The following is a 57,671-nucleotide window of genomic DNA, read 5'->3' on the forward strand; positions in this document are numbered from 1 at the left end:
TACAGCAAAACTTTTTGGTTACCTAAATTAACAATATAATTGTTGAAATTATAAAAATAACTATTTTCAGCATATGAAATTCAATATAGTTCGTTAATGAGAAGTTTAATTTTTTATAATAGTGGATGACATCCAGTTGTTCACAATACAAATATAATGTTTCCATGTTATGATGAAGAAAAACTTAAGAAAAATTATGTTAATGTATCTACCTCCATAGCGAAAATCACATCTAGGTGTAGATTTTAAAGCCTACAAACGGGTAGAGTTCGCCTGAATATGAATAATGCCAGTATTTCTCTAGCAATTACTCATTTTTATAGTTTCAATCATTTAAAGTAGATCACACTAACGGTAATATATAAAAGAATTCGTTTCAAATCGAAATTCTTTTCTAAGTTCACTGCATTTTTAACCAGCTTAATCCTTAGTACATACGTAAATTGAATTGCTGTAAATTTCATGATTTTTTGTTTTATCTCTTCCCAACCCAATATTCTGATTTCTCTAAATTATTTCTTAAGGAAAATTTTGTCACGCCTAAAAATCACCATCAGAATCAAAAATTTAATCTGGTTTACAAATTCTATCTTTTGAGTATGGCTATTGATTTTAAAATAAAGCACGTATAATCCGCACTTGCTTTTTTTCTATCTTTTTTCAGGTTGACTGTATGTCTGAGCTCCAATCTTTAACGCCTCGTATTTCGGTCGCTCCGATGATGGATTGGACAACTCGTGACTATCGTTTCTTTGCACGTTTGTTTAACCCCAATATTATCCTCTATACAGAAATGGTCACCACAGGTGCCATCATCTATGGCGGAGCAAATCGTCATTTGGACTATAACCATGAAGAACATCCGATTGTTCTACAGCTCGGTGGTTCAAATCCGAAAGATCTTGCAACTTGTAGCAAAATGGCTCAAGACTGGGGTTATGACGAAATCAATTTAAATGTGGGCTGCCCAAGTGACCGTGTACAAAACAATAAGATTGGTGCCTGCTTAATGGCAGAGCCTGATTTGGTTGCAGAATGTATTGCTGAAATGCGTAATGCAGTTGATATTCCAGTCACAGTAAAACACCGCATCGGTATAGATGACATGCAATCTTATGAAGAGATGCTACATTTTGTCGATACAGTTGCGAAAACTGGATGTGATAATTTTATCGTACATGCCCGTATTGCTCTGCTTCAAGGCTTATCACCAAAAGAAAACCGCGATGTTCCGCCACTACGCTACGAAGATGTGTATCGTTTAAAACAAGAGCGTCCTGAGTTGCTGATCGAGATCAATGGTGGGGTTAAAACTTTCGCTGAAACGCAAACACATTTAAAGCATGTTGATGGGGTCATGATTGGTCGTGAGGCTTATCACAACCCTTACCTCTTGGCAGAATTAGGTCAACTCTGGAACTTAGACTTACCTGATCGCTTTGATATTATCGATCAAATGCTGCCTTATATTGCCAAACGTATGCAAGAAGGCGCACCTCTATCGATTATTACACGCCATATTTTAGGCTTATTCCAAAATCTTCCCGGTGCGCGTAAATGGCGTCAGGCTTTAAGTGGCGGTAATGCCAAAACATTTGCAGATGTTGAAAATGCCATTATCAATATTAAAGAAGCAATGAAGCGTACAGAGGATTATATTCGAGAACAGTCTGTCTGATCACGACTGAAAATTTCTACGATTCAATACAATCTTAATCCACAGCTATCTTTTCAATCAAACGATGGTCTTTAAAGATCATCGTTGAAACTGTTTGATCATGTATTCAGTACATCGCTGAATGACACCATCTGCATTTTTACTCCAGACCATCACAACATCAGACCATGCATTTTCTGCATCCAAAGCAATCAGTCTTACCTGTTTAGGCAGAATATGTCTAAATTCTTCAGGAACAATACAAATTCCAATTTCAGCAGCCACCAATTGCAATTGTGAAATTTTACGGGACTGAACCGCCGCTTTCTTTGGAGAAAAACCAGCACTTAAGCATAGGTTTGCAACCAAATAACTTAAACCGCCCCGTTCTGTATGTGGTGTAGAAACAAAATTTTCATGCTTTAACTGTTGGATTTTAATACTGCGTTCTGAAACTAAAATATGATTTTGATGAAGTGCAACGTATAAGGGCTCAGGGTAGAGCGTGGTTGCATATAACTCATCTAAGCGATTTAAGACAGGTGGGCGAATAAAACCAACATCAATATTTCCTTTCATCAGTGCAAGAATTTGGTCTTCAGATGACAAGGTGTTGATCTCGAAATTAACATTGAGATACTTTGAGGTTTGATCAAATACTTTAACTTTTTCTAAGCTCATGCTAATGCTACTTGAGTGTGCAATTTTGATGAGTCGATTTTTTCCATCTGCAATATCTTTAGCATTTTCAATAATATGATCTAAGTTCAGTAAATTATTTTTAATTTGGGCATAAAAGAACTGCCCGGCTTGAGTGAGTTTTATTTTTTTATCACTACGGTCAAAAATTTCAAATCCTACTTCGTCCTCTAAAAGCTTGATCTGACGACTTAAAGCTGATTGGGCAATAAACAGCTTTTCAGAAGCTGCAATAAAACCACCTTCCTCTACGATTCTAATCAAATAATTAAATTGTTTGAATGTCGCCATATTCATCTCAAAATTAGATCAATCATGATTTTTTCTATATTAGATTAGATTGTTTAATTTCACTAGACTTTACTTAAAGTGACTTAGATCAGAGAGAAATAGCATGAGCATATCCAAACAATTACTGGTTTTTATTTGTATTATTTGCGCTGTTGTTTTACTCAATCTTTATGATGGTTTTATCGCAAAACAAACAGGTAAATCGCCCCGACAGCCTGAGTTTATTTATTTACAGGACTGATTAAGCGGAACAGATAAAGTATGTTTTTTACAAGCGCATGCAAGATTTCACTAAAGCATACTTTTTTATATTGGTGACACATGTTGTGGTGTTTTTTTTAAAATCATATTGGTAAGTAATATATTTGCCAGCAAGATCATCACTTACAAAGGCGTCTTTTCGAAAATGAGCACGTATAATACAGCCGTGTAAATCAGGCGCAGCATATACTTTTATGCTTTCAACATATTTGCTGTGTTGTTGAATATTGACATTCCAGCCCAACAGTTGCTTGATCTTTTGAAACTCTTCTTGTTTGCTGATCTGTTGGATATTTTGCAAATTACAGACTTGAATTACATCCGCTTGAGGTTGAAGGATTGACCATCCCAACAAGTTCTGTATATCACGCATTGTCGTTTTAGCTTCATCCAATTGGTTGACCGCCTGAAAATGACGAACCGTTGAATAAAGATAATATCCAATTCCGCCAATCAACAGGATCGCCAATAGGGTTATTTTAAGATCGGGGATAGGTCGATTAAAAAGCCGCTTCATTCTCTAAGCTGTCCATGTCTATGGTATGAATGCTATAGCGCATTTCAAGCGACTTTTCAGCATAGTTAACGACCAAACTTATTTAAACAACGCCAATATTTATCTTTAAATAGGCTGACATCGATTTCAAAGTTGTTCTGATATTTTTCAACAACCTGATCTATAACTTTGGCGGGTTTTCTAAACTCTTTACAAGCAAAATACATGGTTCTTAAGTTATTACCGGTTTCTCGTCCAATATTTAAATATCCTTCAAAATCCTTTAGCTCATTTAATAATTCTTCTTCAATCTCATTAAGCAACTCATAATCTGTTGCAGACGGCATACCACTTGAGTTCTGACCAGCATAAGGTATTTCTACCAGCAGCATCCACGGATGAGAAGCCTTTTGATCCCATGTTAAAAGAGTACTGTTTAAGATCGCCACCAAAGGTAGCCCTTCATTGGTCTCCCCCTCCAAACTGATATACTCATCGTCATCAGTACTTGTACGGGTTATTTTGTCTAAGCGAGAAATTTCACTGTTCTTTAAAATTAAAATATTCTTTAAACGATCGATAGGCATTAATTCTTTTTCAGCATCTTGTCTGAACTGTAGCGAAACTTGATCTAGCTTTGTGATCGAATCATATTCGCCCAAATAATTATCCAAAAAGATATAAACCGCTTGTAAGAATTCAGCTTTTTGAGCTTCATTATATTGATCATGCACCACCACGAGATCAGTTTCATCTGGGTATTCTTCATGGTCTTTTAAATAAAACGATAGCGTTTTTTGACTAAATTCGTGACCATGCATACCAATACTGGTTTGCTGAATATCACTTGCTGGTTTAAGTGCGGTAAATTTCCAGCCGGGAATTTCAGGGGCTGCTGCCACCAACTCCTCTACAAATACAATGTTTGCCACAACACCATCTGGCGTTAAAATCAGTTCAGCTGTTTTTGGATCAAGCATCCCGGTAAGGAAAAAAATTCCACCATGAACTTTGGCCAATTCAGGCGATAATTTATCAAAGAAATCCGCCTGAATCGTATCTTGATTTAACTCATCCACAATACGATGGAAATCCTGTTGATGCTGCTCAAACCATTGCCAAAATTCAGCATAGCGGTTTCGATTGATTTGTATTTGTTGTTCTTGCTTTCCAAATAACTTTTTGAAAAAACTCATTTTGATTGTTCTCTGTTATTGCGTTTATTTCAGATTAATTTAACTGAATTTTTATGATTTTTAAATGCATCTAAACTTTTACTTAAAAATACCAAGCGCTTATTTGATCCGATCTAACTTTTTCAACACTTCTGCAACGGCGACCATCGCAAAACTAGAAGTCACCACCACAGCCGAACCATATCCACCACAACGCAAGCCTGCACTCGCACACACATCAGCACTGGAAAAAGGATTATCAATTGAATACACACAAGTAATGCCAAATTTTTCTTTTGGTTTCTTACAAATGCCTTTGGCGCGCAATTGACTCCGTAATTTTGCAAGCATCGGATCTTGTTCCGTTTTAGATAAATCAGCAACACGAATTTTTAAAGGATCAAGCTTACCGCCTGCCCCACCCGAAACAATCAAAGGAATTTTATTAAAACGACAATGTAGCATGAGTGCAAATTTTGCCTTAACGTCATCGATGCAATCTAAAATAATATCGGGAACATTTTCTAAAATTTCTTTCACATTGTCAGGGCTGAGATAATCATCAATCAAATTGATCTTGATCCGAGGATTAATTGAACGGCAACGTTCCGCCATCACTTCAATTTTCTCATGGCCTAAAGTAGAGGTCATTGCAGGCAGCTGTCGGTTGATATTTGAAGCAGCCACTGAATCCATATCGACCAGTGTTAACTCGCCAATCCCTGTACGTGCTAAGGCCTCAACCGCCCATGAGCCAACCCCACCAATACCGATCACCATGACATGACTTTTTTCATAGTGATTGAATGTCTCTTCTCCGTAAATTTTGGCTACGCCTGCAAAACGGCGCTCATATTCATCATTTTGGAAAAGTTCAGTCATGTCTAGTATCAACTCAAAAATACCCCGCTATTTTACTCATTTATCAACAGCGTGTCTTGCTCCAACACAATAAAAAAAGCCCTGCATTCTATACAGGGCTTGGAGAACTGAAATATATTGTGATTTGTTGATTAGACTATGAAGCGATTAAATTACGCAGCACATAATGCAAAATACCACCTGCTTTAAAATATTCCACTTCATTCAAAGTATCAATACGGCATAACACTTTGAAACGATCTATTGAACCATCGACACGTTTAACTTCCACATCTAAAGTTTCATGCGGTTGTATGTCATCAGAAAGACCATAAATCGACAGTTGCTCATGTCCAGTTAAGTTCAGTGATTGACGAGTTTGACCATCCACAAATTGCAACGGTAAAACCCCCATACCAACTAGATTTGAACGATGGATTCGTTCAAAACTTTCAGTAATCACCGCTTTTACTCCTAAAAGGTTGGTGCCTTTCGCTGCCCAGTCACGTGATGAACCTGTACCATATTCTTTACCTGCAATGATGACCAACGGCGTGCCATCTTGCTGATACTTCATCGCAGCATCGTAAATGGCTAACTTCTCATCTGTCGGGATATAGAGGGTATTACCACCCTCTTCGCCATTGAGCATTTCATTCTTAATACGAATATTGGCAAAGGTTCCTCGCATCATCACTTCATGATTACCACGACGAGATCCATAAGAGTTAAAGTCCTTTTGATCGACACCTTGCGCTTCTAGATAACGACCTGCTGGACTGTCTTTCTTAATATTCCCCGCAGGAGAAATATGATCTGTTGTGACTGAGTCGCCAAGAACGGCCAAGATATTTGCATTAAGAATATCTTTAATTGGTTTCGCGGGTTGATCAATACCTTCAAAGAACGGAGGATGACGAATATACGTTGAGTTTTCATCCCATTCATAGGTTTCAGAATCAGGGATTTGAATTGCTTGCCATTTTTCATCACCATCAAAAACTGCCGCATATTCTTTATGGAACATCGCTGTATTAACTTTTTGCAGCACCTCATCAATCTCGATTTGACTCGGCCAAATGTCTTTGAGATATACTGGTTGACCTTGTTGATCGTGCCCTAATGCTGTGCTGGTAATGTCACTACGAATGGTACCCAATAAACCAAACGCAACCACCAAAGGCGGTGATGCAAGCCAATTGGTTTTTACCAGTGGATGTACCCGCCCTTCAAAGTTTCGGTTGCCTGAAAGTACCGACGCAACATTCAGGTCATGGCACTGAATAGCGTCTTCAATCGGTTTAGGTAAAGGTCCTGAATTACCAATACATGTGGTACAACCATAACCAACGAGGTTATAGCCCAACTGGTCTAAATAAGACATTAACCCTGCCGCTTCTAAATAATCGGTTACCACTTTAGAGCCTGGTGCAAGAGAGCTTTTCACCCATGGCTTACGTTGAATGCCTTTTTCGATGGCTTTCTTTGCCAACAAACCCGCAGCCAACATCACACTTGGATTAGATGTATTGGTACATGAAGTAATCGCAGAAATCACCACATCACCATCCGTCAATGGATAGCGCTTACCGTCAATCACACAATGCGGTTCTTCATTTTGTAAAGCAGACTGTTTTGAATCAATTGCTGTACCTGCACCACCTTCATTGGCTAAACGTTCTTTTTCTTCACCTTTAGCTGGCTTAAGATCCAGCGCCATTAAGGCACTAAAAGTTTGTGGGATATCAGGCAATGCCACTCGATCTTGCGGACGTTTCGGGCCAGCAACACTTGCTTCAACGGTTCCCATATCCAAAGCAAGCACATCTGTAAATACAGGTTCATCCCCTGTATGACGCCATAGACCTTGTTCTTTACAATAAGCCTCAACCAATGCAATACGGTCTTCTTTACGACCCGTTAAACGCATATACCCTAGAGTGATTTCATCAATCGGAAAAAAGCCACATGTTGCACCATATTCGGGTGCCATATTGGCAATGGTTGCTCGGTCTGCAAGAGGCAAAAATGCCAACCCATCACCATAAAATTCAACAAATTTACCCACCACGCCTTTTTTACGTAGCATCTGAGTAATGGTTAAAACCAAATCCGTTGCGGTAATCCCTTCACGCAATTTCCCTGTCAATTTAAAACCAATCACTTCTGGAATCAGCATTGAAATCGGCTGTCCAAGCATGGCCGCTTCGGCTTCAATTCCCCCCACGCCCCAACCCAATACACCTAAACCATTGATCATTGTGGTGTGTGAATCTGTACCGACTAAGGTATCTGGAAATGCAAATACCTCACCATCACTTTCACCCAGCCACACTGCTTGAGCTAAATATTCCAAATTGACTTGATGGCAAATCCCTGTTCCGGGCGGTACCACACTAAAATTATCAAAAGAAGACTGTCCCCAACGGAGGAATTGATAACGTTCTCCATTACGTTGCATCTCAATTTCGACGTTCTCATCGAAGGCATGATCTGTCCCAAAGTGATCCACCATCACAGAGTGGTCAATGACCAAATCTACTGGAGATAACGGGTTAATTAAATTGGGATCTTTATTGGCTTTCTGTACAGCTGCACGCATCGCAGCCAAATCTACCACAGCAGGTACGCCAGTAAAATCTTGCATCAAGACCCGTGCAGGGCGATATTGGATTTCTTGATCTGAAGTTTTATTCTTTTGCCAATCGACAATCGCCTGAATATCGCTTTGCCTCACGGTTTGATCATCTTCAAATCTAAGTAAATTTTCCAATAATACTTTGAGTGATTTAGGCAATTTTGAAATATCACCTAAACTCGCTTGAACCTGTTTTAAATTAAAAATTTTATATCTTGTATCCCCTACAGTTAAGTCTTGTAGAGAATTTAAACGATTGATATGACCATATTTTGCCATTGGTTGAACCTCCAGCTTGGCGTTAACTTTCTTATTGGCTACTTGGAGTACTTGTTTAAATCTAAGACAAATATTTATTTTAGGTGTTGTTGATTGGTTATTTTTATTCAAATTTACATCGCTATATGTAAGCATTCATGTGAATTTTTCCACAACATCCCTGCCAATGTTGCTTGATCCATTGCCAAACTTTCAGCTAAACCCGCCAAGACAAAAGGCAAGTTCACTGGTGTATTACGGGTATGCTGTTGGTCAGATGTCTGGCAACACAGTGGTGTCATATCTGGGCAATCGGTTTCTAGCACTAAATGTTGCGCACCAACCGCTTGTACAACTGCATGCAGTTTTTTGGCATTTGGATTGGTAATTTGTCCTGTGACACCTAGTTTAAAGCCTAATTTAATAAAGGCTTTTGCCTCTTCTATTCCCCCACTAAAAGCATGTGCAATACCACCATGTTTAAACTGGTGCTGTTTCAACATTGCAAGCACGTCAGCATGTGACTTACGAATATGTAGAAGAATGGGTTTATCGTATTGTTGGGCAAGTTCAATTTGGGCTGAAAAAAAATCTTGTTGTTTTTGAAAAATCTCAGCTTGTTTATGCTGTTTAAGAAACGTGTCTAAGCCAATTTCACCTACTGCAATACAAGCTTCAGTTTTCAGTATATTTTCCAAAGCATTTAAATGCTCTAGACGGTGTTGTTCGATATAAAAGGGATGCAACCCCGGCGCAAGATGGCTACGGGGCGCATTATTTAGCTGATTTAAAAATTGCTGAGTGTCTATCAAATCTTGAAAGCGTTCATATAGAAACCCAATCAAAATCAAATGTTCTACACCCACCTTTTTTGCTTGATACGCCAATTGTTCCCGATCCAGATCAAAATCAGGAACATCAAAATGCGTATGTGTATCAAACAAAGGCCAAGACATTAGGATTTCGCGTTCCCACTTGCAACAGGTGCAGAACTGCTTGGCTGATCAACTTGCATCTCCGCTGGGAAATATTGACTTTTCAACACGCCTTTTAACTGATCGTAAGGAATCATCAAACGCGGTAAGCCAACAACATAAGGTCCAATATCATATTCACCATATTGTAAAATCAGACCTTGTTTACCCAAATAGAAATTGTCTGATAATGTAAACTTCCACGCCTGTTCATATTCATTGACGCTTTCAGCAAGTTTTGAATCGATAACCCAAGTTTTAAATGCATCATGTGCCAATTTTTCAAATTTAGCTTTTTGATTAGCTTCAATGATTTGATCCAAGCCAACTTGTTTTTTACTCACCAAATCAAAGTTAAAATAGGTTTGCGCAGATGCCCCATGTGCACCGCCTAAATAACTACTGGTATTTAATACCACCGTCGCTAAGGGTTTATCTGCGTTTAAAATTTTAGGACTTAAACTAATCGTGATCTGGCCACTTGCCCCTAATGTTTTAAGCTCTTTATCCATCTCAAGAAATGAATTTGCATAAGGTTGTACACGCTCTTGCAATTGCTGAACAGGGGTTTTATTGGCTTGCACCTCACTTGCTGAAGCTTGTGAAGCCGTTTGTTGCTGATCTGCATCTTTTTTTGCTTTACTCAATTGCGCGATATCCAGCATTTTATCCAGATTATCAAGAATCGCTTGATCAATCGTTTCATCTACAAAAGCCTGATTGCTTTTTAGTCTTTCTATAGAAAACTCAGGGCATGTATTGCCATTACATTCAGGTAGTGTCAATTTTACTTTTTCTGTATCGCCCTGTAATAACATTGATGTATCAGGCACTTGAGATGCAGCACTTTGATCAACTGTTGGTTCTGCTTTTTTCGAGTCAGATTTTTGACATGCAGTTAACCCTAAAGTGATCACCAGAATTGAAAGCGCTAAAGTACTTTTTTGATTTAACATTTCACAAACCTATCCAACGAATCAAGCCAAGATTTTTTAATCTCTATATTCATTAGCCTATTCTTCTCTATACAAATCCTCAATCAAAATTTGTATGAAAATTGAAGCGTTATTGCAATACATGGCCCTAGTTTATTGATCGCTGAGTCAATTCAACAAGGACCAATGATCTTAACCGCTCTGCTTTAGAATCCCGCTAAAATTGGCAGAATGATCAGAATACACCTTAGAACATGCGTTGATACACTTCAGGCTTAAGTATTTTTTGCGTCTGTTCTTTACTCAAATAAATATCCAACTGGGTACCATCTTCGACAATTTCATTGGCGCGATAATGTAACCCAACACCTTCACCATCAAAGAACCAATCGGCTTGCCCCCAATATAATTTTTTAGGCGCATTTTTTTTCACATCGCTATTTTGCTTTTCCAACCATTCCGCATATTTTTCTTGGACCCAAGTATTCAGCTGGTTCTGATGCTTAGCATCAATCACATCTAAAATACTTAAGCTTTTCTTCAATTTCCGGTCAGCAACAAAAAAGTATTGTCGTTCTTTGATACTGACATCGGCTTGTAAACTATTGACTGAAACTTGCAACAAAACATACTGATTACGTTGTGAAGCCATACGCGTTTGCATATGCAGTTCAAAGGCTTTATTTTTCGGGAATTCTTCCTGCCAAGTATCTGACTTTTTGACAAAAGCATTAATGGCCTGTTGTAAGGTCATGTTCTGTTTTAAATCAATCTGTGCCTGAATCACCTTGGACTGACTATTTGCAATCCACTGATTTAACCAATTGTCTTGGGTTTTAATGGTTTGAATATCAATTTCAATGCAATTGTTCTTTTCACAAAACGGTAAGGCATAATCAGCTTTGGTTTCTTGAATATTTAAATAAGGTAAGACTTCAGCGGCTTCTTGTTTGGGTTGTAATACAGAACCATCTTTGTCCTGATCTTTTTTAGAATCACATGCAACCAAAACCATTGTACTTAAGCAAAGCACTGAAATTATTTTTTTTGAAAATTGCACTGCATAAATCCCTTTGGACAAAAAGCATTGTATTTTGATACAAAAACAGCTTCACAAGGAAGCTGTTTTTACATTTTGCAATAAGTTAGCTGAACTTAATGCTCACGTGTAGAACGGAATTGAATATCCGGATAACGCTCTTGCATTAATTGTAGATTCACTCGGCTTGGTGCGAGATAAGTTAAATGCCCACCACCATCGACAGAAAGTTGGTCATGTGCCTTTTTCTTAAATTCATTAAATTTCTTTTCATCATCACAAGAAACCCAACGCACTGTGTTGATGTTGACTGGCTCATAAATACAATCTACTTTGTATTCTTCTTTCAAACGATACGCCACCACATCAAACTGAAGTACACCTACAGCCCCAACAATCAAGTCATTGTTAATTTGCGGCATAAACACCTGCGTTGCACCTTCTTCTGAAAGCTCTTTTAAACCCTTTTGCAATTGTTTAGATTTCAATGGATCTTTTAAACGTACACGGCGGAACATTTCAGGTGCAAAGTGTGGAATCCCCGTAAAATGGAGTTTTTCACCAGAAGTGAATGTATCACCAATCTGGATCGTACCGTGGTTATGTAAACCAATGATATCGCCAGGCCAAGCTTCTTCAAGTTGCTCACGCTCACCGGCAAGGAATGTCAATGCATCACTGATACGTACATCTTTACCAATGCGCACATGATTCATCTTTAAACCTTTCTCATACTTACCTGAACAGATACGCATGAAGGCAATACGGTCACGGTGTTTTGGGTCCATATTGGCTTGGATTTTAAATACAAATCCACTGAAGCCTTCTTCCGTTGCTTCAACAGTACGTTCATGTGTTGGATGTGCTTTTGGTTGTGGTGCCCACTGAATAAATGCATTTAATACATGGTCAACCGCAAAGTTACCCAACGCTGTACCAAACAACACTGGTGTTTGACGACCTGCTAAAAATTCCGCTGGATCAAGTGGATCATTCGCCATTTGTACCAATTCTAAAGATTCTTCAAATGAAGCAAAGGCCAAATCGCCTACTTTTTCACGAATGTCTGGATAGTCATAGCCATCACGGATTTCAATATCTGTAATGGTCGAACCAAAACCCGCTTTATATACATAAAGCTTATTTTCAATGATGTTATATACACCAGCGAAGTCACGTCCCATACCCAATGGCCAAGTAATCGGCACACAACGGATTTTAAGCACGTTTTCAATTTCATCAAGCAATTCTAATGGCTCACGGATTTCACGGTCCATTTTGTTGACGAAAGAAATGATCGGGGTATCGCGCATACGACACACTTCCATCAATTTGATGGTCCGTTCCTCAACCCCTTTTGCACCATCAATCACCATCAATGCTGAGTCAACGGCAGTTAAAGTACGATAGGTATCTTCAGAAAAGTCTTCATGTCCTGGTGTATCAAGTAAATTGATGACATGATTTTTATAAGGGAACTGCATGACTGAGGTGGTAATCGAAATACCACGCTCTTTTTCCATTTCCATCCAGTCAGATGTCGCAGAACGGTCTGACTTTCGACTTTTAACCATACCTGCAACTTGGATTGCTTTACCCCACAACAACAGTTTTTCTGTCATTGTCGTTTTACCAGCATCGGGGTGGGAAATAATAGCGAAGGTACGTCGCTGAGCGACTTGCGCAGCTAATTCATCTTTAAACATAAAAAATCTACAATATGTACACAGTTATGTACACATTTATAAATATGTACTTGAACTGGAAAATGGGAATTCAAAAATTGGCGATATTGTATCAGATTTAGCGTCGTTTTTAACGATTGTTGCTATATGATTAAGCACTTTGATCGCGCAGGCATAGCAAAAATGCTAGAAAGAGGATGAGCGATACGGACGATAAGCAAATCGTTTTAAAGATCAACGTAGATCTCAATATACAGTGATGATGGTTAAGTAAAACGCGATTAAGCTCAGCTTAAACCTCTTTTGAATGATAGTAGTAAGTCTTTAGCTTGCTGAATATTTTTATATTTAAGGTATGGCTTTAACCATACTATAATTGGTTTCCAAACGGTCTACAGGTAACGGCATGCCTAACAAATAACCTTGTAATTGCTGGCAACCTAAACGTTTAAGAATCTGCGCCTGCTGTTCAGTTTCAACGCCTTCTGCCGTCACCACCAGACCCAAACGAATCGCCAAATGAATAATACTTTCTAAAATGATTTGTTCTTTTGAACCTTCACACAAATTACGGATAAATTCTCGATCGATTTTTAATTCGTCTACCGGTAAATCTTTTAAATACAAGAAACTCGAATGCCCCGTTCCAAAATCATCAATTGCCAGTCGAATACCTAAATTTCTTAATTTCTCAAAGGTTTGAATACTGTCATCAATATGATGCATCGCTGTAGATTCAGTAATCTCAATAATTAAATTACCATTTTTGACATGGTATTTTTGAATTAATTTTTCTAAAGTTTCAATCAAATGCTTATGTTCAAATTGTACAGCTGAAAGATTTACGGCGATGGGACCAAAAGCATATTTTTTATCTTCCCATTCTTGAATTTGCTTACATGCCTTCTCTAAGGCCCAATAGCCCATACGAATAATCAGACCGGTTTGCTCAGCGCCATCAATAAACATACTCGGGGCTAGTAAACCTAGGGTTGGATGCTTCCAACGGATTAAAGCCTCTACCCCACAAATTTGGTAGTCGGCTGTGAATTTAGGTTGATAAAATAGAATAAATTGTTGTTCTTCTACTGCTTTATATAAATCGTTAATGAGTTTAGATTGACTTCGACTTTGGTGTTGTTGGTCTAATGAACTGCTATAAACACTAAAAGTATTACGCCCCTGCTCTTTAGATTGCATCATGGCGGAGTCAGCATTGATCAATAAATCTTGTAAGTTCTGCCCGTGGTCGGGGAAAAATACGATGCCAATACTGGCAGAAATATTAATTTCTTTACCTGAGATTTGAAAACCATCTTGTATTTTTTGTAAGAACAATTCGGCAATCTCTTCAGCTTCATTACGATTAGAATCTTCCAGAATCAGAATAAACTCATCTCCACCAATACGAGTGAGTCTTTGCCCATCCTTAAGTAACGGATATAAACGCTGGGCGAGTTTAACCAGAAGCTCATCACCGATATGATGACCAAATGCGTCGTTAACAGATTTAAAGCGGTCTAAATCAATATAAATAAAAGCAATTTTAGACTGGATATCCTTATAATCTAAAAATAAAGCATCAGTATATTCAACTAGAAATAATCGGTTTGGAAGTTTAGTTAAATTGTCTTGAAGTGCTAAGTCTTCAAGCTCTTTATTGGCTTGTAATAACTGTAAACTACGTTCTTCTAATCTTCGTTCTAAAATCGCCACACAAAAAGCAGAAACAAGTATTAAACTCGCTACAAAAATAATGGTAAACAATAAAATACCTTGCCCTTCGTGTAATTGACTTCCAAAATGATGGTCATGCACCGATGAGATCGTTGCTGCTGCCATACCGATATAATGCATTCCCACAATACTGAGAGCGATCATGATCGATACAGCAATTTTATAAAGCATCTTATGGTTAAAAGAATTCTTATATTTAAATGCGAGCCAGAAAGACAAGCCAGAACCACTAATTGCAATGATGACAGAGAGCATCACCAAAATAGCATCATAATCAACTTGTTGATTTGGAATAGTTAATCCCAGCATGCCAATATAATGCATCCCTGAAATTCCCAGTCCCATCAACAACCCACCTAAAATCAACCGTACAATCGGCAAGGTTTCTTGAGTGGTCAACCATATCGCAAAAGTCGAAGCCAATGCGGCAATAATATAGGAAATCACGGTTAATGTTAGATCAAAGGAATAACCTTGTGGTAGATCACAAGCCAACATTCCGACAAAGTGCATTGCCCAAATCGCGAAGCCAAAAACCATGCCACTTAAGCACAAGATAATTTTCTGTAGGCGGGGGGTATGTTGGGTAAATATGAGTTGTTCTAATGAAATAGCTACGTAACAGATGATAACTGCAATACATGCAGAACCTATTACGAGATTACTATCATAACTCATATAACTCATAAAAATTTACTTCCAGTAATGAACCTATTTTTGTTATAAGCAACCTCTATATATACAACGCAAAATTGCGAGAAGGTTCACCTTTTTTAAAGAACGTTCGTTTTACTTAAAATATCACTATCCTATTGAACGTCAAGTTATTTTTTGAATCGAAATAAAAAAAGCATATCCGAGATATGCTTTTTTATTTTACCTAAATAGAATTTTTAGTTATTTACTTGTTAGATGTGCCAAATCTAACAGAACATTGGCAGCCTCATTCACAAAGGTCTCTTCCTCAGGCAATGACGGACGTTGGTTTACCTTCATTTTTGCTCTCGATTCAGCCAATGCATCCAAACTTGCTTGGTAACTTTCCCAATTTGAATATGGCTTTAATCCTGTTTCAGTACGACGCTTGTTCTCCGCAGCCAATGTTCTTGCTTCAAGCGCCACCAAATCTGCTTTACGTTTATCGATATCTAAAGAGATTCGTTTCTGATCTTTAGTTTCTTGAGCAATCGCTTTACGCGTCTCTAAATATTGGAACTGTGGATCACCTGCCGCACGAACTTTTGATTTTTCACCAAGCTGTGCCACATACGGTTGAATTGAACCTTCACGTTTAAACGGTGCAGTCGGAATCGTATCCCATTTCAAAGCATTTTTAGCTTTACGCTCACCAAACTCTTCATCATAAATATCCACCAGTTTGATATCTGGAATCACTCCTTTGTTTTGGGTGCTACCACCAGTCACACGGTAGAATTTACGTTGCGTTAAGGTTGCTTGACCATAGGCAAGACTATCCAATTGAACTTGCGCAGTCCCTTTACCCGTGGTCGTACTTCCTAAAATTACAGCACGATCGTAATCTTGTAAGGCAGCAGAGTAAATTTCACTGGCAGAAGCAGATGCTAAGTTAACCAAAACAGCCAAAGGACCTGAATAAGTTTGCGCACCACCATCAGTGTCTTCAAACACACTCACATTGCCGTTACCATCACGGATTTGAACCACTGGGCCTTCTTTAATCACTTGCCCAATCATTTTGGCAACTTCTTCTAAAGAACCACCGGGGTTATTACGCAAATCAATAATAATCCCTTCAACATTTTGTGCTGCAAGTGACTTCAATGCTTTATTGGTATCTTCTGAAACAGAACGGTATTCAGTCCCTGCACGACGTGCGCGATAGTTCAGATAGAAAGATGGGATTTCTAAAACACCAAACTTATGTTTTTTACCATCACGTGTTAGCTCTACAGTACGTGAACGCACACCGGCATCTTCTTCTTGAATCACATCACGAGTAATGGTCACAACTCGTGCTTGGCTCATAGAAGCGCCCGCAGCCAACAATTTCACTGACACCTTGGTGCCACGTTTACCACGAATCAAGCCAACAATTTCAGAACTTGGCCAACCAATCACGTCGACCATTTTATTGCCATCTTGTGCAACGCCAATAATGCGATCACCAGATTTGACCTGTCCGGTCTTACTTGCAGGCCCACCATCTACAATGGTTTCAATCTTGGTATAGTCTTCATTACCACGCTCAGGGCGAATCGAAACACCGATACCTTCAAGTTGTAAGGTGGTTTGACGATTCAACTCCATAGCATCAACAGGTGGGAAATAATTGCTGTGTGGATCGTAGGTCAAGGTCATTGCATTGAGGATACGTTCCAGTACGTCATCACTCTTGGTTCTACCGATACGCTCTAGTTGGCGGGTATAACGCTTGGTAAGTGTTTGAACAGGTGTAAGATCTTCTGACGCTGCCAAATCTTGACCATTAGCCAATGTTGGATCATCTTTTAATGCTTTTTGTTTGGCTTGATCTTCTTGCTTAGCAATAGTGAGATTGATTAATTGCGACACCAGCATCTTACGCCAATAGTTTTGCAACTCGGCTTTGCTGGCAAAGAACTCAGCTTTCTCACGATCTGCATCAATAAATTCATTTGGCTGATTTAAGTTCTGGGTCTTTTTAAGTTCAGCCAATTCAAATTCATAAAATTCTTTTAAACGTGCACGATAATGCGCATGAATCGCAAATGGTCCAGACAAATCGCCTGCTTTTAATTTTGCGCCGAGTGTTGCACCATATTGCTTTTTATATTGTTCAATTTCTGAAGCTAAAAATAAGGTGTGCTCTGGATCAAGGCTATCAATATACATGTCTAGAATACGATTTGATGTATTTGCATCTAAACGCATATTCAAATAATGCTGACGGTCAATCAATGTTGCAAGTTGACGTGTCACTAAGGCTTGATCTTGTGAAGGATGAATCGATTGAGACACGTTTGTAGCATTGGTTTCCGCCATTGCCTGATTGATGGTATGAGTAAAGAATAAACCACCTGTTGCAAGTGCTATAGCGCAAGCGAGAGTTTGAATTTTCATAAATTCTTAATACTTCCTTGGGTTTTCCAATTTCTATATCGTTTTTCAATCTGAACTCAACAGTTTCAATATCTTAAACGACTTTATCTGTTTATGTTGTGTAGTTTTAGCATAATCTGTACTGAGTAAGTGTAGCAAATCATTGCAGAAATCGGGTATTGTTTCCCAGTTTATATAAATACAACCGTGGATTCCTATGATCGGCGCATTGATGCTTGATATTGCAGGCACAGAACTTACTCAAGAAGATATTGAACTATTACAAACTCCGCAAGTCGGTGGCATGATTTTATTTTCAAGAAATATAGAATCACCCGCTCAAGTTCGCGCTTTAACCGATCATATGCGCCAAATTCGCCCCGACATTCTTATTGCCGTTGATCAAGAAGGTGGACGAGTACAACGTCTAAAACAAGGCTTTACCCTACTACCAGCCATGGGGCATTTTGGTGAGCTTTACTTAACTCAACCTGAAAAAGCCTTAACCTTGGCTGAACAATGTGGTTGGCTCATGGCAATTGAAGTGCTTGCAGTGGGGATTGATTTTAGTTTTGCACCTGTTTTAGATCTGAATGACATTAGTGATGTAATTGGCGATCGTGCCTTTGCAAAAAATGTACAAGATATTGTGCCGCTTGCCAGCGCATTTATGAAAGGAATGCAACGTGCAGGTATGGCAAGCACAGGAAAACACTTTCCTGGACATGGTTCTGTGAAAGCAGATTCTCATGTTGCTGCAGCAATTGATCCACGTGAATACCAAGACATTTATAACAATGATATGCAAAGTTTTATTCAGCTACAAACCCAGCTGGATGCACTTATGCCTGCACATGTCATATATGAAAAAGTAGATCCAAATCCTGCTGGTTTTTCACCTTACTGGATTCAAACGATTTTACGCCAAGAACTTCAATTTGATGGTGTGTTGTTCTCGGATGATTTAAGCATGCAAGCAGCTTGTGTTGCAGGTGGAGCAGATGCACGTATCCGTGCTGCCCTCGACGCAGGTTGTGATATGGGCTTGGTGTGCAATAACCGTGAATCGGCATGTATTGCATTGGCTGGGATAGAAAACCTACCTTTGCCAAATCAAGCACGTTTAGAACGTATGCGTGGCAAAATTCCTCAGATCAGCATTGGTGAAACATTTGATCTTGGACATGAATGGCAAGCTGTCAAAAAAGTCATTGAAGAATTTAAAAATTCACTTTAAAACCAATAGAGAGATATCCTTAGGATATTGCGCTAAATGACTCAATTTCCCTGCCCCTCTTGATGACAAGCGGGGGCAAATTTTAAGCCTTTAATGATTAAAGAGATTTAAGCTATCCTCCTTTCAAATGGAGGATAGCAAAGGATCAAAAAAGACGACGAAGCAAAATTAAATTTTTAGTCGTGTTTTAATTGCTTTTCATCATGACCCCATTAGAAAAAATAAAAGTTAAGGATAACTATGTCAGACCAGCAACTTTCCAAGCACCGCCATATTTCATTTACAGCCCATTACACAGGCTATATTTGGTATCAAATGGGCATTTCTCATCCCTTATTTGCCACATCCAAAGGTAAAACTTTGGCTATGATTGCCCACCCAATAGAAAGTTGGGGAGAAAAATATGTCGGTGGCAGTATGCGTACCACACTCAAGCAACGTCATACCATGTTGGATGAGCGTTTAGCTGAACTGATTGAACAGTCTCCTGACTTACAAGTATTGGAAATAGCCGCTGGACTGTCACCAAGAGGCTGGTGGTTTAGGCAACATTATCCCTTGATTGATTATCGTGAATTAGATTTACCCGATATGGCAAAAACCAAGCAAACGGCGCTTAAGCAAATTGATCACAATAGCCCAGATGTGTTGTCTGTCGACTTATTTACAGAGGATTTTAAAAAAGCCTTTGAAGTATTTGATCCACAACGGCCACTTGTCGTGATCAGTGAAGGTTTAATTAACTACTTCACCAAAGAACTGTTACAACAATTGATTCAATCGATTGCCCATTATGGGCAAGACTTTAACAGTCTGCATTATCTCACCGACCTTTACCCTGAACCGGTAAAAAATAAATTGGCAAAAGTGATTTGGAACAGCAGCAAGCTGTTAAAAGTCATGTCACGAAGTGCTTTTACTTTTCACTTTGTCACACCAGAACAAGTCAGAAATTTTATCTACCAAGCTGGTTTTCAAAAAGTTGAAGTGATTCAGCCCCGTGTCTATTTCAATACAGATTCAACTGAATACAATACTGAAGAACATCTAGGTGATTTGGTGTGGATGATTGATGCACAACGCTAAAGTAATCATTTATTGATATTTCGAAACGTAAACACTTCGAGATTTAAATACTTCAATTCTTAGAAATAAAAAAACCAGTCCAAAAAGACTGGTTTTTTAACAGATCAATATATCAAAAGCTTAAGCCACCGCGCCTTCTTGCGCTATACATAACTGCACTGCTTGAGTCTGGCGTGCAATAAACCGTAATAAGCGATCTGCATTTTCAAAACTACCATGCTTAAATAGTGCGCGAACACCAGCTACTGAGGTTTCAAAAATCAAACATTCAATCGCAAACTCACCTTCATCATCACTTAAATTTAAAGCCAAATCACGGGTATGTTGATTTACAAAAGCTAAATCTTGTTGATGATCAAAACGCATCAATAAACCAAAGTAATTTAAATCAACCACGTCAACCTGAATCACTTTATTTGAATGGCGATGTGTCAACTGACGATGTGGATCAAGCACTTGAATACGATTTTCACCACGACGCTCTATATGCTGCATTTGTTCCCGTGTGAAATTGACAATACCATCCAGTCCTTGGATCGACCCACCCTTTAAGTAAGTGGTGAATAAAGTCATGGTTTCTTTACGACGTTGTAATTGTGGAACATGATCGGCATTGGCAATCATTGCAAACTGCATATCTGGGCATTGCAAAGCAAAGTTTGCATTTTCATGAGGTAAGGTAAAACTGTCGTATTGACCACATGCCACCAGTGTATTCACTTGAGGAACCGGTACATGGCTTAACCGCAATAGACGATTACAATTGATTTCATAACGTTCTTGTTCAGTATTTGAAAACTCAGCCATTTGCTTAAAGAACAATCTTTTGGCTGTGGGCGACATGCGCGTTTTATCAAGCTTGGCATGATTGACTAAATACAAAATCACGGCCTGACCAAACTCGCCCATACGTTGCTCTTTCATCAACATCAATGATTCTTCTAACAGCATGCGCCAGCTTTTACGGGTTTCTTGCATCACCCCCATCAAGATCATTTTTTCGACCAGTTCAGGGCGTTGATCAACAAAAAATGAAGCAATCACAGAACCTAAAGAAATCCCCACCACGGCAACCTTTTCAATCGCCACAATATCAAGCCACTGCCCCAACATACGAGAAAGATCAGGTAATTCTAATGTCCCCGCAGATAAACCAGAGTCGATATTGGTGATTTGTTGATTGGCGCCCATAGAGGGTAAATCAATCAAAATGACTGGGCCACTTTCAAAGAACTGCTCAACACAATACTTATATGAGTTAAAGTTTTGGAACGCTCCGCCCACAATCACAATCGGTGTATTGTGAATTGTTCGTGGATCTGCGATCGCCATATACTCAATTTTCCAGCCATCAATCCAAGTTGTTCTTGGCTCCTGCTTAAAACTGTTTTTGTGGTATATGTCGAAAAAACCAAAGCTTGATAAAGATTGGTGTGATTCTGTGTCCATTTGGATAATGGAATTCATATCCTTCCTCCATCCTTGCTTTATTCTTTTAATATGCAAGATTTTGACCCGCATTATTCTTTCAAATTCGTGATACGCATGAATTCTGTATCACATCAATGTCCTTATTGTTTCATTCTTACAGATGTGTGATTTATACGCAATCGCTAAATTGACCGTTTATCCAGTTTAAATGGCAAAAGATTTTGCAAGATATTTAACGCTTCAATGCTGCAAAATAAGTTTATTTCAGTGAAATACTTCCTTGGCTTTACTTAGACTGCTACTATCAAAGGGAAATTTTTAATGATCAAATAAACTGCTATGCAAGACTCAATTGAACAGTATATGCAAACTGTAGGGAAGCAAGCACGCCAAGCCGCTAGTGTTTTGGCAGGCGCAACTACACTTGCAAAAAATAATGCCTTATCTGCGATTTATACTGCTTTGGAAAATAGTCAACCGCAAATCTTGGCCGCCAACCAAATTGACATGAGCAAAGGTCGTGACAATCAATTGGATAGTGCTTTACTTGATCGTTTAGAACTCAACCCCACGCGCTTTAAAGGGATGTTACAAGGCTTAAAAGATGTCATCAGCCTTGTCGATCCGATTGGTGAAATCACGGATCTTGCTTTCCGTCCAACAGGTATTCAGATTGGTAAAATGCGCGTGCCTTTAGGTGTGGTCGGTATGATTTATGAATCACGCCCAAACGTTACCCTTGAAGCCGCCTCACTTGCGTTAAAATCTGGCAATGCCATCATTTTACGTGGTGGCTCAGAAGCATTGAATTCAAATCAAGCAATTGCTGAAGCCATTCAACATGGTTTAAAAGCAGCGGGCTTACCTGAAACTTGTGTACAAGTGATTAACACCGCTGACCGTGCTGCCGTGGGTCAATTGATTACCATGTCTGAGTATGTCGATGTTATCGTACCTCGTGGCGGTAAAGGCTTGATTGAACGCATTACCAATGAAGCAACCATTCCTGTGATTAAACATCTTGATGGAAACTGCCATGTTTTTGTTGAGGCGCAGGCAGATCTACATAAAGCACTTCCTATCGCATTAAACTCAAAAACACATCGTTATGGTGTGTGTAATGCAATGGAAACATTGTTGGTTGATGAAAAAATTGCGGAAGAGTTTTTACCCCGTATCGCTGAGCTTTATGCAGAAAAAAACGTTGAATTACGTGGCTGTATCAATGTTCAAAAAATCTTAGGCAATGCTGTAAAACCAGCCAGTGAAGAAGATTGGTATGAAGAATATCTAGGCCCAATCTTGGCAGTGAAAATTGTGACGGGGATTGAAGAAGCCATTCAACATATTAACAAATATGGCTCACATCATACCGATGCAATCATCACTGAAAACTTTAGCTTAGCGCGTCAATTCTTGACCCGTGTAGATTCAAGCTCAGTCATGGTCAATGCTTCAACGCGTTTTGCTGATGGTTTCGAATATGGTTTAGGTGCTGAAATTGGTATTTCTACGGATAAAATTCATGCCCGTGGCCCAGTCGGTCTTGAAGGTTTAACCTCGCAAAAATGGATTGTTTTAGGTGATGGTCAAATTCGTCATTGATTCCAAGCTTGAATAACTCGACTCAGCATTTATCTCAAACATAAGTGCTGATTTTTTTATTTTTAATACACAGTAAAAACATCAATCAATTTAAAATTTTGATAAAAAATATGTGCTTGTCTTTTAGAAAGACGTAAAGATTACCTTTGGATAGGACAAGATTATTTACAAGAAACTATATAATGCTGATAGATTAAAACAACAATGAGTGATAATTTTTAACAATCAATTGATAAATATTAATTATTAATCAATATCAGGTCGATAGTCCAAAAGTCTAATCACCTAAAGTCTATCTAGGACAAAAAAACTACACATGGTACAACATGACTGCTGATCTAATTTGCCCTTTATAAACAAGCATAATCAGATCAATCAGGATGACTTTTTTAAATTATAATTTCGGGTATTCAAACGTGTCTACATCAGTATTAGTAATTAACTGCGGATCTTCATCAATCAAATATGCGCTTGTTTCTGAACGTCGTGAAGATCGAATCTTTGGTTTAGCAGAAAACCTAGGCTCTGCTGATGCACGTATTAAAGGAATCACGGCAGGCAATCAACCGCTTGAGCTTTCAATTCCCTATGCAGACCATGAAAAAGCTTTAGAAACCATCTTAGGTCGTTTATCACAGTATAAACCTCAAGCCATTGGACACCGTGTTGTTCATGGCGGTACCTTAACCAAAGCTGAGTTATTGACGCCTGAAATTGTAGAAAAAATTCGTGAAGCAACACCACTTGCGCCGCTGCATAACCCAGCTCATTTGGTCGGTATCGATGCGACAATGCGTCTATTCCCTGAATTACCGCAAGTTGCAGTATTTGATACAGCATTCCATCAAACCATGCCTGCACATGCATATCGTTATGCTTTACCAAAGTTCCTGTATACACAACATAATGTTCGTCGTTATGGTTTCCATGGCACCAGTCATGCCTATGTTTCTGAACGTGGTTCTGAACTTGCGGGTAGCTACAAACATGGCGGTTGGTTAACAGCACACTTAGGCAATGGTAGTTCAACTTGTGCTATCTGGAATGGTCAAAGTGTCGATACATCCATGGGTCTCACTCCGCTTGAAGGCGTGGTCATGGGTACCCGTAGTGGTGATGTTGATCCAAGTATTCATAGCTTCCTTGCTTCAAATCTAGGCTGGGACATCTATAAAATTGATAAAATGCTGAACAGTGAATCAGGCTTACTGGGCTTATCAGATCTTTCAAATGATATGCGTACCTTGATTGAAGCTTCAGAACAAGGCAATGAAGATGCGACTTTGGCGATTGAAGTATTCTGTTATCGTCTAGCCAAATCACTTGCGGCATTAAGCTGCGGTTTACCGCGTATCGATGGTTTATTCTTTACAGGCGGTATTGGTGAAAATTCTGCCTATATTCGTGAAAAAACGATTGCTTACTTACCACACTTCGGTTTCAACCTCAGCAAAGAACAGAATGACGGTTTAAAACGTGGTACAGAAGGTCGAATTGATGCTGGAACAGGTCCTCAAATTTGGGTAATACCAACTGATGAAGAAGGTCGTATTGCTAAAGAAACTGTTCATGTTGTAGAACACGAGGTACAACAGGCCGCAAAAAAGCCTGAATCTGATATTGCGACAGCTTAAGCCGTCGTAAGTCTTGTACGAGCTTTGGGTATACATGTTGAAATAGCAGTATACTCAAGCTCGTTATTAAAAATGATCTTGACCAGATTTTTGATATAAAGCTGTTTTGTAATCGTTTAAGCTGGCATAAATATATAAACCAGTCTTGTAGATGAATATCGTTTTGCGATCACTGTATACACCACTAAAAAGATGTTGAGTGAAACAGATGATTGGAGATATTCATCTTCAATTTATCCATAAATTCACATATTTTTACTGATTAAAGAATCGTCTATGAAAACAATTTTATTGGTTCCAACTGGGGAAGGCGTAGGCTTAACGTCTGCGTGTTTAGGTTTAGTCTATGCATTGGAATGCCAAGGCGTTAAAGCAGGCTTTGTAAAACCATTTTCACAAGAATTAGTTGCTGAACCAGACCGTACCACTGCGCTTTACCGTCATATCTCAAAATTAGATACGGTTGAACCGATAGCTTATACAAAAATCACGCAACAGCTCAATGATGGTGAAACTGATGAGCTCCTTGAAGAAGCAGTCAGCTTACAACGCCAAATTGCAAAGTCCCATGACATTGTCATTGTAGAGGGCTTAGTCCCTACTGCACGTGATGCTTTTGCCAGTGATTTAAATGCCTCTTTGGCGCAAGCTTTAGATGCCAAAGTTGTATTTGTCAGCAATGCCAATATCGAAAAACCAGAACAAACTGCTGAAAAAGTTGAAGCACAAGTACGCAATTTTGGTGGTGCATCATCATCGCGTAATGCAGGCGTATTGTTTATGCGTACCCGCGGTTTACCTGCTGAATCTGCACAAATTCCGGTGACCATTGATCCAAGCTTACGTTTAGTTGCAGATACTGAAAAATTTAAAACTGAAATTCAAAAAACTTATGCACACATTGGTTCAGCAGCGTTTCCAATTATTGGCTTAGTTCCATTCAGTGATACATTGAGTGTGCCACGCATCTCAGACCTAGCAAAACAAATTCAAGCCACATGGATTAATCAGGGCAAAGCTAACACACGCCGTGTATTGCACAGCAGTTTAATTGCGTCAAATATTGAACATGAACTACAAAAATTCGTTGCAGGCGAACTGATTATCAGTGCTTCTGATCGTATTGATGTGTTATTGGCCAGTAGTTTAGCCACCAGCAATGGCATTCCACTCGCAGGTTTAGTTTTAACTGAACATCATGAGCCAAATCCATTGGTTTTAGAGTTCTGCCAGTCTGCAATCAAAAATGGTCTACCGATTTTACATACACCACTCAGTACCTTTGAAACAGCACAGCAACTTGCCAATCTAAGCAATGAAATTCCTGTGGATGATACTGAACGTGCAGATCAAGTGACTCGCTTCGTTTCAAGCCATATTGATCCAGAATGGCTGACCCAGATGTTGAATGGTGACTATAAACCTCGTTTATCCCCTTCTGCATTCCGTCATGAATTGGTGCAAAAATCAATTGCTGCAAAAAAACGTATTGTACTGCCTGAAGGCGATGAACCGCGTACCATTCAAGCCGCAGCAATTTGTCAATCTCGTGGTATTGCGCAATGTGTATTGTTAGCAAAACCTGAAGCGGTACTTGAAGTCGCCAAAGCACGTAATATTGAACTCCCTGTGGATTTAGAAATTATTGATCCAGATCTGATCCGTGAAAACTACGTGACGCAAATGGTTGAATTACGCAAAGGTAAACTCAACGAATTACAAGCACGTGAGCAACTGCAAGATACTGTGGTACTCGGTACGATGATGCTGGCACTTGATCAAGTCGATGGACTGGTTTCTGGTGCTGTACATACCACTGCTAATACGGTGCGCCCTGCATTCCAGTTGATCAAAACTGCACCAGAATACTCATTGGTCTCTTCTATCTTCTTTATGCTGTTGCCAGATGAAGTTTATGTATATGGTGATTGCGCAATCAATCCAGATCCAGATGCTGAGCAATTGGCGGAGATTGCAATTCAATCTGCAGATTCGGCAAAAGCATTTGGTATTGACCCACGTATTGCCATGATTTCTTATTCAACCGGCACTTCAGGTGCAGGTGCGGAAGTTGAAAAAGTTGCAAAAGCCACGGAAATTGCCAAACAACGTCGTCCAGATTTACTGATTGATGGCCCTTTGCAATATGATGCTGCATCTGTTGAAAGCGTTGGTCGCTCTAAAGCACCAGACTCTCAAGTTGCTGGGCGTGCCAATGTGTTTATCTTCCCAGACCTCAATACAGGCAATACCACCTATAAAGCAGTTCAGCGCTCTGCTAATGTCGTCAGTGTTGGTCCAATGCTGCAAGGTTTAAATAAACCTGTAAATGACTTGTCTCGTGGTGCATTGGTAGATGATATTGTCTTTACCATTGCATTGACGGCGATTCAGTCAGAACAACAAGCTACGCATTAAATCTGATCTACTAGACATAAAAAAACCACCCAAATCAATTGGGTGGTTTTTTATAATATGCTGACTAAAAGTTATACTGATATCCCCATCGATTCAATTGCTATCATGGCAATCAGACAGCTTTATTTTCAATGAAATTAAAGCTTAGAAGAAATAGTTCACGCGCAATAAATAATTTCGTGGAGTTCCAGGCATAGAATCTGAACGCCAGTATTCTTTATCTGTTAAATTATTCACAGCAAACGTCGCGCCCCATTTATCGTCTTTATAACCAATAGCAGCATCTACACGAGTCCAGTCTGGCATTTTGATCAAATTTTTATCCGTAGTGTAATAAGAACCAACATAAGTCGCCCCCACTTCGCCGTACCATTTCTCTGTTGGTAAATAACGAACAAATAGATTGCCTGTATTTTCAGAAACTTTTGCTAGTTTTTTACCGTTTAAAAGATCTCCTTCTTTTACACCAGTACGACTATCGCTTTTCCATTTCGCGTCGGTATAGCCATAACCACCTCGCACATAGAGATTATCTAGCACTCGACCGATAAAGCTAAACTCTACGCCTTGTGATTGTTGCTTCTGCCCCACTTCCCAATCATTCGGTCTGTTAATAGAGTCTGGCTGGTAGCGTATATTATTTTTAGTAATATCAAATATAGAAAGCTGAGTATTTAAACGACCATCCAACCAATCACTTTTCACTCCAATTTCATATTGCTCATTATATTGAGGCTCAGCATCATACAAACTTGGATTTACTGTTGTACTCACTCCTAACAATTTTCGACCACCATAAGGTGAAAAGCTTTTACTATAAGAACTATAAAAACTTTGGCTTTCAATAGGTTGCCAAACGAAACCGATATTTGGACTTACACTATCATCTCGATATGAGCGTTTACTTTGATTACGAATATCATTGGTTGCAAAATCATAACTATCATAGCGGAGACCTAGCATCATTTTATATTTTTCATTGAATGAGATTAGATCTTGTAGGAAGAAGCTTAAAGAGCTTGCATCGGTTTTACTGTGCGTTGTTTCTTCTGGACGAGAACCATTGAGCTTAGACCAACCATCAGATAAATAATTATCAGAAGTATTAAATGGATCGACATAGCGATAATAAAGACCCGCTTTATCACCACTTGAATAATTCCCAAGAATTGGCTCTCTTTTTTCAATTGACCAATCACTACCAAACATAACTTTATGATCTAAAACACCTGTTTTAAATTGCCCTGTAATGTCAAAGGTATTCATTAATGTTTTATTGGTGGTTTGCTGCCAAGCATAGTTTTGACGTATTTTTCCTTTCCACACGCATGGTTTTCCATCGTTTAATAACCCTTCTGCTGAACACCATGTGCCACCAAAGAAGTTATCAAAATCCTGAAAAGATTCACGCTGACTCAATGCCCAATGGAATTTCCAGTTTGATGCAAATTCATATTTCAGATCAGTTCTAAATGATTTTGTTTCATCAACAATATTATCATTGCTTCCAGCAAAAGCTGTTTTAATGGAAACACCAGCAGGCAGTTCATTGTAGACTGGACCACGGTCAGGCGTTCTATTTAAATTATCGTAAGTAAATTCCGTTGTCCAAAGTAGTTTTTCATCGTCGCTACGATAAGTGATACTTGGTGACAACATCTCCTGATTAAAGCCAATTCCTGAACGAAAGCTATTGGTATCTGACTTCTCGCCAACCAAACGGACAGCCCAGTTATCATTGAGTACTTTATTAATATCAAGTGTTCCCCCAATATTGCTATAAGAACCCGCGTATGCTCCAACTGAACTTTTTGAGTCAAAATTAGCAACTTTAGTCACCATATTGATGACTCCACCACCCGAACTTCGTCCATATAGTACCGATGCTGGCCCTTTTAGAATTTCGATTCGCTCAACATTGGCAGTACTGCGTCGGTATTGTCCGCTTTCACGAATCCCATCACGATAGATATCATTCTCATCAGCATTAAATCCACGAATAGAGATTCCGTCATTTCTTGTATCATAACTGGTTGAAACGCCCGGCGTGCCTTGTAACATAACACTCAGATCATTTGCGCCATACAGCTTATATTTCGAAACATCAATTGTATCAACAGTTTGAGGTATATCTTTTTTATCTAAACCATTTCTCGTAACATTGGCTTGTTTATAGTCTACGTATGTTTTTATTGGATCCCCATCAGCCATTGCCTCAATTACAATCGTGGGAAGCGTTGCCGTACTTTTTTTCTGTTCTTCACTGCTATCTGTATTTGCAAATGTTAGAGAAGAAACGAAAAGTCCTCCCGTTGACAGCATCATTAAAGTTAAGCTTTTTTTAACAAAAGGCATGATTGCACCAAAAAACATAATGAGAATATTTATCATTATAATACAATTTCTCACCAAAAATTACAATAACATGCTAATTTAACTACAAAATGATGATGGTTTAAAAAATAACCGTGAAAAGTACATTAAAGTGGATAGGATTATTTTTCTCTTATTAATAAATTAAACTAAAAAATAACTTTAATACTCATAATTTAAACATATGAGTCTCTTATTTTGATAATCTTAAAATTTTTAGATATCGTTTTATTTGTTGCTTAATTTACTTTCATCTAAATATTTTATATTCGCTTGGCTAACCAAACAGTATGCCCTGTACAATCACGATCTTCAGCAATCATCTTTATCACTTCAAAATTATACTTTTTAAATAATTCATGATATTCAGCGGATGATAAGCTGGCATGATATAGCGCATCGCCAAACATCTCTCCAACCACTTCACCCTGTGATGGTCCACTGGTAAACATTAAAGCAGCACCAGCTTTTGTATATTGATTAAAAATTTCAAACATATCTCGCTGATCTTGTTGTGTAAGATGAAAAAAGCTATCCCAAGCGAGTATTGCATCAAACTTGCGATTTAAATTTACTGTTCGCATATCAGCTAAAATCCAAGTGTGCTCAGGAAAATTCTTTTTCGCCATTTCAATCATCACATCAGAACTATCAACACCTGTCACAGTATTCGCTTGCTCAATCAAATAAGCAGCAATTGGTTTTGCAGAGCCACAGCCCAAATCCAGAATATGGGAGTAAGCTGGAATTAAAGTTAAAAAGCGATCCAACCACGCTTTTTCATAAAGAAACTTCCCGCGTAATTGAGTCCATGCACGAGCATGCTTTTTATATATTTCAATAATATTTTCCGCAAGATCCGTATAGTTTTCCATGTTGTTGTTATTCAGCCCAAGCTTTTGACTCAACAGAGTATAGAGCTTTTCACTCTGTAAAATCTGAAAATTTATTTCAATACTGCTTTATCATCATTTATATAAAAAGTAGAAAAGTTGACTTGATCAACCAAAATATAAGCTGAGTTTCTCAAATAAAATCATAAAACTTTAGGCTGAAATTAGATCTAAGCCACCACAAAACAAGCAATATCACGTATAATTTAGCCCGCTAGCTAACAGCCCGCTCAAGAGATTTTTGATATGACAACTATTATCAAACAAGATGACTTGATCACATCGGTCAAGGACGCGCTTCAGTTCATTTCGTACTATCATCCACAAGACTTTATCCAAGCGATGAGCCGTGCTTATGATCGTGAAGAGAACCAAGCTGCAAAGGATGCAATTGCACAAATCTTAATTAACTCACGTATGTGTGCAGAAGGTCATCGTCCAATCTGTCAAGATACTGGTATTGTTAACGTATTTGTTGACGTGGGCTTAGATGTTAAATTTGATTTAACCATGAGCTTAGATGATGCGATCAATGAAGGTGTACGCCAAGGTTATTTAGAAAACAGCAACGTACTCCGCGCTTCAGTTTTAGCAGATCCTGCTTTTGGTCGTAAAAATACCAAAGACAATACACCTGCTGTAATTCACTACAAACTCGTTCCAGGCAATAAAGTCGATATTACTGTTGCAGCGAAAGGTGGTGGTTCAGAGAATAAATCTAAACTGGCAATGCTTAACCCTTCTGACTCGATCGTAGATTGGGTACTTAAAACTGTACCAACGATGGGTGCGGGTTGGTGTCCTCCAGGAATGCTCGGTATTGGTATTGGTGGTACTGCTGAAAAAGCCATGATGCTTGCAAAAGAATCGCTCATGGAAGAAATCAATATGGACGAGTTACTTCGCCGTGGTCCACAGAACCAAATCGAAGAACTGCGTATTGAAATCTTTGAAAAAGTAAATGCATTGGGTATCGGTGCACAAGGTCTTGGTGGTTTAACCACAGTGCTTGATATTAAGATCAAAGACTACCCTTGTCATGCTGCTGGTAAACCAGTCGGTATGATTCCAAACTGTGCTGCAACTCGTCACGCTCACTTCCAGTTAGACGGTTCAGGGATTGCACATATTCAAGCGCCTTTACTTTCAGATTACCCTGAAGTGACTTGGGATACGTCAACATCTAAACGTGTTGACTTAGACAATATCACACAGGAAGAAATGAACTCATGGCAACCGGGTGATACATTATTATTGAACGGTACCATCTATACAGGTCGTGATGCTGCGCATAAACGCATGGTTGACATGTTAAATAAAGGCGAACAGTTACCTGTAGATCTCAAAGGTAAATTCATTTACTACGTGGGACCTGTAGATCCTGTAGGCGATGAAGTTGTAGGCCCTGCTGGTCCAACAACAGCAACGCGTATGGATAAGTTCACACGTCAAGTCCTTGAAGCGACTGGCTTGTTCGGTATGATTGGTAAAGCGGATCGTGGACCTGCTGCTGTTGAAGCAATCAAAGACAATAAAGCGACTTATTTAATGGCTGTTGGTGGTGCTGCTTATTTAGTATCTAAAGCCATTCGTGAAGCAGAAGTTGTTGCATTTGCTGACTTAGGTATGGAAGCTATTTATAAATTTAAAGTACAAGACATGCCTGTATCTGTTGCAGTTGATGTCAATGGTACTTCTATTCATGCGACTGCACCTAAAATCTGGCAAGCCAAAATTGGTAAAATCCCAGTGGTTGATGCTGTTGCACAATAATCTGATCTAAAGCTTAGATTAAGCTTGAGCATCACTTAAAAAGCACTCTATGATTAGAGTGCTTTTTATTTTGGGTCAGATCATGAACTTTATAAAATATATTATTTTTCCGGGGTTATTTTTATGCTTGATCTCTATTCAAAGTTTTGCCTCAAACACTGATAGTGATGCCGTTGAGCGACTAGCACAAGGTATCATTACCAATCAAATATGGCGCCTACAATACAATGAAAGTGCAAAAAGGATTTATCAAAGTCAAGCACAAAATTTAATCAAAAACGGATTAAGTACAATAGAACTCACTGATAAAGAAAAACAAATCATCCCTCAAATTGTAGAAATTTATCAAGCAATACCAGAAAATATTCTCCGAGATCCACAATTTATCGCCCAAACCAAACAAATTCTTTTAGAATCGTTAAGTTCTCAAGAAATTGAAATGCTCTCTCAGCGTGACACAACGTCAAGCCAAGAGCTGTACACAAAACTTGCCAATATTGACACAGAAATATTCATAGAAAGCAATGCTGCTATTCATAAGGCAATCAATGACCCTCAATTTATCCAACAATATCGCAATAAAATTGGAGAAATTATTCAGCAATTGCATCATTTAGATGAAAATAAATAAAGGAAAACCTATGAAAATTAAGCAGTTAGTTTTAACTTTAAGTTTATGCTGTATCACAGTGTCAAGTTTTGCATCTCCAGCAACAGATAAAAGTGTCGACAAATTGATGCAACTCTCCAATATCTCAGAGATATTCAAACAAAGTACTCGTGATATGCAACCCTACTTTGACGATCAAGCAGAAGCTCTTGTTCGCCAAGTGACAGGGGCTCAAACATTGAATATCGATCAGCAAAATGCAGCACTACAAATTAGTGCGCTGTATAGTGATATTCAACAGCAGCTGGTGACTGACCCAGAATATCTCAACATGTTTAAATCATTATTTAAAAAGACCTTTACTGAAGAAGAAGTTCAAGCCAATATCGCTTTTTTAAGTACACCGATTGGACAATCCATCAATCAAAAGATGAACACGCTTATGACAGAAGTCATGCAAGAAACCGCAAAGTTTTCTCAAGAAAAAATGCTAAAAGTAGAAAATCAAAAAGCCCTGAAAGAAAAAATGGAAACGATTTTAAAGCCAATTCTTCAAGTTGAATAAGCTTTTACTCAACCATTTTATGATGTGAATTACAACCAGAACTTATATAGGTATTTTATGAAATTACTCCAACACTTACTATTTGCAAGCGCATGTATCAGCACAAATTTTGCTTTTGCAGCACCCGCTTCAGATCAACAAGTTCAACAATTATTGAAAGTTATGAATATTGATGAACTGCTACAAGAAACCATACAACAGATTCGTCCTCAGCTGGATCAACAAGCTTACCAGATCATTCAAATGACAGTAAAAAAAGATCAGCTCAACCCACAAGAACAAATTGTCGCAAATGAGCTTGCTGACAAAATGTATGAGCAAAGTAAAAAAACTGTTGCGTGGGATCAAATCAAACCAATTTATCTTAAGATTTATAAAGACATATACAGTGCTGAAGAAGTTCAAGCTCAAATTGATTTTTATTCAAGTGCAATTGGACAGTCGATTTTGAAAAAAACACCTCAAGTTGCCCAAGAAACCATGAAAGTCATGAATAGCCAACTGATAAAAAGTGTACAAACTGCATCTGAAGACTTTAAAGAAGTGACTAAAAAATTAGATGCTTTAAAAAAGGCTGCAAATACTCAATAAAATAAATAAGAAAAGAGAGCCTCGCTCTCTTTTCTATATCAAACATCATCTAGCGATAGATTACCAAGTCATTGGGTTCCAAAGTTTAAACTGCTGCCCCAAGTGCACATCATCACTCACTTTGTACGGTTCACCTTTGATTTTTTCTTTAGGTTTGATCACTCGTCCATCCGCAGTCACTTCAGCCACGAAATTAAGGCCAGGAGTCTTTAGCTGAGTCATTGCAATTTCTTTTAAGCCTTGTCGGGTAGGCATTTGCATTAAAGGCCCTACACGTAATAACCCTGCTTCACCATTTGGTCCACCGCGAAATTTTTCTTCTTCATATTTGACAAAATATTGCCCGCCAGCTTCTACTGAGAAGTAAGCAACTTTGGGTTTCTGGAAATGAAAAACCGTTAATGGGCGACTGAGACTTAATTTATAGTCACCTTCAGCCAGTTCAATCCAGTAATAATGATTACTGATCAAGCTTGGAATTTTCTTACCATTCAGAAAAAAATTGTTTGGAATAATTTCTTGTCTATTCCAACGACTGTCTGGTCGATAAAAATACACAATTGCAGCTTGAGGATTCTGTGGTTTAACCAGCTTAAAGTATTGCCCCGGTTTTTGATTGACCCAAGACCCCGTAGAGAAGGATGCAACTTTATATTGTTCAAGCTTTTCATGAACCAACGAATCTTCTTTTTTGAAATCGATTGGATCTAAAGTTGAAACAACTTTTGCAGGTTGCTGTTCAACAGATTGATGACTTTGACAAGCTGCCAACCCACAACTGATCAAAACGACTAGACCGATGTAACGCATGATTTTCCCTCACCGCGTATTTTTTATTTTCGTTTTTAATAAACCCTATTATCTACAGCCAGCTTAACATTTCAATGACCATTTAAAAATAAAAAACGTGCAAATAGTCAAGCTACTTGCACGTTTCAGATGAATTGCACTGAGGATGAATCAGAATCAGACTTTTAAGCTGATTTTGAATCTAATACCTTCAAATCTACTTTTTCAACTTCAGTATTTTCATGCTTTGGTTGACGTTCAGACTTGAACTCTGGTGCAGCTTTATCATTAATCACCGCTTCATTGATAATCACAGTACCAATGTCTGAACGACTTGGTAAGTCATACATGGTTTCAAGCAATACATTTTCTAAAATAGAACGCAGACCACGCGCACCTGTATTACGCTCTAACGCTTTTTTCGCGATCGCACGTAAAGCAGAGTCTTCAAAAAGAAGGTCTACATTTTCCATCTCAAAGAGATATTGATACTGACGAGTTAATGCATTTTTTGGTTCAGTTAAAATCTGCATCAAGGCTTCTTGATCAAGCTCTTCAAGGGTTGCAATCACAGGTAAACGACCAATGAACTCTGGAATTAAACCAAATTTCACCAAATCTGCGGCTTCAACTTGACGGAATAATTCAGATACTTTCTTACTATCGTCTTTATTCTTTACGTCTGCGGTGAAACCAATGCCACCTTTTTCTTGACGTTGTTGAACAACTTTTTCAAGACCAGAGAACGCACCACCACAGATAAACAAGATATTTGCAGTATCGACTTGAATAAACTCTTGCTGTGGATGTTTACGTCCACCTTGAGGCGGAATTGACGCAACAGTACCTTCAATCATTTTCAACAATGCTTGTTGCACGCCCTCACCAGACACATCACGTGTAATCGAAGGGTTTTCAGATTTACGGGTAATCTTGTCAATTTCATCAATATAGATAATGCCCTTTTGTGCTTTTTCTACATCGTAATCTGCTTTTTGCAAAAGTTTCTGAATAATGTTTTCAACATCTTCACCAACATAACCAGCTTCAGTCAATGTTGTTGCATCAGCCATTGCAAAAGGTACATCAAGCAAACGCGCAAGTGTCTGTGCAAGCAATGTTTTACCTGAACCTGTCGGTCCAATCAGCAAAATATTACTTTTAGCAATTTCAACCGCATCTTTAGGCTTGTGACCTGTTTGAGATACTTTTAAACGTTTGTAATGGTTATACACTGCTACTGAAAGTGTTTTCTTTGCAGTGTCTTGACCAATTACATATTGGTCCAAAGCCGCACGAATTTCATGTGGTTTTGGCAATGGACGTGTTGCCCAATCGCCTGTTTCCACCTGTTGACTCGTTTGCACTAAGTCTAAGCACACATCCACGCATTCATTACAAATATATGCGTCCTCGCCTGCAATCAGCTTACCGACTTCAGACTGCGTTTTACCGCAAAATGAACAATGCTTTTGTCCTTGAGGAAGATCGGACATTTTCACTCCAAATTCTTAAATCTTATCTATAAATGTTTAGTCTTGAGGTCGTTTACTTAATACCTGATCCACTAAACCATATTCTTTTGCTTGCTGTGCAGTCATAAAATTATCACGATCTGTATCTTTAGCGACAGTTTCGTAATCTTGACCACTATGTTCAGCCATTAAACGATTTAAACGTTCTTTGATGAATAAAATTTCACGTGCGTGAATTTCAATATCCGATGCTTGACCACGGAAACCACCCAATGGTTGGTGAATCATCACACGCGCATTTTCCAAGCAATAACGCTTACCTTTTGCACCAGCATTTAATAAGAAAGCCCCCATAGATGCAGCTTGACCCATACAATAGGTCACTACATCAGGCTTAATAAATTGCATAGTATCGTAAATTGCCATACCCGCAGTCACTGAACCACCAGGTGAATTGATATATAAATGGATATCTTTATCTGGATTTTCAGCTTCTAAAAACAGCATTTGCGCGACAATAAGATTCGCCATGTTGTCTTCAACTTCACCAGTTAAAAAAATCACACGTTCACGTAAAAGACGTGAAAAAATATCGAAAGAACGCTCACCACGTGAAGATTGTTCTACGACTACTGGCACCAAAGCGCTTTCAATTGATGGAACATACATACGTTATTTATTCCTGAATTCTTGTTACTTCACTCATGTTCACAATATGAGGGATAATTGCTGAAAATGCAAAATATTCCCAACTTAATATCAGATATTTTTTGCATAAGTATTGTGAATGGAATGATTAAATCCATGTTTAAGCTCATAAAAAAAGGCGCCAAAGCGCCTTTTTTTAGATCAAACAACTTAGCCTTGTTGGCGCGCTTGTTGCTCTTTTAACAAATCTTGATAGCTAACAACTTCATCAGTTACTTTAGCAGCAGCTAAGATATGATCAACAACTTGATCTTCTAACACTACGCCTTCGATTTGAGCACGTTGTTGCTTATCAGTTTTGAAATATTCGATCACTTCAGTTGGATCTTCATAAGAAGAAGCCATATCTTCGATATAAGCATCAACACGTGATTGATCTACTTCAAGTTTAGCATCAGCCAATACTTTGCTTACCAATACACCAAGTTTAACTGCTTTTTCAGCTTGTTCTTTGAACAATTCATCAGGAAGCATGCTGCTATCAAATGCTTTAGCACCTTGAGCACCAAACTGCTGAGTAAATTGTTGAATCATTTGTTGACGTTGACGGTCAATTTCTTGAGCCAACATAGATTCAGGAACTTCTACGTCATTTGCAGCAACAAGTGCATCAAAAGTTGCACCTTTCACTTGGTTACGTAGGCCATTTTTTACTTCACGTTCCATGTTTTTGCGAACGTCAGCTTTTAATTTCTCTACGCCTTCTTCTTCAGTTAAACCGAAGATTTTAAGGAATTCAGCATCAATTTCAGGAAGTTTTTGTTTTTCAACAAGTTTAACTGTGATTTTGAATTGAGCTGCTTTACCTGCTAAGTTTTCAGCTTGATAGTCTTCTGGGAAAGTTACATCAATCACTTTCTCTTCGCCTTTCTTCATACCAACGATACCGTCTTCGAAGCCAGGAATCATACGACCAGAACCTAAAACAAGTTTAAAGTCTTCAGCAGCACCGCCTTCAAACTTCTCACCATCAACAGTACCTTCAAAATCGAAAGTTACTTGCATGTCTTTTTTAGCCATGCCTTTAGTTTCAGTCCATTCAGCGCGTTGCTTTTGAAGGTTTTCAAGCATTGCATCAACGTCTTTATCTGTTACTTCAGATGATTTACGTGATACTTCAAGACCTTCAAATTTAGCTTCAACTTCAGGATAAACTTCAACTGTAGCTTGATAAACTAAAGCATCATCTTTGTTTTCAACTTTGTCGATGTTTGGCATACCAACAGCGTTGATTTTTTCTTGTTGAATTGCTTCAAATACTGTGTCACGAATGATGTCGTTTACAACTTCTTGGTAAATACCAGCGCCGTATTCACGACGTACAACGTTTACTGGCACTTTACCTTGACGGAAGCCGTTGATCTTCACAGTTTTGGCAGTGCGTTTCAAGCGAGCTTCAAACTGCTCGTTAATACGGCTCGTCGGTACAGATACATTTAAACGACGGGCAACGCCCGAAACCGCTTCAGAAGTTACTTGCATGGCTTCCTCGATAGAATTTAATAATTACAGTTTTTCAAAAAGTGCCACATTATATGACAACATTTGAATATATACAAAACACCTGTGTAAATCATTTTATTTCGGTCACGGATTTCCCCATTATGTCGCTTTTTTAAACCAATCCCCTTCTTTGTAGTCAAAAGCCAGAAATCCGCATATTTTGAGAAATTTACCAAATTCAAATACTTTAGTAACAATAGAATAAATTTATTTACATTTTGAAATATCCATAAATAAAACTAAATAAATAAAATTCAAAAAGTTGAGTGAAAATTCAACATATTTTCAATTCATTTTCTCATCATAAACTTTTAAAACTATCGACAAATTCAATTTCAAACAGATGAAATAAACAATAAGAATCATTATTATTCGCATACAAATTTGCACTACTCTTAGTGAGTTTAAGTATGTCTTTTATCAAATCACGCAAAAAGATTGTTACTACAGCAATCGCTTCATCTCTTTCAGTTATTGCAACGTCAGCCATCGCTCAAGACGAAATCGCAAAACTACCAACAATTAAAGCACAAGCAACGACTGAACAAGGTTTAAAAGTAGATCAGTCTGCCAATACAAAATTTGTTGCGCCACTTTTGGATACACCTAAATCTGTATCTGTTATTTCAAAACAGCTGATTCAAGATACTCAAGTAACAACACTTGCAGATGCACTCCGTACAGTTCCAGGAATTACCCTTGGTGCTGGTGAAGGTGGTAACCCAAATGGTGATCGTCCATTTATTCGTGGTTATAACTCTGAAAGTTCTATGTTTGTGGATGGTGTGCGTAATTCCACTTCACAAAACCGTGAAATGTTTGCAGTAGAACAAGTAGAAGTCATCAAAGGGTCAGCATCTTCACTTGGTGGTGCTGGTTCGGTTGGTGGTAGTGTAAACATGATTTCTAAAGTCGCTAAAAAAGGCGATGCTTTAGAAGGCTCTGTTGCGGGTGGTACAGATAACTACCAACGTATTACCCTAGATGGCAATAAAGATTTTGGTAATGGGATTGCTGCTCGTATTGCAGTAATGGGGCACCAAAATGAGAAAGCGGGTCAACATGACGGCGCAGAATATAAACGTGCTGGTATTGCGCCAAGTATTACTTTTGGCTTAGACACTGCGACTCGTGCGACGTTAAGTTACTACTATTTAAAGTCAGACGATACACCAGATTCGGGTGTGCCATATAATTATGATGCTTTGAAAAAAGCAACTTTTGGTAAGCCTGTAGATGTTAAACAAGGCATTTACTATGGCTTACATGATCGTGATTTTCAAAAACAAGAAAACCAAATTGGTACAATTAAATTAGAACATGATTTAACTGACAATTTAACCATTACCAATACTGCAGTGTATAACAAGTCAACGAATGATTATCTTTGGACTCAACCAGATGACTCAAAAGGTAATGTCCTAAATGATAAAGTTTGGCGTCGTATTAACTCACGTATTACTGACACAGATATTTTCACAGATCAACTTGCATTGACTGGTAAATTTAACACTGGTGCAATTAAGCATAAGTTTAATGTTGGTGCAGAATATAGTGATCAAAAATCAGATAAAGGTAGCTATACGACCACTTATCCAGGTTACACAGGTACTACAACTGGTGGTTTCAACAGCGATTGTAAAATCAATGATGCGTGGTGTACGTCTTTAACAAATCCAAATTCGAAAGAAGAATGGTTAGGTTCGGCAGTTGCTAATCGTAATACCACCACGACGACAACAAAAGTTACATCAGTTTATTTGCTTGACAATATTGAATTTAATCCACAATGGCTACTTGACCTAGGTGTTCGTTGGGACAAATTTGACACTGAGCAAGTGACGAATGCAACAGGCGCTAAACTAGAAAGTAATAAAGACTTTTTTACTTACCAAGCTGGTTTGACATATAAACCTATGAAAAATGGTTCGATCTATGCAAGCTATGCAACATCAGCTAACCCAGTGGGTGTTGATGGTGGTGATGGTTCAGAAGCGATCGGACAAGCTTATATGGACTTAAAGCCAGAAGAAGCGCGTACTTATGAAGTTGGAACTAAATGGGACCTCTTCAATGATCGCTTAAACTTAACAGCTGCTGTATTCCGTACAGAAAAACAAAATACTCGTATCCAATTAGATGCTGGTACCTACACCAACGGTGGTGAAAGTAAAGTTGATGGTGTTGAGCTTAGTGCTACAGGTAAAATTACAGACAAATGGAATATTACGGCTGGATACTCTTATCTAGACAGTGAAATGACCAACCCTGGTCCGTCATGTAATCGTGCTGGAACATGTACATACCCTAACCCAGCGAAAGGCAAACAACTTCCTAACGTACCTAAAAACTCTGCAACACTTTGGACAACCTATCAAGTTCTTCCACAGTTAACTGTTGGTGCTGGGGCATTAGGTATGGACAAAGTCTATGGTGATGCTGCCAATACTAAGTATGTATCAGGTTATGTACGTTATGATGCAATGGCTCGCTACAACGTCAACAAAAATGTTGATTTACAGCTTAATGTAAACAACCTTTCAGACAAGCGTTATTTTACTAAAGCTTATGCATCTCACTATGCAACAGAAGCTGAAGGTCGTAATGCTGTCTTATCAATTAACTTTAAATATTAATAGTTAATACTTTAAAAATTAAAGTGAAATGGCTCCTTTTCATAGGGGCCATTTTTTTACCTACAATTTAGCTCGTTGTGTCTTTTATTGAAGATAACTTCCGTCGTTATTAATACTTACTAAAAAATAATTCTATAATTTCCAATAGTTACTTTTTACCATTCATTAAAAATACTTTAAATTTCAGCAATATGATCAAACCCCATCAATCATATCCCCTATAGTTTTCTTTAATTATCTTTAATAAATTAAACAGTTTTTCCGTATGAATAATCATTTATAGTCATTGTGAATGAAAATAATTATCATTAGAATTCGCATCTAAAGAATTCTGTTACATGATTTAACATTTCCTCCATATTTACTGTACGTTCCTCACACTCATAAATGAATGTGCAGTTATGGAAATTCTAAAGTTACTCTTAGGGATACCTACAATGGCCAATATCAAAAGCCGTAAACATAACAAAGCGAAATCACTTGTTGCTTTAGCTGCTACCCTTCCTTTTATTGCACATGCTGCAACGACTGAGAGTGAACCAGTAAAACTTCCATTGATTACTGTAAAATCTGAAGTGGAAAATACGACATATAAGGCAGATCAGATTAGCTCTCCAAAATATACTCAACCATTACTTGATACACCTCAAACAATTTCCGTAATAAAAAAGGAATTATTACAAGAACAAGGGGCAACATCTTTAGTTGAGGCTTTGCGTAATACACCAGGAATCACATTACAACTTGGTGAAAATGGTAATACCAGTGCTGGTGATGCCTTTCAAATGCGAGGTTTTTCAACCCAAACATCAACTTATGTAGATGGTATTCGTGATCTAGGCGCTATAAGCCGTGATGTATTTAACTTAGAGCAAATTGAAGTCGTCAAAGGACCTTCTGGCTCAGAAGCAGGACGTGGAGCTGCGGCAGGCTATATTAACCTTGTAAGTAAATTACCTTATCTACAAAATAGTCGTTCTATTTCAGCAACCTATAACACTGCTGAACATGCTCGTCTGTCTGCTGATATTAATCAAGCGCTCAATAACAACACTGCTGTTCGCTTAAATGTTATGGGACAAAATGGTGGTATCGAGGGCCGTGACTATATTGAAAACAACAGCTATGCCGTTGCTCCTGCAATTGCTTTCGGTTTAGATACAGATACTCGTTTCTATTTATATTCACAACATGTTCGTCAGCGTAATATTCCAGATGGAGGTATTCCTACCATTGGTCTAAAAGGCTTTTGGAATACAGATTCAGATTTAGCCAAAGCACCTAAAGTTGATCGCGAAAACTATTACGGTCATATCGATGACCATGAAGATGTCGATGCAGATATAGTAACTGCAAAAGTTGAGACAGACCTTACTGAGAATTTAAAATTTACAAATATCTCTCGTTTTGGCAAAACCGAAATGGATCGTGTTTTAACAGGGATCAATACACTAAGCAGAAATAATTCCACGGATCCATCGCAATGGACCATAACCCGCTCTCGCCAAGGTGTAGACCAAGAGAATAAAATTATTGCAAACCAAAGTACAATTAATTGGGGAGTTAAAACAGGCACTATCGAACATGATGTTGTTTTAGGTCTAGAATTATTAAAAGAACAACAATACACAAAAAGCTTATCAACGCAGACACCAGGTACTAAAGCACCAACCACACCAAATGCAAATTTATATCACCCCGATCGATATCAAGTTTTACCAAACTTAGTTGATACAGGTGGCTATTCAAATGGTACGACTGATACAGCAGCTTTATATGCATTCGATACATTGAAATTTGGAGAACGTTTCCAACTCAGTGGTGGTATCCGTGTTGATTATTATGAAACTGATTTCAAAGGTTTATCAGTTGCTACAAATGCAACAACTTTAGCTATCACCAAAACACCAACAAATTTAACAGCAAACGATACTTTGGTCAGCTGGAAACTAGGTGGCTTATTTAAGCCTACAAGCAAAAGTAGTGTTTATGCCGCTTATGCAAAATCGTTAACGCCTCCAGGAAGTGCTAACTTTAGTCTTTCTCCAGAAGGGATTAACAGTGCTGCGGCTAAACCACAAGAAACTAATAATTATGAAATAGGCACAAAGTGGGATTTGCTTAATGACCAATTGGCTGTAACAGCTGCTGCTTATTATACTGAAAATGAAAACCAATTTACTCAAGATGTGATTACTAAAGAATCCATTCAAGAAGGCAAAACGATAGTCAAAGGTATAGAACTCGGTGCAGTTGGTAAAATTACAGATGCATGGAATATTTCTGCTGGTGTTGCTCATATGAAAACTGAGCAAGAAGATCAACTCAGTATTAATGCAACAACTGGTGCAATTACCAAAACCAATAATGTCCGCTGGTCGCCAGAATGGACTGCAAGCTTATGGTCAACTTATGATATTAAAGGCTTTAAAGTTGGTGTTGGTGCACGTTATGTAGATGATCAAAAACGTGTCATCACTGACAGTACTTCACTTGCTGCAATGCCTTCTATTCCAAGCTATGTAGTATTCGATGCTTTAGTCGGTTATACATTCAATAAAAATGCATCTGTAAATTTAAATGTCTACAACCTTGCAGATAAAGACTATATCAGTACATTAAATAATGGTGGTGGCCGTGTGGTGCTTGGACAACCTCGTTCAGCAGCATTAACGCTGAACTATAAATTCTAAAATTCAATTAAATTTACATTTAGTTGAATGTCAAAAAGTAGTACATTCTCTGTGAATATACTACTTTTTTATTTGCACAAAATATTGTTTCAAGGAGTGATTAAATTCAATGATGCTACATATCCCCGAAGTCTTAAGCAAACAACAAGTTTCTGAGTTTAGAAAATTATTGGAAGATGAAAAACTTTGGGTGAATGGTAGAAACAGTGCAGGCGCTCAGGCACAACAAATTAAAAATAATTTACAAGTTGATGTGCAACATGAAGTCTATCAAATGATTTCCACACAGATTTTAAAAATCCTAAAACAAAACCTTTTAGTTCAATCTGCAGGATTACCAAAACATATTTTACAGCCCATGCTAAATTGCTATCAGGATTCAGGAAACTACGGCAACCATGTTGATAATGCAGTGCAATATTCGTCACTGACAGGACAAATGATCCGTACAGATGTTTCGATGACAATATTCTTATCCGAACCAGATGAATATGAAGGTGGTGAACTGATTGTTGAAGACAACTACGGTAGTCATGAAGTGAAACTTGATGCAGGCGATGCAATTCTCTATCCAGCTACGAGCCTACACCGTGTCGAACCAGTAACGTCTGGACAACGAATTGCCGCTTTTACATGGATGCAAAGCATGGTTAAAGACGATTGGCAACGTAGTATGTTATTTAATTTAGATATCACCATTATCAAACTACGTCAGCAATTGGGTGATAATGAAGAAGTGGTTAGTTTAACCAGTCATTATCATAACTTACTTCGTCAATGGGGCAATTTATGATTTCGACAACAGCAAATACTCCTATTACTCCACTCACTCAAATTCCAGCATATTTACAGACAATTGCGGATTACGAGAAACAAGCAGAACAGCATCTGCCTGAAAACACTTGGCACTACTTGCAAGGTGGGGCGATGGATGAGCAAAGTGTTCAAGAAAACTTACAACAATTTAAAAATATTCAACTGATTCCAAGACTGCTCAATGACTTAACTCAAGGCTCGACAGAATGTGAAATTTTAGGGCAAAAATTTCCTCATCCAATTTTTCTTGCACCGATTGGACATCAACAATTGTTCCACCCAGAGGGCGAAGCTGCGGCTGCACTGGCAGCCGAAGTTTTAGGAAGTAATATCGTACTGAGTACTTTCACCAATACCGATATGCGAAGTTTAAAACAAGAAAACCCGCTGAAATGGTTCCAACTGTATTGGCAAGGTGATCGTGAGAAATCATTGGCCTTAGTTCGACTCGCAGAACAACAAAATTTTAAAGCGCTTGTGATTACAGTAGATTCACCGCATACAGGGATTCGTGATCGTGAACGTCGGGTGAATTTTCAATTGCCAGAAGGCATGCAACACCCCCATACACCCACCCACATTCCCCTACCCGAAATTTCTGAGCATCAACATCCTGTATTCAACGGTTTAATGCAAATTGCACCCAAATGGGCAGATATCGAATTTATAATTGCCCATAGCCATTTGCCTGTAATTTTAAAGGGTGTGCTACATCCACTCGATGCAAAAAAAGCAGTCGAAATCGGCGTAAAAGGCTTAATCGTTTCTAATCATGGTGGGCGAGTACTCAATACGAGTATTTCCCCACTGATCGCCTTAGCAAAAATTAAGGCCGTTGTTCCTCATGATTTTCCTTTACTTTTGGATGGTGGAATCCGCCGTGGTACAGATATATTTAAAGCATTGGCTTTAGGCGCATCTGCAGTGCTGATTGGCCGTCCTGCGATCTACGGGCTCTCTGTTGCTGGTGCTTTAGGTGTCGCCCATGTGATTAAAATTTTAAAGGAAGAATTTGAAATTACCATGGCATTAATGGGAACTGCTACCGTAAAAGAAATCAATCAAGAATATATTTTTCAAGATTAAGTCATTCAAAGGAAATTTTTCTCTCAACTGATATTTTTTATGCAAATTAAGGAAATTATTTCCAAGATAATTGTTTTAGAATTAATCTTAAGTTAAACCATTTGTAAGTTATCAGTGTTTAGATTTATCTCGTGTTACCCACGTATAAATTTATGAAAATTTACTGTGTTTTCATCTTAAAAACACTTGTAAATTGAACAGATAGACACAATCTATATTTGTAGTAAGTTGCCTTTACCCAAGAGACGAGCAACAACAACTACACAAGGAGTTACCTCATGATGTTGGCTGATCCAAGTAAAAAATATCGTCGCATGTACCAACGTGTAGACTTGCCTGACCGTCAATGGCCAAATAACGAAATCAATAAAGCGCCAATTTGGATGAGTACTGACCTTCGTGATGGTAACCAAGCGATTTTCGAGCCAATGAACATCGAACAAAAATTCAAAATGTTCGAAATGTTGGTCAAAATTGGCTTTAAACATATTGAAATTGGCTTTCCTTCAGCATCACAAGTTGATTTTGATTTCACCCGTAAGTTGATTGAAGAAGGTCATATTCCAGATGACGTTTATATCGAAGTCTTGGTGCAAGCGCGTGATCATTTAATTGCACGGACTTTTGAGGCTTTACAAGGGGCAAAACGTGCCATTGTGCATATCTATAACTCAAATTCACCCACTTTCCGTAAAAAAGTATTGAATGTTGATGCCAATGGTGCAAAACAATTGGCAATGAATGCGGCAAGCAAAGTAAAAGAATATGCAGCCAAACAGCCTGAAACTGAATTTATTTTTCAATACAGTCCAGAATGTTTTACAGCAACAGAATTAGAGGTTGCTAAAGATGTCTGTGATGCAGTGACTGAAATTTGGGAAGCATCGCCTGACAATAAAGTCATTTTAAATTTACCTGCAACTGTTGAGGTTTCAGGTCCGCATGTCTATGCCGACCAAATCGAATGGATGCATCGTAATTTGCAACGTCGTGATGGTGTGATTATTTCAGTACATTGTCACAATGACCGTGGCTGTGGTATTGCAGCATCTGAGTTAGCGATCATGGCTGGTGCTGATCGTGTTGAAGGTTGTGTATTTGGGAATGGTGAACGTACTGGTAACGTGGACGTTGCTGCAATTGCATTAAACATGTACACACAAGGTGTGGCATGTGAGTTAGATTTCTCAAACATTAATGAGATTATTGCCACAATAGAAGAATGTACTGGCTTGCCTGTACACCCACGTCACCCATATGCTGGTGATTTGGTCTTTACTGCTTTCTCTGGTTCTCACCAAGATGCAATTAAAAAAGGCTTTGAGTTCCAAAAAGACGAAGAAATTTGGGATATGCCTTACTTACCAATCGACCCTAAAGATTTAGGACGTGATTATGATGCAGTGATCCGTGTCAACTCACAGTCGGGTAAAGGCGGTATTGCCTACTTATTAGAGTCAAACTATAACGTGGTTTTACCTCGTCGCTTACAGATTGAATTCTCACAAATTGTTCAGCAAGTTGCAGATGAAGAAGGCGTTGAAGTCTCAGCTCAACAAATTTGGACCTTGTTTAAAGACACCTATGTTGCTGCAAAAGATGCACATTATTCAGCGAAAAACTATAGATTGTCAGATGAAAATGGTAGCCAAGTAATTGAACTTGATGTGGTCATCAATGGTGAAACTCAGCGCTTACGTGGTGAAGGGAATGGTCCAATTTCTGCGATTTTAAATGCGCTTCAATTACCAATTGATGTCTTAAACTACGAAGAACGCAGTATCAGTTCAGGCGCACATGCAAAAGCGTTGGCATTGATCGAACTTCAAGTTCAAGGTACTGGTAAATCTGCATTCGGTGCTGGTGTGCATGACAATATTGTTACCTCTTCAATTGAAGCAATCATTGCGGCAACCAATCGTTTGATTGACCAAGGTGTTTTAAGTACTGAACAAGTCATCGCTGCTGCTGTATAAGCGATATCAGTTAAAAGACTTTAGAAAGGATGCCCCCTAGTGGTATCCTTTCTTTTATTTATTGATGTTATCAAGCAATCTCTTCGAACAGCTTTATATCTTTTAAAAATAATTTAAAGATAAAAAGATACATGGAAATTTCATCCATGATTGTTTGAGATCAGACTGGTGTTGGCGAGTAGTGAACACGTTTGGCGATGAGAAGCAAAGTTTCACAAGATCGCTCTCTGATAAAGCTTAAGCTTTTCATTTTTTCGAAAGAAGAATACGTTGAGCCTCAGCAAAGCCAAAACATTCATTGTGACCCTACTCGACATCATCACTCATCCTGAAGTGAACTTTAATGATAAAAGCTATTGTGAAAACCATGGAATATCATTAATTTATTAGCCATACAGATGACTTAGATATCTCTAATATCCGTAATTTATCGACCTTCTAAAATTTTAAGGTGAACATTTCCAGTGTCTTTTCCAGCTGATTCAGTGGGGCTCGTTACTCCACAAAAGTTTGAATTTGAAGAACCGTTAGAGCTTGAGTGTGGTCGAGTATTGCCACGCTATGAAATCATGGTGGAAACCTATGGTGAGCTCAATGCAGATAAATCAAATGGAATTTTGATTTGCCATGCACTTTCAGGACATCATCATGCGGCTGGCTATCACCATGAAGACGATAAAAAAACCGGCTGGTGGGATGCATGTATTGGGCCTGGTAAAGCCATTGATACCTCGAAGTTTTTTGTGGTCGCACTCAACAATATCGGGGGGTGTAGTGGCTCAACGGGACCCACTTCACCTAACCCTGAAAATGAAAATCGCCCATACGGTCCCGACTTTCCATTAGTGACTGTACGTGATTGGGTTAAAACCCAAGCCCTCCTCTCTGACCGCTTAGGGATAGATGTTTGGTATTCAATCATTGGTGGTTCTTTAGGTGGCATGCAGGCTTTACAATGGTCTGTGGACTATCCAGATCGTTTACAAAAATGTGTCATCATTGCCAGCGCACCAAAGCTTTCCGCACAAAATATTGCATTTAACGAAGTGGCACGTCAGTCCATTTTGTCTGATCCAGATTTTCACAATGGCCGCTATTTAGAACTCGATAGTTATCCAAAACGTGGCTTAATTTTGGCACGTATGGTGGGGCATATTACCTACCTTTCTGAAGAAGCCATGAAACAAAAATTTGGCCGTGATTTAAAATCAGGCAAATTTATGTATGGTTTCGATGTTGAGTTCCAAGTTGAAAGCTATCTGCGTTATCAAGGCGAACAATTCAGTCGTAACTTTGATGCCAATACTTATCTGATCATGACCAAAGCCTTGGATTATTTCGATCCATCACGTGAATATGAACAGTCACTGACGAAAGCCCTATCTAATACCAAATGCCGCTTTTTAGTGGTGTCATTTACAACAGACTGGCGTTTTAGCCCAGAACGTTCACAAGAGATTGTCAACGCCTTGATTACCAATCAAAAGCCTGTGAGTTATTTGGATATTGATGCTGAACAGGGTCATGACTCATTCCTATTCCCTATCCCCTTGTACGTCAAATCCTTACGTGCATTTTTAGGTGGTATTGAACACCTTAATTCAACACCTAAGGAGGCTTTGTAATGCGTATTGACCAACAGCTTGCAGAAAAATGGATCAATGCTGGTGCAAGTGTGCTCGATTTAGGTTGTGGTGATGGCGAATTATTGTCACAAATGAGCAAAAAACAGCAAATTCATGCTTACGGGCTAGAAATCGATCAAGAAAAGATTGCAATTGCCGTCAGCAAAGGGTTAAATATTATACAACAAGACTTAAACCTCGGTTTGGGACGCTTTGCCGACCAGTCTTTTGACTATGTGGTTATGGCACAAGCTTTGCAAGCTGTAGATGCACCTGATGTGCTTCTGCGCGATATGGTGCGTGTGGGGAAACAAGCAATTATTACGTTTCCTAACTTTGCGTATTGGAAAACACGGTCTTTCCTTGCACTGAAAGGCAAGATGCCTGTTTCTGATGCCTTACCGTATATGTGGTACAATACACCTAATATCCACTTATGCACCTTTCGTGATTTTGAAGCATTATGTGCTGAAAATCAGATTCAAATTATTGATCGACTCGCTGTAAATGGGAACCAACAAGGTAGCTTTTTAAGTAAAGCCATACCGAATTTGTTCGGCGAAGTCGCTATTTATCGAGTGAGCGCTCTATGAAGAAATTATTATTAGGCAGTACGTTATTTTTTGGGCTAGTGAGTATTCAAGCCCATGCGGACTATGTACCGCAGCAACAACAATCTGTATCAGCAATGGCAGCACAATATGCACATATGAATGTGACAGATTTGCAAAAAGCAGCCAAAGCTGGCCAACCTGCTGCACAATTTTATTTAGCAACACATTTCCAGGCTGGTACTGGCGGTGTATCTAAAGACCTTAAACAAGCATTTACATGGTTTAAAGCTGCGGCTGACCAAGGTATTTCTGCGGCTCAGTTGAATGTGGGTCGTATGTATGCTGATGGTTTAGGCGTTTCTAAAAGCGAAACATCTGCGCGTCAATACTTTGAAAAAGCAGCAAGCCACGGCGATAACCGTGCAAGCTTTAATCTTGCGGTGATGGAAGAGCAAAAGAAAAACTACATGGGCGCTTATCAGTGGTATGAGCTTTCTACACGTGATGGTATGTTAGACAATAAAGTGATTAACATGTCACAAACCAAAAAAACTGCTTTGGCTGCTAACTTAACTCAAGACCAAATTCGTACTGCAACACAACGTGCAGATCAATGGATTCAAGCTCAATAATTTGATTTTCATCGATCATAAAAGCACCTTCGGGTGCTTTTTTTACTGCTATCCATTTAAGTATTTCAACTGGGATTGTTGACAATGCAAGACCTATTCAAACAATTAATTCAATATGAATGCGGGTTGCATCATCGTGATCGTCAAAACTTTCAAATACTTGATCAACGGTTACATCCAGATTTTAAAGAAATTACCAAATCAGGGTGGGTTGTGCATAAAGCCCAAATGATTGAAGCACTTTTAAACGATACAGATACCGACATCATTCAAGCACAGGATTTTCAAGTTCAGTCGTTATCTGATCATAGCGTTTTACTGACCTATCAAAGCCATCAAATCAATGAGGCAACTCAAGCTCAATACAATGTGGCTTTACGCAGTTCAATTTGGGTTATGAATGATCACGGTATATGGCAAATGATTTTCCATCAAGGCACCACTTGTGCATTTGAGAAGTAAATCGAGTTCTTCTATGTATGGAAAAATATGCAAAAGAAAAAATATTATGCTTCACGCAAACAAATGATTCCTTTGGCGATTTTTGCTGGAATTTTGGCCTGCCCCTTTTGGGCTGCGACCGTGCTTTTAATCTTGGAAATGTTTGAATGGAAGAATGGCTTAAAAAGTCTCTTTTCGCTATTTCTTGTTACGCCATTGGGTCTCATTGCTTATTTTTTCAGTAATAAAGCTATTCAGATGTTTAGCAATCAACGTCCTATTTTAACCCTCTACCAAGACATGATTAGAAGCATTGATTTTAAAGGTCGAGTGATAATTAAAAAACACATTAAAATACCAGAGATCTATGAAGTTGAGCTCAAAAAAACCTTACTTGATCGACAATACTATTTACTTTTTATCATGAAAGATAACAGCAAACAGAAACTCAATGTTGGACTAGGTTTTATGAAAAATGAGGATGTTCTCGATTTAAAACAACAGTTAGACAAACGCATTAGCGCAAAAGCAAAACATATCCAGTAAAGCGTAAAGGACGAGAGAATTTAGCCGCATTTTATGACACAGATTAAGTTAAAATAACTCAATTTTAAATTTTGAGTCTGCATCATGTCATCAAAAGATTGGTTATCACAAGGAACACTGGTACTCGCAAGCAATAACAAAGGCAAAATTGCTGAATTTGAAAAATTGTTTGCTGAATTGGCTTTACCCGTTGAAGTGATTCCTCAAGGTCGACTGAATATCGAAGACGCGATTGAAGATGGCTTAAGCTTTATTGAAAATGCAATTATCAAAGCACGTCATGCAAGCCGTATTTCAGGTAAACCTGCGATTGCAGATGATTCTGGAATTTGCGTTCCCGTATTAGGTGGAGCACCAGGAATTTACTCTGCACGTTATGCAGGTGAACATGGCGATGATACAGCCAATAATGCAAAATTGCTGGAAAACCTTAAGCCTTTACGCCAAGACGATCAAGCGATTGAAGCAATGTTCGTATGTGTATTGGCATTGGTTGAACATGCAGATGACCCTTTACCACAAATCTTCCAAGGGATCTGGCAAGGTGAAGTACTCGAGCAAGCTCGTGGTGAAAATGGTTTCGGTTATGACCCACTGTTCTGGCTACCCGAGCTAAATATTTCAAGCGCAGAAATGAGTAAAGAAGAAAAGAATAAAATTAGCCATCGTGGTCAGGCGATGCAATTGTTTAAAGCAAGCTTGAAATAAACAGTTAAAACCAGCCGTTTAAGATCATATGATTTTGTTAGATTCCTCCTCGCCGTTGAGCAAAGGAGGAATATGATAGATATCGCTAAAGCTTATCTAAAACGAAGCAAAATAAACCGATAAAACTATAAAAAATGAATCAACACACCATATAGGACGCATACCAAACAACTGACTATCGTTCCCGAAGCAATATATTTTGCTGAAACCCCAGTACCTTGATAGTGGGTTTCCAATGCGACAATATTGGCAGCTGGCGGTAAACAAAACAGTAAAAACATCACCCCAATATATTGATGGATCTGTGGAACAGGCAAAAAGAAATAAGCCAGACTGCACAATACAACACCACAAACTAACTTTAATATTGCAAGCTTAGTACTGGACATTAAATCCTCGATATGGACTTTGGTTTTTCTTAACCACATCCCCAATACACACATACCAGTAAAACTCATACTCCATTTAGCCAGAGTATAAATCCAATTAATCCAATCATTTGTCTGAAACTGTTGCACATCAAAACAACGTAAAAGCCCTGCAATGATCAAGGCAATCACAGGTGGCGATTGCAGTACTTTTTTGATAAGCAATTGTTTGGATTGCGGGGCTGAACTTACCGAAGTCACAGCCCAAGAGTTTCCAAAAATTGAAACCCCGATATAGAGCGGTATCATCAGCATACTATTGTCTGGACCAAATATAGCCAAGGCAATCGGAAAGCCGAGCCATGCCATATTGGTATAGCTAAAACACAATGAAGCTAAACGATCTTTAGACAGCGTGAGGTAAATAAAGAAAAGCGTAAAGCACGAGAAAAAAGCAAATAAGATTAAAGCAATACTGCCCGATTTATAAAATACCATATTGTAAATAATCACAATCGGGATAAATAAGCGAGCCAGCAGCAAAGACATGAATGATTTTAAGTTTACTGAAAATTTGCTATTCGTCAGTATCAGCCCACAGATAAATGATAAAACTGGAAATAACAAAGCCACAATACAACACCTTATTCTCAAATCATGAACATACTAGCATTTTCCAAATATAGATAACGTTGAACATATCAAAATAATTTATAAATATTGTCTGTCTTTAAATTGAAATATTAGTGTCACTTTTTTGTCATGGATAACTGTTGTTATAGCTGTTATTAAATAGGAGTTAAAACTATGGCTGGATTATCGATTTGGCATGTACTTATTTTTGCAATTGTTGTGATTCTACTATTTGGTACATCAAAGCTGAAAAACTTAGGTAAAGATGTTGGTGGTGCCGTCAAAGATTTTAAGAAATCAATTAAAGAAGAAGAGGCAACAACTGCTTCACTGACTGAAACACGTACCCTAGAACATCAAACAAGCAATACTGATGTGAACTCTACAGTAAAACACTAATCGGTGAGGCGTAGATCATGTTAGATGTTGGATTTTCAGAACTGTTAGTGTTTGGGATCATTGCTCTTTTAGTATTGGGACCAGATAAACTTCCTGAAGCTGCGCGTTTTGCTGCCAAATGGTATAGCAAATTTAAACGTGCAATTAGTAGTGTCCAAAATGACATCGACCGTGAATTACGTCTTTCTGAATTTAGAGAACAAATGCAACAAGAGATGCAAAAAATTCAAGAACTTGAACAAAAAATGCAGGCTCAGATGCAGGAGTTACAGCAACAAAAAATTGCTGTAGAACAAGAAAGTCATCTCGCAATAACAGACAATAAAAAAATTCACACGACTTATCATAAACTTGATATTACGGTTCCCGCTATTTATATGTCAAAGACTTGGTTAGATAAACAAAACTGTACTGTAACTCGACCACAAATTGTTCTTGTTAAAGAAGTACCGCAATTGAAGGTGGCTGTATGAGCGACTCATTAGCACCACAAGTACATGATGCCTCATCTACCGAGACGCCGCCTTTAGATGCGATGCCGATTACTCAACACCTGATGGTGTTACGTAAGCATTTATTTAAAATTGTTGGCGCGCTCATTGCTCTATTTTTTTGTTTATTGCCATTTGCCAATAAGACCTATATTGCGTTATCAGAACCACTCAGAAAACAATTACCTGCAACCTCAACCATGATTGCAACTGATGTTACAGCAACCTTCATGGCGCCGTTTAAGTTAAACTTCTTTATTGCGCTGATGCTGGCGATGCCCTTTATCATCTATCAGCTTTGGGCGTTTATTAAACCAGCGTTATACGAAAAAGAAAAAAATCTAGCGTTTCCATTGCTGTTTGGCAGTATTGTGCTGTTTTATTCAGGGATTGCTTTTGCTTACTTTATTGCATTGCCATCTATCCTGCATTTCTTTATCAGTGTTTCACCAGAAACCGTCGCGCCAATGACCGATATCAATAGTTATTTAAGCTTCTGTCTAAAATTATTCTTGGTCTTTGGCGTAACCTTTGAAATTCCGATCATTACTTTAGTGTTAATTTTAGTTGGCTTCGTCACCACTAAAACATTGGCTGAAAAGCGCCGCTTTATCGTGGTGGGATGTTTCTTCGTATCTATGTTTATTACCCCTCCAGATGCAATTTCAATGATCATGCTCGCAATTCCAATGTGGATGCTATTTGAGCTGGGTTTATTGCTGGGTAAAGTAATTGAAAAACGTAAAACTGTAGATGCTTAAGTATCAAAATAAAAAAGCTTTTTTAATATTTAAATGACTTCTTTTGAGGTCATTTTTATTTTTAAGCGTGTTAAATTTTTTTAGAAACAACTATAAAAATAAGTCTATCGCTTAATCCTCTGCCCTTTTATTCAAATACATTAGATCTATTTCACAAGTCGAAAGTGATCAGGTTGAGTGAATTATATTGTGATTAAAAGTCCCTTCTCCCCTCGGGAGAAGGTTAGGATGAAGGGGATTTTATGTTGATCTATGCTTTTAATAAGCGCTTAGAAAAGAAGCCTATTATTAAAATCTCTTTATGAAACATCTCTATTAAAAAACAACTACAAGTTAATCCTGTTGATTCAATTCACCAAGCACATATCATGCTCAAATCAGTCATATCTCAATGTTTATAGAAATTGAACAGCACAGTAATTATCTAAATACAAATATGACAATCCTATTACTTTCTTAAAATAAGATTAAATTTAACCAATATTAAATATAAGAGTAAGAGATCTTACACATTTGTTCTGTATGTTTTTAAGCTGAATCAAAATCACATTTAATCAAGACTTAAAGCCAAAGGGAATCGTATGACAGACCTCACGCCATATCATGAAAATCAAGAGTTAGATAACAATACTTCGAATAACACACATTTCCGTGACATTTTAGAACAACGGATTTCTCGTCGTAGTTTAATTACAAAAACAGCAAGTGGTGCAGCTGCTCTCGCTTTAGCATCGAGCCTAGTCGGCTGTAATGACGACGATGACAATAACTCAACCCCAACAACGACTGTTAAAAAACCAGAAAAATTCACCTTTAACCCTGTTGCAAAAAACCTCAATGACATCGTCACTGTTCCTGCTGGTTATGAAGCAAATGTGCTTTATGCTTTAGGTGATCCATTAACGCAAACGATCCCTGACTGGGATGATAACAATGTTCCTTCAGGGGTCAGCTTTACAGCACGTTCAGGCGATTGTCATGATGGTATGAGCTATTTTGGCTTAAATTCCAATAGCTCTAAATATGATGCGAAAGCCTCAAACCGTGGCTTATTGGTCATGAACCATGAATACATTAATCAAACCTTCTTACATCCTAAAGGTGCAACAAAAGTAAATGGCCGTCGCCCAGAAGATGAAGTGATTCGTGAAGTTAATGCACATGGTGTCTCCGTCATTGAATTAAAAAAAGATGCAACCACACAAAAAGTAGAGATTGTAAAAAGCTCTCCATTTAATCGCCGTATTACAGCGTCAACGGTCATGGACTTTGCAGGCACAGTTGCAGGTTCCGATTTGGTAAAAACCAAATACTCAAGCTCAGCAAAGCAAACACGTGGCACACATAATAACTGTGGTAATGGTTATACGCCTTGGGGAACTTACCTCACCACAGAAGAAAACTTTATTGGATACTTTGTGCGTAATAAAGGTGACGATGCAAAACGTAGTGCGGCTGAAATCATCGCACTGAATCGCTATGGTTTAAAAGATGGTGCCAGCTCACGTTATGGCTGGGAAACTGCGATTGGGGCAATCGAGAGCCAAGACTTATATGACCGTTGGAACTCTTCAATTACCGCTGACTCAGCAGACAAAGATTATCGCAACGGCGCAAATACCTTTGGTTGGATTGTTGAAATCGATCCGTTCGATAGTCGTTCAAACCCCGTTAAACGTACATCTTTAGGTCGCTTTGCACATGAAGACTGTCGTTCAAGTCGCTTAATCGAAGGGGAAAATCTGGCCTTCTATATGGGCGATGACTCACGTGGCGAATATATCTACAAATTTGTATCTGATGCGAAGTGGGATGCAAAAGATGTGAATGGTGGCTATCGCGCTGGCGATAAATATATGAACAGTGGCAAGTTATATGTTGCGCAGTTCAATAATGATGGTACAGGTAAATGGATTGAATTGGCATACGGTAAAAATGGTTTAAATGATAGCAATACAGTCTATCCTTTTAGATCTCAAGCCGATGTCACTACTTTTGCACGTTTAGCCGGTGATTCGGTCAAAGCCACCAAAATGGATCGTCCAGAATGGGTTGCGGTGAACCCAGAGAATGGTGAAGTCTATGTCACCCTGACAAATAACTCGAACCGTGGTACAGCACATGCATTAGATGCTGCAAATCCACGAAACTATAGCGACCCAGAAGGCGGTAAAGGCAATGTAAATGGTCACATTATCCGCTTCCATGAAAAAGATAATAAAACCACTGCTGAAAGTTTTACTTGGGACATCTATCTCTTTGGTGCTGAAGCAAAAATGGCCAGTAACATCAACTTATCTGGTTTAAATGATAACAATGATTTATCTTCACCAGATGGTATGTGGTTCGATCCACGTGGTGTACTTTGGATTCAAACGGATGATGGTGCTTATACAGATACCACCAATTGTATGATGCTTGCTGCACTCCCTGGTAAAGTCGGTGATGGCGCAAAAGCAATATCATCTGCTGGGCAAGAAACGATCGTGGGTAAACAAGTCACTGATGAAAACCTGCGTCGCTTCCTAACAGGCCCAAAACAATGTGAAATCACGGGTGTCACCATGACACCCGACTACAAAGCCATTTTTATCAATGTTCAGCATCCTGGTGAAGACTCACCTAGCTTTGATAAGCCATCAAGTAACTGGCCTGCCTCACAAAAAGATCCAAGCAATAAGACCGCTCGCCCGCGCTCTGCAACTGTCGTCATTACTCGTAAAGATGGCGGTGTAATTGCTGGCTAATCAACTAAATTTATTCTTTTAAAGCCATAGTGATGAAAGTTGCTATGGCTTTTTATTTTTCAATAGCGCGCTTAATCTCTACTAACTCGCCCATATGTTCAC

The 57,671-nt window shown here is 38.5% G+C and carries 46 protein-coding genes (1 of these 46 running past the window's edge); 26 read left to right on the forward strand and 20 right to left on the reverse strand.

The features are described from left to right. The first annotated feature begins 673 nt into the window (after positions 1-673). Positions 674-1,678 carry a tRNA dihydrouridine(20/20a) synthase DusA gene (dusA, locus tag GJV03_RS10895; RefSeq protein WP_154130081.1) on the forward strand — a complete coding sequence of 335 codons (1,005 nt, stop codon included), beginning with the start codon at positions 674-676 and terminating at the stop codon, positions 1,676-1,678. 78 nt (positions 1,679-1,756) lie between these two features. On the opposite strand, the gene GJV03_RS10900 is transcribed toward dusA, so the two are convergent. Further along, complete coding sequence (locus GJV03_RS10900) at positions 1,757-2,647, reverse strand: LysR family transcriptional regulator (protein ID WP_154130082.1); 891 nt, start codon at positions 2,645-2,647, stop codon at positions 1,757-1,759. 103 nt (positions 2,648-2,750) lie between these two features. On the opposite strand from GJV03_RS10900, the gene GJV03_RS21490 reads away from it, so the two are divergent. Beyond that, a complete protein-coding gene (locus GJV03_RS21490; RefSeq protein ID WP_171501852.1) occupies positions 2,751-2,888 on the forward strand; it encodes a hypothetical protein in 138 nt (45 codons plus the stop codon). Positions 2,889-2,915: 27 nt separating this feature from the next. Here the strand turns inward: GJV03_RS21490 and GJV03_RS10905 are convergent, their stop codons facing one another. The 10 genes from GJV03_RS10905 to GJV03_RS10950 all read right to left on the reverse strand — a co-directional run bounded on the left by GJV03_RS10905 (position 2,916) and on the right by GJV03_RS10950 (position 17,787). Further along, the gene (locus GJV03_RS10905) at positions 2,916-3,425 is read right to left on the reverse strand and encodes a hypothetical protein (RefSeq protein WP_154130083.1); all 510 of its coding nucleotides are present in this window, start codon (positions 3,423-3,425) and stop codon (positions 2,916-2,918) included. 65 nt (positions 3,426-3,490) lie between these two features. Continuing rightward, positions 3,491-4,600, reverse strand: a complete 1,110-nt coding sequence (locus GJV03_RS10910) for a DUF695 domain-containing protein (RefSeq protein ID WP_154130084.1) — start codon at positions 4,598-4,600, stop codon at positions 3,491-3,493. Positions 4,601-4,699: 99 nt separating this feature from the next. Beyond that, the gene (locus GJV03_RS10915; protein WP_034609779.1) at positions 4,700-5,461 is read right to left on the reverse strand and encodes a tRNA threonylcarbamoyladenosine dehydratase; all 762 of its coding nucleotides are present in this window, start codon (positions 5,459-5,461) and stop codon (positions 4,700-4,702) included. 136 nt (positions 5,462-5,597) lie between these two features. Further along, positions 5,598-8,357 (reverse strand): aconitate hydratase AcnA, encoded by a 2,760-nt coding sequence (gene acnA / locus GJV03_RS10920; protein WP_154130085.1) that lies wholly within the window; start codon positions 8,355-8,357, stop codon positions 5,598-5,600. 113 nt (positions 8,358-8,470) lie between these two features. Then, complete coding sequence (locus tag GJV03_RS10925; RefSeq protein ID WP_154130086.1) at positions 8,471-9,292, reverse strand: TatD family hydrolase; 822 nt, start codon at positions 9,290-9,292, stop codon at positions 8,471-8,473. Next, entirely contained in the window at positions 9,292-10,266 is a 975-nt protein-coding gene (locus tag GJV03_RS10930; protein WP_154130087.1) for an RsiV family protein, read from the reverse strand. Before GJV03_RS10930 ends, GJV03_RS10925 begins: the two co-directional genes overlap by 1 nt. Positions 10,267-10,492: 226 nt before the next feature. Beyond that, the gene (locus tag GJV03_RS10935) at positions 10,493-11,260 is read right to left on the reverse strand and encodes a hypothetical protein (RefSeq protein WP_154130108.1); all 768 of its coding nucleotides are present in this window, start codon (positions 11,258-11,260) and stop codon (positions 10,493-10,495) included. Positions 11,261-11,400: 140 nt separating this feature from the next. Then, entirely contained in the window at positions 11,401-12,990 is a 1,590-nt protein-coding gene (locus GJV03_RS10940; RefSeq protein WP_004723253.1) for a peptide chain release factor 3, read from the reverse strand. Positions 12,991-13,317: 327 nt separating this feature from the next. After that, positions 13,318-15,393, reverse strand: a complete 2,076-nt coding sequence (locus tag GJV03_RS10945) for an EAL domain-containing protein (protein WP_154130088.1) — start codon at positions 15,391-15,393, stop codon at positions 13,318-13,320. Positions 15,394-15,603: 210 nt separating this feature from the next. Then, entirely contained in the window at positions 15,604-17,787 is a 2,184-nt protein-coding gene (locus GJV03_RS10950) for a carboxy terminal-processing peptidase (RefSeq protein WP_004726561.1), read from the reverse strand. A 196-nt stretch (positions 17,788-17,983) separates the two neighbouring features. Here GJV03_RS10950 and nagZ point away from each other — a divergent pair, with 196 nt between their 5' ends. Continuing rightward, entirely contained in the window at positions 17,984-19,003 is a 1,020-nt protein-coding gene (gene nagZ, locus GJV03_RS10955; RefSeq protein ID WP_004726559.1) for a beta-N-acetylhexosaminidase, read from the forward strand. Positions 19,004-19,243: 240 nt separating this feature from the next. Beyond that, positions 19,244-20,089, forward strand: coding sequence for a class I SAM-dependent methyltransferase (locus tag GJV03_RS10960; protein ID WP_004726557.1), 846 nt, complete (start codon positions 19,244-19,246; stop codon positions 20,087-20,089). Between the two features lie 120 nt (positions 20,090-20,209). On the opposite strand, the gene GJV03_RS10965 is transcribed toward GJV03_RS10960, so the two are convergent. Beyond that, positions 20,210-21,556 (reverse strand): alpha/beta hydrolase, encoded by a 1,347-nt coding sequence (locus GJV03_RS10965; RefSeq protein ID WP_154130089.1) that lies wholly within the window; start codon positions 21,554-21,556, stop codon positions 20,210-20,212. Between the two features lie 303 nt (positions 21,557-21,859). On the opposite strand from GJV03_RS10965, the gene GJV03_RS10970 reads away from it, so the two are divergent. The 3 genes from GJV03_RS10970 (at position 21,860) to pta (ending at position 27,177) form a co-directional block, all read left to right on the forward strand. Continuing rightward, the gene (locus tag GJV03_RS10970; protein WP_004726553.1) at positions 21,860-23,125 is read left to right on the forward strand and encodes a glutamate-5-semialdehyde dehydrogenase; all 1,266 of its coding nucleotides are present in this window, start codon (positions 21,860-21,862) and stop codon (positions 23,123-23,125) included. Positions 23,126-23,541: 416 nt separating this feature from the next. Next, a complete protein-coding gene (locus GJV03_RS10975) occupies positions 23,542-24,759 on the forward strand; it encodes an acetate kinase (RefSeq protein WP_034610100.1) in 1,218 nt (405 codons plus the stop codon). Positions 24,760-25,035: 276 nt separating this feature from the next. Then, the gene (gene pta, locus GJV03_RS10980) at positions 25,036-27,177 is read left to right on the forward strand and encodes a phosphate acetyltransferase (protein WP_154130090.1); all 2,142 of its coding nucleotides are present in this window, start codon (positions 25,036-25,038) and stop codon (positions 27,175-27,177) included. A gap of 144 nt (positions 27,178-27,321) precedes the next feature. Here pta and GJV03_RS10985 read toward each other — a convergent pair whose 3' ends face one another. Continuing rightward, the gene (locus GJV03_RS10985) at positions 27,322-29,532 is read right to left on the reverse strand and encodes a TonB-dependent siderophore receptor (RefSeq protein WP_154130091.1); all 2,211 of its coding nucleotides are present in this window, start codon (positions 29,530-29,532) and stop codon (positions 27,322-27,324) included. A gap of 281 nt (positions 29,533-29,813) precedes the next feature. After that, the gene (locus GJV03_RS10990) at positions 29,814-30,425 is read right to left on the reverse strand and encodes a class I SAM-dependent methyltransferase (RefSeq protein WP_154130092.1); all 612 of its coding nucleotides are present in this window, start codon (positions 30,423-30,425) and stop codon (positions 29,814-29,816) included. 264 nt (positions 30,426-30,689) lie between these two features. On the opposite strand from GJV03_RS10990, the gene GJV03_RS10995 reads away from it, so the two are divergent. The 4 genes from GJV03_RS10995 (at position 30,690) to GJV03_RS11010 (ending at position 33,982) form a co-directional block, all read left to right on the forward strand. Next, positions 30,690-32,216 carry a fumarate hydratase gene (locus GJV03_RS10995; RefSeq protein ID WP_004726542.1) on the forward strand — a complete coding sequence of 509 codons (1,527 nt, stop codon included), beginning with the start codon at positions 30,690-30,692 and terminating at the stop codon, positions 32,214-32,216. Positions 32,217-32,298: 82 nt separating this feature from the next. Next, on the forward strand, positions 32,299-32,847 hold the full coding sequence (locus tag GJV03_RS11000) for a hypothetical protein (RefSeq protein WP_154130093.1): 549 nt from the start codon (positions 32,299-32,301) through the stop codon (positions 32,845-32,847). Positions 32,848-32,857: 10 nt separating this feature from the next. Then, on the forward strand, positions 32,858-33,391 hold the full coding sequence (locus GJV03_RS11005; protein ID WP_154130094.1) for a DUF2059 domain-containing protein: 534 nt from the start codon (positions 32,858-32,860) through the stop codon (positions 33,389-33,391). 57 nt (positions 33,392-33,448) lie between these two features. Beyond that, positions 33,449-33,982 carry a DUF2059 domain-containing protein gene (locus GJV03_RS11010; protein WP_004726537.1) on the forward strand — a complete coding sequence of 178 codons (534 nt, stop codon included), beginning with the start codon at positions 33,449-33,451 and terminating at the stop codon, positions 33,980-33,982. A gap of 60 nt (positions 33,983-34,042) precedes the next feature. On the opposite strand, the gene GJV03_RS11015 is transcribed toward GJV03_RS11010, so the two are convergent. The 4 genes from GJV03_RS11015 to tig form a co-directional block, all read right to left on the reverse strand. Next, positions 34,043-34,792 carry a DUF2846 domain-containing protein gene (locus tag GJV03_RS11015; RefSeq protein ID WP_004726536.1) on the reverse strand — a complete coding sequence of 250 codons (750 nt, stop codon included), beginning with the start codon at positions 34,790-34,792 and terminating at the stop codon, positions 34,043-34,045. Between the two features lie 164 nt (positions 34,793-34,956). Next, positions 34,957-36,267, reverse strand: coding sequence for an ATP-dependent Clp protease ATP-binding subunit ClpX (gene clpX, locus GJV03_RS11020; RefSeq protein ID WP_004726534.1), 1,311 nt, complete (start codon positions 36,265-36,267; stop codon positions 34,957-34,959). A 36-nt stretch (positions 36,268-36,303) separates the two neighbouring features. Then, positions 36,304-36,915 carry an ATP-dependent Clp endopeptidase proteolytic subunit ClpP gene (clpP, locus tag GJV03_RS11025; protein ID WP_004726532.1) on the reverse strand — a complete coding sequence of 204 codons (612 nt, stop codon included), beginning with the start codon at positions 36,913-36,915 and terminating at the stop codon, positions 36,304-36,306. 189 nt (positions 36,916-37,104) lie between these two features. Beyond that, the gene (gene tig, locus GJV03_RS11030) at positions 37,105-38,436 is read right to left on the reverse strand and encodes a trigger factor (RefSeq protein ID WP_004726530.1); all 1,332 of its coding nucleotides are present in this window, start codon (positions 38,434-38,436) and stop codon (positions 37,105-37,107) included. Between the two features lie 431 nt (positions 38,437-38,867). Here tig and GJV03_RS11035 point away from each other — a divergent pair, with 431 nt between their 5' ends. From GJV03_RS11035 to rdgB, 11 genes are all read left to right on the forward strand, one after another. Continuing rightward, the gene (locus GJV03_RS11035; RefSeq protein ID WP_154130095.1) at positions 38,868-41,093 is read left to right on the forward strand and encodes a TonB-dependent siderophore receptor; all 2,226 of its coding nucleotides are present in this window, start codon (positions 38,868-38,870) and stop codon (positions 41,091-41,093) included. A 437-nt stretch (positions 41,094-41,530) separates the two neighbouring features. Then, positions 41,531-43,786, forward strand: coding sequence for a catecholate siderophore receptor Fiu (locus GJV03_RS11040; RefSeq protein ID WP_154130096.1), 2,256 nt, complete (start codon positions 41,531-41,533; stop codon positions 43,784-43,786). A 109-nt stretch (positions 43,787-43,895) separates the two neighbouring features. Beyond that, positions 43,896-44,579, forward strand: a complete 684-nt coding sequence (locus GJV03_RS11045) for a Fe2+-dependent dioxygenase (RefSeq protein WP_056514087.1) — start codon at positions 43,896-43,898, stop codon at positions 44,577-44,579. Further along, positions 44,576-45,688, forward strand: a complete 1,113-nt coding sequence (locus GJV03_RS11050; protein ID WP_154130097.1) for an alpha-hydroxy acid oxidase — start codon at positions 44,576-44,578, stop codon at positions 45,686-45,688. The genes GJV03_RS11045 and GJV03_RS11050 overlap by 4 nt, the downstream gene beginning before the upstream one ends. A 278-nt stretch (positions 45,689-45,966) precedes the next feature. Further along, positions 45,967-47,664: a 2-isopropylmalate synthase gene (gene leuA / locus GJV03_RS11055; protein ID WP_004726520.1), complete on the forward strand. Its 1,698-nt coding sequence runs from the start codon at positions 45,967-45,969 to the stop codon at positions 47,662-47,664. A gap of 464 nt (positions 47,665-48,128) precedes the next feature. After that, complete coding sequence (locus GJV03_RS11060) at positions 48,129-49,289, forward strand: homoserine O-acetyltransferase (protein ID WP_004726519.1); 1,161 nt, start codon at positions 48,129-48,131, stop codon at positions 49,287-49,289. Further along, positions 49,289-49,882, forward strand: coding sequence for a methionine biosynthesis protein MetW (gene metW / locus GJV03_RS11065; protein ID WP_004726517.1), 594 nt, complete (start codon positions 49,289-49,291; stop codon positions 49,880-49,882). Before GJV03_RS11060 ends, metW begins: the two co-directional genes overlap by 1 nt. Further along, complete coding sequence (locus tag GJV03_RS11070) at positions 49,879-50,475, forward strand: tetratricopeptide repeat protein (RefSeq protein WP_004726515.1); 597 nt, start codon at positions 49,879-49,881, stop codon at positions 50,473-50,475. The genes metW and GJV03_RS11070 overlap by 4 nt, the downstream gene beginning before the upstream one ends. Before the next feature lie 84 nt (positions 50,476-50,559). After that, a complete protein-coding gene (locus GJV03_RS11075) occupies positions 50,560-50,937 on the forward strand; it encodes a DUF4440 domain-containing protein (protein ID WP_056514081.1) in 378 nt (125 codons plus the stop codon). A 27-nt stretch (positions 50,938-50,964) separates the two neighbouring features. Continuing rightward, on the forward strand, positions 50,965-51,462 hold the full coding sequence (locus GJV03_RS11080) for a hypothetical protein (protein WP_154130098.1): 498 nt from the start codon (positions 50,965-50,967) through the stop codon (positions 51,460-51,462). 84 nt (positions 51,463-51,546) lie between these two features. Then, positions 51,547-52,170 carry an RdgB/HAM1 family non-canonical purine NTP pyrophosphatase gene (gene rdgB / locus GJV03_RS11085; RefSeq protein ID WP_096732960.1) on the forward strand — a complete coding sequence of 208 codons (624 nt, stop codon included), beginning with the start codon at positions 51,547-51,549 and terminating at the stop codon, positions 52,168-52,170. A 125-nt stretch (positions 52,171-52,295) separates the two neighbouring features. Here rdgB and GJV03_RS11090 read toward each other — a convergent pair whose 3' ends face one another. Continuing rightward, positions 52,296-53,171: a permease gene (locus GJV03_RS11090; protein ID WP_354666850.1), complete on the reverse strand. Its 876-nt coding sequence runs from the start codon at positions 53,169-53,171 to the stop codon at positions 52,296-52,298. A 174-nt stretch (positions 53,172-53,345) separates the two neighbouring features. On the opposite strand from GJV03_RS11090, the gene tatA reads away from it, so the two are divergent. From tatA to GJV03_RS11110, 4 genes are all read left to right on the forward strand, one after another. Then, positions 53,346-53,570 (forward strand): Sec-independent protein translocase subunit TatA, encoded by a 225-nt coding sequence (gene tatA, locus GJV03_RS11095; protein ID WP_004726505.1) that lies wholly within the window; start codon positions 53,346-53,348, stop codon positions 53,568-53,570. Positions 53,571-53,587: 17 nt separating this feature from the next. Continuing rightward, positions 53,588-54,043, forward strand: coding sequence for a Sec-independent protein translocase protein TatB (tatB, locus tag GJV03_RS11100; RefSeq protein ID WP_004818879.1), 456 nt, complete (start codon positions 53,588-53,590; stop codon positions 54,041-54,043). Further along, the gene (tatC, locus tag GJV03_RS11105) at positions 54,040-54,822 is read left to right on the forward strand and encodes a twin-arginine translocase subunit TatC (protein ID WP_154130100.1); all 783 of its coding nucleotides are present in this window, start codon (positions 54,040-54,042) and stop codon (positions 54,820-54,822) included. Before tatB ends, tatC begins: the two co-directional genes overlap by 4 nt. A 581-nt stretch (positions 54,823-55,403) precedes the next feature. After that, on the forward strand, positions 55,404-57,569 hold the full coding sequence (locus tag GJV03_RS11110) for a PhoX family phosphatase (RefSeq protein ID WP_105713378.1): 2,166 nt from the start codon (positions 55,404-55,406) through the stop codon (positions 57,567-57,569). Between the two features lie 52 nt (positions 57,570-57,621). Here the strand turns inward: GJV03_RS11110 and GJV03_RS11115 are convergent, their stop codons facing one another. Continuing rightward, a protein-coding gene (locus tag GJV03_RS11115) for an NRDE family protein (RefSeq protein WP_105713379.1) crosses the window boundary here: on the reverse strand, positions 57,622-57,671 show its final stretch. The gene runs 733 nt beyond the window's last position; the window shows 50 of its 783 coding nt (coding positions 734-783); the start codon falls outside the window, past its right edge; it ends in the stop codon at positions 57,622-57,624.

This window comes from Acinetobacter sp. RIT698, assembly GCF_009668065.1.
Classification (GTDB): Bacteria; Pseudomonadota; Gammaproteobacteria; order Pseudomonadales; family Moraxellaceae; genus Acinetobacter; species Acinetobacter guillouiae.

What these genes read in the sequence shown, in the direction of transcription:
- GJV03_RS11110 (WP_105713378.1), top strand. Translation starts at nt 55,404, where the DNA reads ATGACAGACCTCACGCCATATCATGAAAATCAAGAGTTAGATAACAAT.
- GJV03_RS11070 (WP_004726515.1), top strand. Translation starts at nt 49,879, where the DNA reads ATGAAGAAATTATTATTAGGCAGTACGTTATTTTTTGGGCTAGTGAGT.
- rdgB (WP_096732960.1), top strand. Translation starts at nt 51,547, where the DNA reads ATGTCATCAAAAGATTGGTTATCACAAGGAACACTGGTACTCGCAAGC.
- leuA (WP_004726520.1), top strand. Translation starts at nt 45,967, where the DNA reads ATGATGTTGGCTGATCCAAGTAAAAAATATCGTCGCATGTACCAACGT.
- GJV03_RS10925 (WP_154130086.1), bottom strand. Translation starts at nt 9,292, where the DNA reads ATGTCTTGGCCTTTGTTTGATACACATACGCATTTTGATGTTCCTGAT.
- GJV03_RS11000 (WP_154130093.1), top strand. Translation starts at nt 32,299, where the DNA reads ATGAACTTTATAAAATATATTATTTTTCCGGGGTTATTTTTATGCTTG.
- GJV03_RS10940 (WP_004723253.1), bottom strand. Translation starts at nt 12,990, where the DNA reads ATGTTTAAAGATGAATTAGCTGCGCAAGTCGCTCAGCGACGTACCTTC.
- GJV03_RS10900 (WP_154130082.1), bottom strand. Translation starts at nt 2,647, where the DNA reads ATGGCGACATTCAAACAATTTAATTATTTGATTAGAATCGTAGAGGAA.
- GJV03_RS21490 (WP_171501852.1), top strand. Translation starts at nt 2,751, where the DNA reads ATGAGCATATCCAAACAATTACTGGTTTTTATTTGTATTATTTGCGCT.
- GJV03_RS10930 (WP_154130087.1), bottom strand. Translation starts at nt 10,266, where the DNA reads ATGTTAAATCAAAAAAGTACTTTAGCGCTTTCAATTCTGGTGATCACT.
- acnA (WP_154130085.1), bottom strand. Translation starts at nt 8,357, where the DNA reads ATGGCAAAATATGGTCATATCAATCGTTTAAATTCTCTACAAGACTTA.
- GJV03_RS10935 (WP_154130108.1), bottom strand. Translation starts at nt 11,260, where the DNA reads ATGGTTTTGGTTGCATGTGATTCTAAAAAAGATCAGGACAAAGATGGT.
- GJV03_RS10960 (WP_004726557.1), top strand. Translation starts at nt 19,244, where the DNA reads ATGTCAGACCAGCAACTTTCCAAGCACCGCCATATTTCATTTACAGCC.
- GJV03_RS10995 (WP_004726542.1), top strand. Translation starts at nt 30,690, where the DNA reads ATGACAACTATTATCAAACAAGATGACTTGATCACATCGGTCAAGGAC.
- GJV03_RS11035 (WP_154130095.1), top strand. Translation starts at nt 38,868, where the DNA reads ATGTCTTTTATCAAATCACGCAAAAAGATTGTTACTACAGCAATCGCT.
- tig (WP_004726530.1), bottom strand. Translation starts at nt 38,436, where the DNA reads ATGCAAGTAACTTCTGAAGCGGTTTCGGGCGTTGCCCGTCGTTTAAAT.
- GJV03_RS10950 (WP_004726561.1), bottom strand. Translation starts at nt 17,787, where the DNA reads ATGAAAATTCAAACTCTCGCTTGCGCTATAGCACTTGCAACAGGTGGT.
- GJV03_RS10945 (WP_154130088.1), bottom strand. Translation starts at nt 15,393, where the DNA reads ATGAGTTATATGAGTTATGATAGTAATCTCGTAATAGGTTCTGCATGT.
- GJV03_RS10905 (WP_154130083.1), bottom strand. Translation starts at nt 3,425, where the DNA reads ATGAAGCGGCTTTTTAATCGACCTATCCCCGATCTTAAAATAACCCTA.
- nagZ (WP_004726559.1), top strand. Translation starts at nt 17,984, where the DNA reads ATGATCGGCGCATTGATGCTTGATATTGCAGGCACAGAACTTACTCAA.
- pta (WP_154130090.1), top strand. Translation starts at nt 25,036, where the DNA reads ATGAAAACAATTTTATTGGTTCCAACTGGGGAAGGCGTAGGCTTAACG.
- GJV03_RS11050 (WP_154130097.1), top strand. Translation starts at nt 44,576, where the DNA reads ATGATTTCGACAACAGCAAATACTCCTATTACTCCACTCACTCAAATT.
- GJV03_RS11015 (WP_004726536.1), bottom strand. Translation starts at nt 34,792, where the DNA reads ATGCGTTACATCGGTCTAGTCGTTTTGATCAGTTGTGGGTTGGCAGCT.
- GJV03_RS10985 (WP_154130091.1), bottom strand. Translation starts at nt 29,532, where the DNA reads ATGCCTTTTGTTAAAAAAAGCTTAACTTTAATGATGCTGTCAACGGGA.
- dusA (WP_154130081.1), top strand. Translation starts at nt 674, where the DNA reads ATGTCTGAGCTCCAATCTTTAACGCCTCGTATTTCGGTCGCTCCGATG.
- GJV03_RS11045 (WP_056514087.1), top strand. Translation starts at nt 43,896, where the DNA reads ATGATGCTACATATCCCCGAAGTCTTAAGCAAACAACAAGTTTCTGAG.
- GJV03_RS10915 (WP_034609779.1), bottom strand. Translation starts at nt 5,461, where the DNA reads ATGACTGAACTTTTCCAAAATGATGAATATGAGCGCCGTTTTGCAGGC.
- GJV03_RS11040 (WP_154130096.1), top strand. Translation starts at nt 41,531, where the DNA reads ATGGCCAATATCAAAAGCCGTAAACATAACAAAGCGAAATCACTTGTT.
- clpX (WP_004726534.1), bottom strand. Translation starts at nt 36,267, where the DNA reads ATGTCCGATCTTCCTCAAGGACAAAAGCATTGTTCATTTTGCGGTAAA.
- GJV03_RS11010 (WP_004726537.1), top strand. Translation starts at nt 33,449, where the DNA reads ATGAAATTACTCCAACACTTACTATTTGCAAGCGCATGTATCAGCACA.
- GJV03_RS11080 (WP_154130098.1), top strand. Translation starts at nt 50,965, where the DNA reads ATGCAAAAGAAAAAATATTATGCTTCACGCAAACAAATGATTCCTTTG.
- GJV03_RS10990 (WP_154130092.1), bottom strand. Translation starts at nt 30,425, where the DNA reads ATGGAAAACTATACGGATCTTGCGGAAAATATTATTGAAATATATAAA.
- GJV03_RS10910 (WP_154130084.1), bottom strand. Translation starts at nt 4,600, where the DNA reads ATGAGTTTTTTCAAAAAGTTATTTGGAAAGCAAGAACAACAAATACAA.
- tatC (WP_154130100.1), top strand. Translation starts at nt 54,040, where the DNA reads ATGAGCGACTCATTAGCACCACAAGTACATGATGCCTCATCTACCGAG.
- GJV03_RS11075 (WP_056514081.1), top strand. Translation starts at nt 50,560, where the DNA reads ATGCAAGACCTATTCAAACAATTAATTCAATATGAATGCGGGTTGCAT.
- metW (WP_004726517.1), top strand. Translation starts at nt 49,289, where the DNA reads ATGCGTATTGACCAACAGCTTGCAGAAAAATGGATCAATGCTGGTGCA.
- GJV03_RS10970 (WP_004726553.1), top strand. Translation starts at nt 21,860, where the DNA reads ATGCAAGACTCAATTGAACAGTATATGCAAACTGTAGGGAAGCAAGCA.
- GJV03_RS11005 (WP_154130094.1), top strand. Translation starts at nt 32,858, where the DNA reads ATGAAAATTAAGCAGTTAGTTTTAACTTTAAGTTTATGCTGTATCACA.
- tatA (WP_004726505.1), top strand. Translation starts at nt 53,346, where the DNA reads ATGGCTGGATTATCGATTTGGCATGTACTTATTTTTGCAATTGTTGTG.
- GJV03_RS10965 (WP_154130089.1), bottom strand. Translation starts at nt 21,556, where the DNA reads ATGAATTCCATTATCCAAATGGACACAGAATCACACCAATCTTTATCA.
- clpP (WP_004726532.1), bottom strand. Translation starts at nt 36,915, where the DNA reads ATGTATGTTCCATCAATTGAAAGCGCTTTGGTGCCAGTAGTCGTAGAA.
- tatB (WP_004818879.1), top strand. Translation starts at nt 53,588, where the DNA reads ATGTTAGATGTTGGATTTTCAGAACTGTTAGTGTTTGGGATCATTGCT.